This is a genomic window from Pseudorhodobacter aquimaris, from assembly GCF_001202025.1.
GTDB classification, from domain to species: domain Bacteria; phylum Pseudomonadota; class Alphaproteobacteria; order Rhodobacterales; family Rhodobacteraceae; genus Pseudorhodobacter; species Pseudorhodobacter aquimaris.
This window is the reverse complement of the sequence record NZ_LGHS01000076.1, coordinates 1-57,671: the sequence shown is the minus strand read 5'-3', so window position 1 is coordinate 57,671 and position 57,671 is coordinate 1. Positions and strand designations below refer to the sequence as shown.

General features: G+C 58.9%; 53 protein-coding genes, 2 pseudogenes and 1 riboswitch (1 of these 56 running past the window's edge). Of the genes and pseudogenes, 16 read left to right on the top strand and 39 right to left on the bottom strand.

Annotation, left to right across the window (positions count from 1 at the left end; genetic code table 11):
• The 3 genes and pseudogenes from ileS to AKU94_RS17120 all read right to left on the bottom strand — a co-directional run.
• A pseudogene (gene ileS / locus AKU94_RS17130) lies at positions 1-2,099 on the bottom strand (isoleucine--tRNA ligase); it reaches 789 nt to the left of the window's first position.
• Between the two features lie 210 nt (positions 2,100-2,309).
• Positions 2,310-3,317, bottom strand: coding sequence for a YcjF family protein (locus tag AKU94_RS17125; RefSeq protein WP_050528471.1), 1,008 nt, complete (start codon positions 3,315-3,317; stop codon positions 2,310-2,312).
• 9 nt (positions 3,318-3,326) lie between these two features.
• Entirely contained in the window at positions 3,327-4,736 is a 1,410-nt protein-coding gene (locus tag AKU94_RS17120; protein ID WP_050528470.1) for a YcjX family GTP-binding protein, read from the bottom strand.
• Positions 4,737-4,848: 112 nt separating this feature from the next.
• Here AKU94_RS17120 and truA point away from each other — a divergent pair, with 112 nt between their 5' ends.
• Positions 4,849-5,619: a tRNA pseudouridine(38-40) synthase TruA gene (truA, locus tag AKU94_RS17115; protein ID WP_050528469.1), complete on the top strand. Its 771-nt coding sequence runs from the start codon at positions 4,849-4,851 to the stop codon at positions 5,617-5,619.
• Between the two features lie 3 nt (positions 5,620-5,622).
• Here truA and AKU94_RS17110 read toward each other — a convergent pair whose 3' ends face one another.
• The 10 genes and pseudogenes from AKU94_RS17110 to meaB form a co-directional block, all read right to left on the bottom strand.
• Positions 5,623-7,716: a 3'-5' exonuclease gene (locus AKU94_RS17110; protein ID WP_050528468.1), complete on the bottom strand. Its 2,094-nt coding sequence runs from the start codon at positions 7,714-7,716 to the stop codon at positions 5,623-5,625.
• 19 nt (positions 7,717-7,735) lie between these two features.
• A complete protein-coding gene (locus AKU94_RS17105; protein WP_408633710.1) occupies positions 7,736-8,122 on the bottom strand; it encodes a response regulator transcription factor in 387 nt (128 codons plus the stop codon).
• A 4-nt stretch (positions 8,123-8,126) separates the two neighbouring features.
• Positions 8,127-8,648, bottom strand: a complete 522-nt coding sequence (locus AKU94_RS17100; RefSeq protein ID WP_050528467.1) for a hypothetical protein — start codon at positions 8,646-8,648, stop codon at positions 8,127-8,129.
• Between the two features lie 13 nt (positions 8,649-8,661).
• Positions 8,662-10,479: a DUF294 nucleotidyltransferase-like domain-containing protein gene (locus AKU94_RS17095; protein ID WP_050528723.1), complete on the bottom strand. Its 1,818-nt coding sequence runs from the start codon at positions 10,477-10,479 to the stop codon at positions 8,662-8,664.
• 69 nt (positions 10,480-10,548) lie between these two features.
• Positions 10,549-12,335: pseudogene (locus tag AKU94_RS17090) on the bottom strand (sodium:solute symporter family protein).
• A gap of 14 nt (positions 12,336-12,349) precedes the next feature.
• Positions 12,350-12,607 carry a DUF4212 domain-containing protein gene (locus tag AKU94_RS17085; RefSeq protein ID WP_050528466.1) on the bottom strand — a complete coding sequence of 86 codons (258 nt, stop codon included), beginning with the start codon at positions 12,605-12,607 and terminating at the stop codon, positions 12,350-12,352.
• 64 nt (positions 12,608-12,671) lie between these two features.
• A complete protein-coding gene (locus tag AKU94_RS17080) occupies positions 12,672-13,352 on the bottom strand; it encodes an adenylate kinase (protein ID WP_050528465.1) in 681 nt (226 codons plus the stop codon).
• Between the two features lies 1 nt (position 13,353).
• Positions 13,354-15,318 carry an acetate--CoA ligase gene (gene acs, locus AKU94_RS17075; RefSeq protein ID WP_050528464.1) on the bottom strand — a complete coding sequence of 655 codons (1,965 nt, stop codon included), beginning with the start codon at positions 15,316-15,318 and terminating at the stop codon, positions 13,354-13,356.
• A gap of 472 nt (positions 15,319-15,790) precedes the next feature.
• Positions 15,791-18,082: a glycosyl hydrolase family 28-related protein gene (locus tag AKU94_RS17070; RefSeq protein WP_332307240.1), complete on the bottom strand. Its 2,292-nt coding sequence runs from the start codon at positions 18,080-18,082 to the stop codon at positions 15,791-15,793.
• 136 nt (positions 18,083-18,218) lie between these two features.
• Entirely contained in the window at positions 18,219-19,202 is a 984-nt protein-coding gene (gene meaB / locus AKU94_RS17065; RefSeq protein ID WP_050528462.1) for a methylmalonyl Co-A mutase-associated GTPase MeaB, read from the bottom strand.
• Between the two features lie 173 nt (positions 19,203-19,375).
• Here meaB and AKU94_RS17060 point away from each other — a divergent pair, with 173 nt between their 5' ends.
• Both AKU94_RS17060 and hrpB read left to right on the top strand, forming a co-directional pair.
• Positions 19,376-20,101, top strand: a complete 726-nt coding sequence (locus tag AKU94_RS17060; RefSeq protein ID WP_157056597.1) for a DUF3108 domain-containing protein — start codon at positions 19,376-19,378, stop codon at positions 20,099-20,101.
• 7 nt (positions 20,102-20,108) lie between these two features.
• Entirely contained in the window at positions 20,109-22,553 is a 2,445-nt protein-coding gene (gene hrpB / locus AKU94_RS17055) for an ATP-dependent helicase HrpB (protein WP_050528460.1), read from the top strand.
• Position 22,554: 1 nt separating this feature from the next.
• Here hrpB and argF read toward each other — a convergent pair whose 3' ends face one another.
• On the bottom strand, positions 22,555-23,481 hold the full coding sequence (gene argF / locus AKU94_RS17050; protein WP_050528459.1) for an ornithine carbamoyltransferase: 927 nt from the start codon (positions 23,479-23,481) through the stop codon (positions 22,555-22,557).
• Between the two features lie 59 nt (positions 23,482-23,540).
• Entirely contained in the window at positions 23,541-24,716 is a 1,176-nt protein-coding gene (locus AKU94_RS17045) for an aspartate aminotransferase family protein (protein WP_050528458.1), read from the bottom strand.
• A gap of 335 nt (positions 24,717-25,051) precedes the next feature.
• Between AKU94_RS17045 and AKU94_RS17035 the strand changes: the two genes are divergently transcribed.
• Positions 25,052-25,657, top strand: a complete 606-nt coding sequence (locus tag AKU94_RS17035) for a GcrA family cell cycle regulator (protein ID WP_050528456.1) — start codon at positions 25,052-25,054, stop codon at positions 25,655-25,657.
• A 48-nt stretch (positions 25,658-25,705) separates the two neighbouring features.
• Here the strand turns inward: AKU94_RS17035 and parA are convergent, their stop codons facing one another.
• Both parA and AKU94_RS17025 read right to left on the bottom strand, forming a co-directional pair.
• A complete protein-coding gene (parA, locus tag AKU94_RS17030; protein ID WP_050528455.1) occupies positions 25,706-26,341 on the bottom strand; it encodes a ParA family partition ATPase in 636 nt (211 codons plus the stop codon).
• 58 nt (positions 26,342-26,399) lie between these two features.
• Positions 26,400-26,684, bottom strand: coding sequence for a hypothetical protein (locus tag AKU94_RS17025; protein ID WP_157056596.1), 285 nt, complete (start codon positions 26,682-26,684; stop codon positions 26,400-26,402).
• Positions 26,685-26,836: 152 nt separating this feature from the next.
• On the opposite strand from AKU94_RS17025, the gene AKU94_RS19845 reads away from it, so the two are divergent.
• On the top strand, positions 26,837-26,980 hold the full coding sequence (locus tag AKU94_RS19845; RefSeq protein ID WP_232295802.1) for an entericidin EcnAB: 144 nt from the start codon (positions 26,837-26,839) through the stop codon (positions 26,978-26,980).
• 107 nt (positions 26,981-27,087) lie between these two features.
• Entirely contained in the window at positions 27,088-27,975 is an 888-nt protein-coding gene (gene yghX / locus AKU94_RS17020; protein ID WP_050528453.1) for a YghX family hydrolase, read from the top strand.
• A 150-nt stretch (positions 27,976-28,125) separates the two neighbouring features.
• Here the strand turns inward: yghX and AKU94_RS17015 are convergent, their stop codons facing one another.
• Positions 28,126-29,037: a LysR family transcriptional regulator gene (locus tag AKU94_RS17015; RefSeq protein ID WP_050528452.1), complete on the bottom strand. Its 912-nt coding sequence runs from the start codon at positions 29,035-29,037 to the stop codon at positions 28,126-28,128.
• A 167-nt stretch (positions 29,038-29,204) separates the two neighbouring features.
• On the opposite strand from AKU94_RS17015, the gene AKU94_RS17010 reads away from it, so the two are divergent.
• Positions 29,205-30,392 (top strand): MFS transporter, encoded by a 1,188-nt coding sequence (locus AKU94_RS17010; protein WP_050528451.1) that lies wholly within the window; start codon positions 29,205-29,207, stop codon positions 30,390-30,392.
• Between the two features lie 641 nt (positions 30,393-31,033).
• Here AKU94_RS17010 and AKU94_RS19840 read toward each other — a convergent pair.
• From AKU94_RS19840 to AKU94_RS16990, 3 genes are all read right to left on the bottom strand, one after another.
• Positions 31,034-31,177: a hypothetical protein gene (locus tag AKU94_RS19840; RefSeq protein WP_157056595.1), complete on the bottom strand. Its 144-nt coding sequence runs from the start codon at positions 31,175-31,177 to the stop codon at positions 31,034-31,036.
• 279 nt (positions 31,178-31,456) lie between these two features.
• Positions 31,457-31,702, bottom strand: coding sequence for a hypothetical protein (locus AKU94_RS16995; protein ID WP_050528448.1), 246 nt, complete (start codon positions 31,700-31,702; stop codon positions 31,457-31,459).
• Between the two features lie 22 nt (positions 31,703-31,724).
• Positions 31,725-32,072 carry a helix-turn-helix domain-containing protein gene (locus AKU94_RS16990; RefSeq protein WP_050528447.1) on the bottom strand — a complete coding sequence of 116 codons (348 nt, stop codon included), beginning with the start codon at positions 32,070-32,072 and terminating at the stop codon, positions 31,725-31,727.
• 141 nt (positions 32,073-32,213) lie between these two features.
• Here AKU94_RS16990 and AKU94_RS16985 point away from each other — a divergent pair, with 141 nt between their 5' ends.
• Positions 32,214-32,948, top strand: a complete 735-nt coding sequence (locus AKU94_RS16985; RefSeq protein ID WP_050528446.1) for a pseudouridine synthase — start codon at positions 32,214-32,216, stop codon at positions 32,946-32,948.
• Positions 32,949-32,988: 40 nt separating this feature from the next.
• Here AKU94_RS16985 and AKU94_RS16980 read toward each other — a convergent pair whose 3' ends face one another.
• The 4 genes from AKU94_RS16980 to AKU94_RS16965 are packed head-to-tail and all read right to left on the bottom strand — an operon-like array spanning position 32,989 to position 35,876.
• Positions 32,989-34,197 (bottom strand): metallochaperone AztD, encoded by a 1,209-nt coding sequence (locus tag AKU94_RS16980; RefSeq protein WP_050528445.1) that lies wholly within the window; start codon positions 34,195-34,197, stop codon positions 32,989-32,991.
• Between the two features lie 20 nt (positions 34,198-34,217).
• Positions 34,218-34,484 (bottom strand): DUF6525 family protein, encoded by a 267-nt coding sequence (locus AKU94_RS16975; protein ID WP_050528444.1) that lies wholly within the window; start codon positions 34,482-34,484, stop codon positions 34,218-34,220.
• Positions 34,481-35,650 (bottom strand): GTP-binding protein, encoded by a 1,170-nt coding sequence (locus tag AKU94_RS16970; protein WP_050528443.1) that lies wholly within the window; start codon positions 35,648-35,650, stop codon positions 34,481-34,483. The genes AKU94_RS16975 and AKU94_RS16970 overlap by 4 nt, the downstream gene beginning before the upstream one ends.
• 40 nt (positions 35,651-35,690) lie before the next feature.
• Positions 35,691-35,876: a hypothetical protein gene (locus AKU94_RS16965; RefSeq protein ID WP_050528442.1), complete on the bottom strand. Its 186-nt coding sequence runs from the start codon at positions 35,874-35,876 to the stop codon at positions 35,691-35,693.
• A 222-nt stretch (positions 35,877-36,098) separates the two neighbouring features.
• Between AKU94_RS16965 and AKU94_RS16960 the strand changes: the two genes are divergently transcribed.
• Positions 36,099-36,524, top strand: a complete 426-nt coding sequence (locus AKU94_RS16960) for an HIT family protein (RefSeq protein ID WP_050528441.1) — start codon at positions 36,099-36,101, stop codon at positions 36,522-36,524.
• On the opposite strand, the gene AKU94_RS16955 is transcribed toward AKU94_RS16960, so the two are convergent.
• A complete protein-coding gene (locus AKU94_RS16955) occupies positions 36,485-37,528 on the bottom strand; it encodes a glycosyltransferase family 2 protein (RefSeq protein WP_050528440.1) in 1,044 nt (347 codons plus the stop codon). The two genes, AKU94_RS16960 and AKU94_RS16955, sit on opposite strands and share 40 nt — an antisense overlap.
• Positions 37,529-37,742: 214 nt before the next feature.
• Here AKU94_RS16955 and AKU94_RS20690 point away from each other — a divergent pair, with 214 nt between their 5' ends.
• Entirely contained in the window at positions 37,743-38,270 is a 528-nt protein-coding gene (locus AKU94_RS20690; RefSeq protein ID WP_083445116.1) for an acyltransferase, read from the top strand.
• Positions 38,271-38,382: 112 nt separating this feature from the next.
• Here AKU94_RS20690 and AKU94_RS16945 read toward each other — a convergent pair whose 3' ends face one another.
• From AKU94_RS16945 to AKU94_RS20680, 3 genes are all read right to left on the bottom strand, one after another.
• On the bottom strand, positions 38,383-38,910 hold the full coding sequence (locus AKU94_RS16945) for a DUF2478 domain-containing protein (protein WP_050528439.1): 528 nt from the start codon (positions 38,908-38,910) through the stop codon (positions 38,383-38,385).
• A 134-nt stretch (positions 38,911-39,044) separates the two neighbouring features.
• Complete coding sequence (locus tag AKU94_RS20685) at positions 39,045-40,808, bottom strand: molybdopterin-dependent oxidoreductase (RefSeq protein ID WP_269744978.1); 1,764 nt, start codon at positions 40,806-40,808, stop codon at positions 39,045-39,047.
• Positions 40,742-41,713, bottom strand: coding sequence for a molybdopterin-dependent oxidoreductase (locus tag AKU94_RS20680; RefSeq protein WP_269744977.1), 972 nt, complete (start codon positions 41,711-41,713; stop codon positions 40,742-40,744). The genes AKU94_RS20685 and AKU94_RS20680 overlap by 67 nt, the downstream gene beginning before the upstream one ends.
• A gap of 115 nt (positions 41,714-41,828) precedes the next feature.
• Between AKU94_RS20680 and AKU94_RS16935 the strand changes: the two genes are divergently transcribed.
• A complete protein-coding gene (locus tag AKU94_RS16935) occupies positions 41,829-42,533 on the top strand; it encodes a response regulator (RefSeq protein WP_050528438.1) in 705 nt (234 codons plus the stop codon).
• On the opposite strand, the gene AKU94_RS20575 is transcribed toward AKU94_RS16935, so the two are convergent.
• Complete coding sequence (locus tag AKU94_RS20575) at positions 42,506-44,143, bottom strand: ATP-binding protein (protein ID WP_232295801.1); 1,638 nt, start codon at positions 44,141-44,143, stop codon at positions 42,506-42,508. The genes AKU94_RS16935 and AKU94_RS20575 overlap by 28 nt on opposite strands.
• Positions 44,140-45,222: a hypothetical protein gene (locus AKU94_RS20570; RefSeq protein ID WP_232295800.1), complete on the bottom strand. Its 1,083-nt coding sequence runs from the start codon at positions 45,220-45,222 to the stop codon at positions 44,140-44,142. Before AKU94_RS20570 ends, AKU94_RS20575 begins: the two co-directional genes overlap by 4 nt.
• 25 nt (positions 45,223-45,247) lie before the next feature.
• Between AKU94_RS20570 and torT the strand changes: the two genes are divergently transcribed.
• The 5 genes from torT (at position 45,248) to AKU94_RS16905 (ending at position 50,583) form a co-directional block, all read left to right on the top strand.
• On the top strand, positions 45,248-46,252 hold the full coding sequence (gene torT / locus AKU94_RS16925) for a TMAO reductase system periplasmic protein TorT (protein WP_050528437.1): 1,005 nt from the start codon (positions 45,248-45,250) through the stop codon (positions 46,250-46,252).
• A 110-nt stretch (positions 46,253-46,362) separates the two neighbouring features.
• Positions 46,363-46,555: riboswitch (cobalamin riboswitch) on the top strand.
• 129 nt (positions 46,556-46,684) lie between these two features.
• A complete protein-coding gene (locus AKU94_RS16920; RefSeq protein WP_050528436.1) occupies positions 46,685-47,476 on the top strand; it encodes an ABC transporter substrate-binding protein in 792 nt (263 codons plus the stop codon).
• Between the two features lie 241 nt (positions 47,477-47,717).
• Entirely contained in the window at positions 47,718-48,833 is a 1,116-nt protein-coding gene (locus AKU94_RS16915; protein ID WP_083445114.1) for a FecCD family ABC transporter permease, read from the top strand.
• The gene (locus tag AKU94_RS16910) at positions 48,830-49,606 is read left to right on the top strand and encodes an ABC transporter ATP-binding protein (RefSeq protein WP_050528435.1); all 777 of its coding nucleotides are present in this window, start codon (positions 48,830-48,832) and stop codon (positions 49,604-49,606) included. The genes AKU94_RS16915 and AKU94_RS16910 overlap by 4 nt, the downstream gene beginning before the upstream one ends.
• Entirely contained in the window at positions 49,603-50,583 is a 981-nt protein-coding gene (locus AKU94_RS16905; RefSeq protein ID WP_050528434.1) for an LLM class flavin-dependent oxidoreductase, read from the top strand. The genes AKU94_RS16910 and AKU94_RS16905 overlap by 4 nt, the downstream gene beginning before the upstream one ends.
• 221 nt (positions 50,584-50,804) lie before the next feature.
• Here AKU94_RS16905 and AKU94_RS16900 read toward each other — a convergent pair whose 3' ends face one another.
• From AKU94_RS16900 to AKU94_RS16875, 8 genes are all read right to left on the bottom strand, one after another.
• The gene (locus AKU94_RS16900; protein ID WP_050528433.1) at positions 50,805-51,815 is read right to left on the bottom strand and encodes a tripartite tricarboxylate transporter permease; all 1,011 of its coding nucleotides are present in this window, start codon (positions 51,813-51,815) and stop codon (positions 50,805-50,807) included.
• 3 nt (positions 51,816-51,818) lie between these two features.
• Positions 51,819-52,397: a tripartite tricarboxylate transporter TctB family protein gene (locus tag AKU94_RS16895; protein WP_232295799.1), complete on the bottom strand. Its 579-nt coding sequence runs from the start codon at positions 52,395-52,397 to the stop codon at positions 51,819-51,821.
• A gap of 40 nt (positions 52,398-52,437) precedes the next feature.
• Entirely contained in the window at positions 52,438-52,944 is a 507-nt protein-coding gene (locus AKU94_RS20745; protein WP_332307239.1) for a tripartite tricarboxylate transporter substrate-binding protein, read from the bottom strand.
• Between the two features lie 29 nt (positions 52,945-52,973).
• On the bottom strand, positions 52,974-53,402 hold the full coding sequence (locus tag AKU94_RS20740) for a hypothetical protein (protein WP_332307238.1): 429 nt from the start codon (positions 53,400-53,402) through the stop codon (positions 52,974-52,976).
• Between the two features lie 401 nt (positions 53,403-53,803).
• Positions 53,804-55,324 (bottom strand): aldehyde dehydrogenase (NADP(+)), encoded by a 1,521-nt coding sequence (locus tag AKU94_RS16885; RefSeq protein ID WP_050528431.1) that lies wholly within the window; start codon positions 55,322-55,324, stop codon positions 53,804-53,806.
• Between the two features lies 1 nt (position 55,325).
• The gene (locus AKU94_RS16880; RefSeq protein WP_050528430.1) at positions 55,326-56,051 is read right to left on the bottom strand and encodes a ribonuclease activity regulator RraA; all 726 of its coding nucleotides are present in this window, start codon (positions 56,049-56,051) and stop codon (positions 55,326-55,328) included.
• 912 nt (positions 56,052-56,963) lie between these two features.
• Positions 56,964-57,050, bottom strand: a complete 87-nt coding sequence (locus tag AKU94_RS20950; RefSeq protein ID WP_408633656.1) for a hypothetical protein — start codon at positions 57,048-57,050, stop codon at positions 56,964-56,966.
• Positions 57,014-57,671 (bottom strand): IS110 family RNA-guided transposase (locus AKU94_RS16875; RefSeq protein ID WP_157056594.1); only part of this gene is annotated, 658 nt, incomplete at its 5' end. The genes AKU94_RS20950 and AKU94_RS16875, both read right to left, overlap by 37 nt.

The following is a 57,671-nucleotide window of genomic DNA, read 5'->3' as shown; positions in this document are numbered from 1 at the left end:
AAGCGCATCGTGTTGCGCAAACGGCGATAGCTGTCCGCCGTGCCTTTCAGGATTTCCTTACCGATACGCTGATCCACGGTGTAATCGGTCTGTGCCACCCAAAGCCGCAAGATATCGGCACCGTATTGTTTGATGATTTCCTCTGGCACTACGGTATTGCCGATGGATTTGGACATCTTCATGCCCTTTTCGTCCAGCGTAAACCCGTGGGTTACAACGTTGCGGTAAGGCGCGCGGCCAAGTGTGCCGCAAGCCTGAAGCAACGACGAATGGAACCAGCCGCGATGCTGGTCGGTGCCTTCCAGATAGACATCGGCAATCCCGTCCGCCGTCCCGTCAGGCCGGTCGCGCAGCACGAAAGCATGGGTGGAGCCTGAATCGAACCAAACATCCAGAACATCAAAAATCTGATCATAGGCGTCAGGATCATGCAGCCCATCAAGGGTTTTTTCCTTGAAGCCTTGCACATACCAAACATCGGCGCCCTCGGCCTCGAAGGCCGCAAGGATCCGCTGGTTCACCGCATCATCGCGCAGCAGGAAATCCGCATCCGTCGGTTTCGCACCGCGTTTGACGAAACAGGTCAGTGGCACACCCCAGGCACGTTGCCGCGACAGCACCCAATCGGGCCGCGCCTCGATCATCGAATACAGCCGGTTGCGCCCAGTTTGCGGCGTCCATTTCACGATGCTGTCGATAGAGGTCAACGCACGGCTGCGGATGGTATCGCCGTTCTCGCCCATGCCGTCGTCCAGCTTCTTGTCGATGGCGACAAACCATTGCGGCGTGTTGCGGTAGATCACCGGCGCCTTGGACCGCCATGAATGCGGATAAGAGTGTTTCACCTTGCCCTTGGCCAACAAGCCGCCCGCATAGGCCAACTGCTTGATCACCTCGACATTGGCGGGGCCGTCCTTACCATCGGGATTGATGATGGTCTTGCCGCCAAAGATCGGCAGATCCTTGCGATAAGAGCCGTCCGGCTCAACGTTATAGGTCATCGGCAGGCCGAATTTCAGACCGACCTGATAGTCGTCATCCCCGTGGCTTGGCGCGGTATGCACAAAGCCCGTACCCGCATCATCGGTGACGTGATCGCCCGGCAACAATGGGACGTCGAAATCCCATTCGCCTTTCGCACCTTCGACACCGCGGAACGGGTGGGCAAGGGTCATTCCCTTTAACTCATCCGGCGACACATCGCGCAGGCGCGTGACCATGCCCTCTTCCAGCTTGGCGGCGGCAAAGACCGAGGCGGCAAGCGCATCGCCAAGGATGATCTTTTCCCCGACCTTTGCTTGCGGATTTTCAGGCGCATCGGTGATTTCATAAAGCCCGTAAGCGATACCGGGACCAAAGCAGACCGCCCGGTTTTGCGGGATGGTCCAAGGCGTCGTGGTCCAGATCACCACGGTCAGGTTTTCCTCACCCACCACCTTGAAGCGCACCCAGATCGTGTGGCTGGTGTGGTCGTGATATTCCACCTCGGCCTCGGCCAGCGCGGTTTTCTCAACCGGTGACCACATGACGGGTTTGGAGCCTTGGTACAGTGAGCCGTTCATCAGGAATTTCATGAATTCCTCGGCGATCACCCGTTCGGCGTGGAAATTCATCGTCAGATAGGGATCGGCCCAATTGCCCGCAACACCCAGACGTTTGAACTCATCGCGCTGGATATCCACCCAACCGGCGGCGAAATTGCGGCATTCCTGACGGAAGGCGACGGTGTCGACATCGTCCTTATCAAGACCTTTTGCGCGGTATTGCTCCTCGATCTTCCACTCGATCGGCAGGCCGTGACAATCCCAACCCGGCACATAGCGCGCGTCAAACCCCATCATCTGATGCGAGCGCACCACCATATCCTTGATGGTCTTGTTGAGCGCGTGACCGATGTGCAAATGGCCGTTGGCATAGGGAGGGCCGTCATGCAGCGTAAAGGGCTTGCGGCCGGTCTTTTCGCGCAGGCGATCATAGATGCCGATCTTTTCCCAATGGGCCAGCCATTCGGGTTCGCGCATAGGCAGGCCCGCGCGCATCGGGAAATCGGTTTCGGGCAGAAAAACACTGTCTTTATAGTCTGGGGTGGCGGCGCACATGGGCGTTTCCTTACGGATCAAAATGATGGGGGACAGGCGAAAACGAGGCCGCGCAGAGGCTGGCGGCAAATGGCATCCCGGCGGCTGAACGGATCAGATCGCCGGGCCGCTAATTCGTATTGTTTTCGCGTATAGCTGTCGCATATCCGGGGTTATACGCCCGGTTGCACGCTTGGTCCAGCCATGCAATGCATGGATTTTGTAGCAATGCTATCCACGCTTGGTCATGGCCGATGAAACGCCGTCAAACACACCTGCCAAGGCGCGGCTCATCAGGTTAGAGACCTTGGGACGCGGCAGGGCGTTGAACGCCATCGGGCGGCACAGCTCCATCGCGGCCACGCCGACACGGGCGGTCAGGGCGCCGTTCACCACCCCCTCGCCAAAGCGCCGCGAGAGTTTGCTAAGCACCCCGCCGCCTGCGACCGATCCGATCAGGTCATCCCCAAGCGCCAGCGCGCCCGTGGCCAGCAGATGGGAAAACACGCGGCGCAACAGCTTGAAACTGCCCAAAGTGCCAGACCGCCCGCCATAGATCACCGCGATCTTGCGGATCATCGAGAGGTTCGCAAAAAGCGCCACCGCCACATCCGCAAGCGCCAAAGGCACAAGCGCCGTCACCGTCGCCACACGGCGGGCGGCGGCCTCTATCTCGGCGCGGGCGGCCAGATCCAGCGGGGCCAGAAGCTCGGCCTCGGTCAGATTCAGCAAAGCATCGGCATCCAGAACCTCGGCGCGGCGCTCGGCCAGATTGGCCGCGCCCCAACGCAGGTCGGGACGGGATTTATAAAGACCCAGCAGGTGATCCGTGGCCTTGCCCGCTGTTTTCAGATCGCCCGCCTTACGGGCCACCGCCACCTCGGCGCGCAACCCGTCCAGACGGCCAAGGCGGTAAAACCCCAACCCCTCACGAATAGCCAACGCCACCAGCGCCACAACCGCCAGCCCCGTCAGCCCAAAGGCCAGCCAGCCCAGCCATGTGTTGCGCGCCAAAAGCCCCGCCACGAAATCATAGACCGCGACCGAGATCATCAGGCTGAACAAGGCCCCCAAGGCCCAGACCGCAAAGCGCGTGATCGGCGAGGGCCGCGCCACGGCCAAAGCCGCCGCTGCCTTGACGGCGCGCCCGTCCGGCAGGCCCAGATCAGGCACTGGCGGCGCATCAGACGGGGTCAGCGTCGGGGTATCGTCAAGGTCGATCAATACAGGTTTTGCCATGTCAATTCCTTAGCCCAGCCGGTCCGACAACAGAAAATCCGCAGCCCGGTCCAGCCGGATATGGGGCGGCCCGTCACCGGGGCGCAAGGTCAGGCGGGCGGGCGCAAACGACATGATGGAGTAATCCGCATCCAGCCAGGCCGCCTCTCCCTTGCGGGCGGGGGTCAACAGGTGGTTGGGGTCCTCGGGCAACTGGCCTGCATACATCGCCGCCTGTTTTCCGGTCTCCAGCAAGGTGCCCCGCACCAGATCGAGGGTGGCGCCATTGTGTGCGCGGGTTTCCTCAACGGTGGCGCGCAGGGCGGCCAGCGACATCGCGCGGGTTTCGGCACCGGCAAAGGCGGCACGGTCACGCGCCTCACGCAAGAGCGCCTCGGTAATCGCGGTCAGACGCGGGTGTTGGGAATGATGCAGATGATCCGCCTTGGTCGCGGCGAACAGGATCTTATCCACCCGTTTGCCCAGCAACAAAGACTTCAGAAACCCGTTACTGCCGGGCCTGAACGCGCCTAGAATTTCGGCCATGGTGCGGCGCATATCCTCAAGCGCCATCGGGCCTGCATGGATCGCGCCCAGCACATCCATCAGCACCACCTGTCGGTCGATCCGCGCGAAGTGGTCGCGAAAGAAGGGTTTGACCACGCGGGATTTATAGGCCTCAAATCGGCGGTCCATTTCGCGCCAAAGACTGCCGCGCGGGGCCTCCAGCGGCTTGGGCAAAGGCGCAAAGGTCAGGACCGGGCTGCCCGCCAGATCGCCGGGCAACAAGAATCGCCCCGGCGTGCAATCGGACCAGCCCGCCGCCCGCGCCTCCTGCAAATAGGCGGTGAAACTGGCGGCGAGCGCTTGGGCGCGCGGCTCTTGCAGCTTGAGGCTGGCATCCTCGGCGCGGGCCTCTGCCATAAAATCTTCGGCCTGTGTGCGGTGGGCGATACGTTCCAGCGTGGCCTCGGACCACTCGGCATAGGTTTTGCCCATAAGCGACAGATCCAGCAGCCATTCGCCGGGATAATCGATGATATCCAGATGAATAGTACGCGGGCCCCGCAAACTGCCCAATAACCCCGCAGGCTGCACACGCAACGACAGGCGCAGCTCTGATATCGCACGGGTAGAGGCGGGCCAATGGGGCGTGGCCCCCGTGATCGCACCCAGATGCGTCTCATAGTCAAAACGGGGCAAGGTATCATCGGGCTGGGGCTGCAAGAACGCAGCCTCTACCCTTGTGGCCGCGCCAAATTGCGGCATCCGCCCGCGGTCAAGAAGATTGGCCACAAGGCTGGTGATAAACACCGTCTTGCCCGCCCGCGAAAGCCCGGTCACGCCCAGCCGGATCACCGGCTCGAACAGTGCCTCGGATACGCCGGAAATCGCGGTCTCGGCACTGCGGCTGATGCCATCTGTTAGTCTACCCAGCACGAAATGCCCCTTATCTTTGCGCCCAAGATAGGCACTCAGCCAGCGGGATCAAAGAGGGAAAGCGGTATAGAGGGGCTTGTCAGGGCAAATCGGGCAAGGTAACGCAAGGCCCATGCCACGCTATGCACTGAAAATCGAATATGACGGCGGCCCGTTCAACGGCTGGCAACGGCAGGCCGAAGGGCAGTTGACGGTGCAGGGTGCGATTGAGGCGGCCCTTGCCAAGCTCGAACCCGGCCCCCACACCATTGGCGCCGCCGGTCGAACCGATGCGGGCGTGCATGCGCTGGGACAGGTGGCCCATTGCGATCTGGCCAAGGATTGGGACCCGTTCCGACTGGGCGGGGCGATCAACGCCCATCTGCGCCCTTTGCCGGTCAGTATCGTGGCCTGCGCGCAGGTTTCGGATGATTTCCACGCGCGGTTTTCCGCGGTTGAGCGGCGGTACTTGTTCCGGCTGGTGGCGCGGCGGGCGCCGGTGACCCATGACCGCGGGCTTGTCTGGCAGGTCGGGCATGATCTGGACGTGGCGGCGATGCGCGCGGGGGCGGCCCATCTGATCGGCCTGCATGATTTCACCACCTTTAGGTCCAGCATGTGCCAATCGGCCTCTCCGGTCAAAACGCTGGATGAGATTACGATCACCCAGGTCGATTATCCCGGCGGACAGGAATACCGCTTTGCGCTGCGGGCACGGTCATTCCTGCACAATCAGGTCCGATCCATCGTCGGCACGCTGGAACGTGTTGGCGCGTGCAGTTGGGACCCCGACCAGGTGCGCCAAGTGCTGGAGGCGGCGCATCGCCCCGCCTGCGGCCCGGTCTGCCCGCCGCAAGGGCTGTACCTGCGTGAGGCCGGTTATCCGGTGGATCCCTTCGCCTGAAGATCAGTTCAGATCCTTGAGCAGTCGGCCATGGCGGCGCATCTCGGCCAGAACATCGCCAAAACTGTTGAGGTCCCTCCCCTTGAGCATCGGCAGCAGCTTCAGGAACGCATCCGCCGTGGCGACCGTATCGCCAATGGCGGTATGGCGCGCCTCTTCGGGGATGGTGATCGACAGGCGATGCGTCAGCGCATCGAGGCTGTGATCCTCATGCTGGCCGAACACCACCGCCGAGAGCAGAACCGTATCGAGGATCGGGTTGTCAAAACGCGCGCCGATACTGGCCTCATTGCGGCGCAGGAATTCCATATCAAAGGGCGCGTTATGGGCGATCAGCACCGCCCCTTGCGCAAACCTGTGAAAGGCCCGGCCCACGGTGCCGATATCGGGGGCATCCTGCACCATCGCCTCGGTGATACCATGCACCGCCGTTGAGGCCGCAGGAATAGAGCGCCCCGGATTGACCAAAGTGTCAAACACCTCGGATGCCACACGTTTGCCGTTGACGATACGCACCGCCGCGATCTGCACGATCTCATCGCCTTGCGCGGGCAAAAGCCCCGTGGTTTCGGTATCAAACACCACATAGGTCAGATCCGACAACGCGGTATCGGCAACCGCCTCGCTGCGAGCCTTGCCCAAGAGGTCGAAATCATAGACCACAGCGCGGGCGATCGGCTTGGGGCGCGGACCGCTGCGCCGTGCAATGCGCAAGGGCAGGCAGATGGCTTGGCGGCCCCCGGCATCGGTTTCGGGCCAGATCTCGGTTGCATGCCCTGTCAGCACATGCCGCCCGGTCACGCCGGGCACATCGGCATCCAGCACCGATTCCAACCAGCCCTCCAAAGGAGCCAACAGCAGGGGCGCGCCGTCCCAACACAGGCGCAGCAGGGCGTTGCCGCTGTCTTCCTCTACGGTCAAAGCGAATTCCTTGACCTCATGCAGTTCGGCCACGCCGGTTGCCAGACGTGCCAAAAGCCCGACCACCTCAAACCCGTCACCGCGCAGCAAAAGGGGCACATCGCAGGCCTTAAGGGTCAGGCCCTGCGCCTCTAGCTTGGCGCGCAGACTGTCGGCAATATCGGCCACACGCAGGGGGGAGCGCGGGATAGCCTCGGGGCGGCCCTCCTCTTGTTGGGCGGCCAGATCGGTGACGGTTGCGGTCAGGCTTTCGGCCTCGGCGCGCAGGGCTGTGTCCATCGCGGCAGGGGGCGGCGTGCCTCGGGGCAGCACCGACAGCAAGGCGCGCAGATTGGCGGCAGGGCGGCGGATACGGTCCAGCACATCCGCCAGAAGCGCCTCTCGCTTGGCATGGGCGGCCAGATCGGCGGTGACATCGCGCAGGGTCAACACATAGCCCGGCGCGGCACTGTCATCCGGTAAAAGCCGCATCCGCGCGGCAAGGATCTCTGCCCCGTGGCGGGTCGCACAAAGCAGATCCGAGGCGGCATCGGCATCCTCGGCCTCGATCAGGCGGCGGTGGGCGTGGCGGATCGGCCCTTCGCGCAGGTAGTCAAAGAGGTTACGGTCCAGCCCCGGCCCCTGATCCGCCCCGATCAGATCCACCGCAGTGCCGTTGTAAAACACCAGCTGATGATCGCCTGAACATAAGATAACCCCCACCGGCACATCCGACAACAGTGCTGCAAGCCGGTCCTTTTCCGCCGACAGGCGGGTGGTTTCGCGGGCGACTGATTCGGCCAGCGCATTGCGCGTTTCCGACAGGGTAAGGGCAGTGGCCTGGGCCGCGGGGGCCAGATCGCCCAAGTAACGCGCAGCACCTTGGTCCATCTCGCTGTCCACACTGGCATGGGCGCGGGCGCGCAAAGCCCCGGCCAGAAGGACAATCGGCTTGGAGACGTTCACATCAAACAGATACCACACCGCCGCCGTCAGCCCCAGCACGCCAAAGCTGCCGATCACCCCCGCCTGCACAAAGGCATTCAAACTCTCGGCCGATCCAAGCCGCCGGTAGCCAAGGCCAAGGCCCAAGCCCAACAGCACCACGGCCCCGATCCCGAGGGCGGCAAAGAACAAAAACACCCGCAGCCGCAGCGAAAGGTGGTCCAGTGCAAAAGCCTTGGCCTTATCTGTCATCTTCCCCCCAGTTGTCTGTTCAGCCTTCCAGCAAACGCCGCACCTCTGCCCGCAGCTCTCCCAGCTCGAACGGTTTGGAAATGAACCCGTCCGCCCCCAGCGCGAGCCCCTTTTTACGCTCTATCGCAGAGCCGCGCGCAGTCATCATCAAGACCTTGATCGCCCCCATATCGGGGTCCAGCCGCATCGCCTGACAAATCTCATAGCCCGACATCTCCGGCAGCATCACATCGAGCAAGACCAGATCCGGCTGCATCTCACGGATGCGCGGCAGGGCCTCGCTGCCATTGGCGACGCGGTCATGGGAATAGCCTTCGCGCGTCAACAGATAATCCAGCGCGAGGGCAATGTTATCCTCATCCTCCACCACCAAAACGCTGTGCTGTTTTACCTCATCCGACACCATGGCCTTACCCTTTCCGACATGCAGCCTGTAGCAATTCATCATCCGGCCCGACATCCACCCAAGCACCGCCCGAAAGCGTCCCGTCGGGTGCAAGTTCGGCCCCCTCCACCAGATCGGCACGGCGCGACCCCGCGCAATCAAAGGCAAGCGGCACCCGCCGGGTCGGTGCCCAGCGTTGCACCAGCATCACCTCGGCGCGGCGAAAGCGGCTATCCTCAAGGCTGGTGACCATGCCAGTGCGATCAAGTGCTGCAAAACGCAGCGAAACCGGAAAGATATAAGTCCATGGCCGGTAGATCACCTTATCAGTCGGGGTGGACAGGATCACCACATCACCTGGCAAGGCCTCTGTAGTGCGTCCGTACCAGGAATATTCGTTCCAGACCGAAAACAGCAGCATCCCAAGCCCGAAAGCCGCAGGGATTGTCCATTTCGGAATGCGCCCCTTGGTCAGGTGGCGCAGGATGATGACAAACCCCACAAGGCCGCCCCCCGCCGCAAAGGTGGCGATCAGATCCATCAGCATAAGTCGTCCTTACTCATCTACGCGCCCCTCTGGCCTGTCCGATGGCCGATTGCATGGTCCGCACCACGACAAACGCATCGCGCAGATGCGACCGTTCAAAATCCGACAGATCGGAAGGTGCCATAAAGTTATCAGGCTTGCGCCCCGAACGGATCAACCGCGCCTGATTTTCCAGCCGGATCTCGGCGATCATATCATAGGCCTCGATCAGATCGCGCGCCCCGGAGGTAGAGACCACCCCCGCATCCTCGGCCGCCAAGAGCCGCGCGCGTGTGTTCACCGCTGTGCCCCTGCCGATCAACGCATAGACACGGCCCAGATCGGTGACCGGCACCACGCCGCTGTGCTTGAGGTCGATGTGGTTCTTATACTCGCCCGAGCGGATCGTCGCAAACCCCCGCAACAGGCCAAGCGGCGGCGAATGGGTCAAGCTGTTGGCAATCATATGGGCCACAAAGATCGAGTTTTTCGAGGCAAACTCAAGGGTTTCGTCCTGAAGATCGCGGAACAGGCTGACCGCGCCGCCGATAGGGCGCAGGTCGAACATCACGCTGGCCAGCATCTGTGCCTTGGGGTCGGGCTGTGCCACCCACTGACGGAAATAGCCACGCCAGACATGCACGGGTTGGCACCATTGCGGATTGGTCGCCATCATATCGCCGGGGCAATAGAAATACCCCGCCGCATCCAGCCCATCGCTGACAAATTTCGCCAAAGCCGCGAAATAGGGCATATACTCGGGGGTGACGGCATCATCCAGCATCAGACAGTTATCCTGATCCGAAACGCCGGTCTGTTCCTGCCGCCCTTGGGACCCGCAGGCCAGCCACAGATAAGGCACCGGCGGGGGGCCAAGTGCGGCCTCGGCCAGCGTTAGCAGGCGGCGGGTGACGGTATCGGCGATATCGGTGATCAGCCGCGTCACCACCTCATGCGGGCTTTTCGACCCCACAAGCTGTGCCAGAAGCGCAGGAATGCGGCTGGTGACCTCGGCCATTTCCTCCACGGTTTCGGCCATGGCAGCATCGCGCACAAGGCTGGCCGAAGAGACAGCCTGAAACCGTGTCAGATCGGTTTGGGTGACCATACCCACCAGCCGCGTGCCCTCAACCACCGGCAGATGGCCGATGCGACGTTCCAGCATGATATGCAAGATATCAGAGCCAAGATCATCAGGAGAAAGCGTGACCGGATCGCGGGTCATGATGCCCGCAACGGGGCTGTTCGGGTCCAGCCCGATGGCCATCACCTTATTGGTCATATCACGGGTGGTGACGATGCCCTGAAACACACCATCTTCGACAATGCCAAGACTGGAGACATGATGATCGCGCATTTTGGCCGCCGCATTTCGAATGCTAACATCGGGATCTGCCGTAACAGGTTTGCGCGCCATCAGATCTGCAACCTTTTGGGTCGTCAGGTCGGCACCGCGCCCCTCTGAGGTGCGGCCCCGGCTGAAAAACCGGGAAAACGCGGGCGAGTTTGCGATAAGGCGTTTGAAATCCGCGGTCGGCAACACCAATGCCACGGTCTCTTCGGTGCAGCGCGCCGTGGTCACGGCCAGACCGTCGCGCATGATGCCGCGTTCCCCAAAGGAATTTCGGGGGCCCAGCAGCGAGACAAGCCCGCCCGAAGGGTCCAGCACCTCAACCGAGCCGCGCTTGACCAGATACAAGCCGTCAAGCGGCTGGCCGATGTGGTAAATCTCGTCTCCGGCGGCGAATTCGCGGCGATCAAACACGCCCGCGACCTGTGCCAGATCATCCTTTGACAAGGTGTCATAGGGGTGAACGGTTTCCAAAAAGCTGATGATCGCTGCTTGCGTCATATTTTGGTTCGCGTCCTGACATAAAAGGGAAAACACCCCCCGACATGATTGCCGGAGGGTGCGGTGTTTTTAGTGGCCGGTTGCGGCACCGGCACCTCTTGGCACGCGGATGCTTTCAACCAGCTCCTGGATATGTTCAGGTGGCGCTTTGGTGGCGTTAGACACCAGATAGGCCACCGCAAAGTTCACCATCGCACCAACCGCCCCGAAGGAAGTTGATTTGATCGACAGCAACAGCGGATCAGCATCGGTAAAGCTGTTGGTGCCTGCAATGAAGAACCAGCCTTTGTGCAAGAAGATATACACGATGGTCACCAGCAGACCGCCAGCATCCCTGCCACAGCGCCCGAGTTGTTGATGCGCTTGGAGAAGATGCCCATCATCAGTGCCGGGAAGATCGAGGATGCCGCCAGACCAAAGGCAAGCGCCACGGTTTGCGCCGCAAAACCCGGAGGGTTAAGCCCCAGATATGTGGCAACCACGATGGCAACCGACATCGAGATCCGCGCGGCCAGAAGCTCGCCCTTTTCCGAGATGTTCGGGTTCAGCTGACCTTTGATCAAGTCATGGCTGATGGCAGAAGAAATCGCCAGCAACAGACCCGCCGCAGTGGACAGAGCCGCCGCAAGACCACCCGCCGCAATCAACGCGATCACCCAGGATGGCAGGTTCGCGATCTCGGGGTTTGCCAGAACCATGATGTCGTTGTTCACGGTCAGCTCGTTCCCGGCCCAGCCTTTTTCAGCAACAGTTGCGTTGAATGCCTCATTGGTCGACTTGTCGTTGTAGTACTGGATCTTGCCGTCGCCGTTCTTGTCTTCGAACGCCAAGAGGCCTGTCAGCTCCCAGTTCTTCATCCACGCCAGATCAGGTTCGGTCTGGATGGCCTCAAGCGAAAGAGCCTCGCCTGCGGTGCCTTCTGGCCACATGGTATCGGTGATGTTCAGACGGCCCATTGCACCAAGTGCGGGGGCAACCGTGTACAGCAGCGCGATAAACACCAGTGCCCAACCGGCCGAAGACCGCGCATCAGACACCTTTGGAACCGTGAAGAAACGCACGATAACATGCGGCAGACCCGCCGTACCGATCATCAACGACATGGTGAACAGGAACATATTCAACGTAGTGTCGGTGTGGCCGGTATAGGCATTAAAGCCCAGCTCTTGCACGATCTGGTCAAGCTTGGCCAGAAGCGGCATGCCCGATGCAGTATGCTCCGAGAACAGGCCGATCGGTGGCAGGAACTGACCCGTCAGTTGCAGCGAGATGAACACGGCCGGAATGGTGTAGGCGGTGATCAAAACGACATATTGCGCAACCTGCGTGTAGGTGATGCCCTTCATACCGCCAAGAACAGCATAGAAGAACACAACCGCCGCGCCGATAAACAGGCCGGTCGAAACCTCAACCTCCAGAAAGCGCGAGAAGGCAACGCCAACGCCGGTCATCTGGCCGATCACATAGGTCACCGAAGCAACGATCAGGCAGACAACAGCCACCAGACGCGCCGTCGGGCTGTAGAAACGGTCGCCGATGAATTCCGGCACGGTAAACTTGCCGAATTTGCGCAGGTAAGGTGCAAGCAACATCGCCAGCAACACATAGCCGCCGGTCCAGCCCATCAGATAGGCCGAAGTGTCATAGCCGCCAAAAGAGATGATGCCGGCCATAGAGATAAAGGAGGCCGCAGACATCCAGTCCGCACCCGTTGCCATGCCGTTCAGAACCGGGTGAACACCCTGCCCTGCGGCATAAAACTCGGCGGTAGAACCTGCGCGCGCCCAAATGGCGATACCGAAGTAAAGCGCGAAAGTCGCACCAACCACGATAATATTGAGGGTAAACTGATCCATTTTTCTGCTTTCCCTTACTCGTCCACGCCGTGTTCGGCGTCAATTTTGCCCATCTTCCACGCATAGAAGAAGATCAGCACCAAAAAGACCAAGATTGATCCCTGCTGTGCGAACCAGAAGCCCAGATCGGTGCCTCCGACCGAGATACCCGAAAGCATCGGGCGCAGAAGAATGCCAAAGCCGAATGAGCAGGTGAACCAGATGACCAGACTGATAAGAATGATCCTGACGTTTGCTGCCCAATAGGCGTTGGACGATGATTTGTCCGCCATTGCGTATACTCCCTGTTTTTAGTCCCTCACCGCTGTTCCGAAATGGAAAGGCGGCCTTCCCTTCTTAGCCGATCACCTGCGCGACGCGGGCTTGCATGGCTTTGCTCACCGTTGTGATATCTGCCATGGCATCGACTTCTTCCAATACGCCCCTGTCCTTGTAGTAGGCGATAAGCGGTGCCGTCTGGGCGTGATAGGCGTTCAAGCGCGCCCCCGCCGTTTCGGCATTATCGTCGGCGCGGCGTTTGAAGTCCGTACCGCCGCATTTGTCGCAAACCCCTGCTTTTGCAGGCTGTTTGAACGTATCGTGATACCCTTCGCCACAATTGGCGCAGGTATAGCGGCCCGCAACGCGGGCAATCATCGGTGCATCCTCGACCTCCATCGAGATCACCGAATTCACGCGCTGACCGGTGCTGGCAAGCAAGTGGTCAAGCGCCTCGGCCTGCCCCGCGGTGCGGGGAAAGCCGTCAAGAATGACGCCGCGCTTGGTGTCGTCGTCGCCCATACGGTCCCGCAGGATCGCCAGAACGATATCATCCGAAACCAGCCCGCCTGCCTCCATCACCGCTTTGGCCTGTTTGCCCGCCTCGGTTCCGGCGGCCACAGCTGCACGCAGCAAATCGCCCGTCGACAGTTGCACAAGGCCGAATTTTTCCTCCAGCATTCGCGCTTGGGTGCCCTTGCCGGCCCCGGGGGGGCCAAGCAAGATAAAGACTGCGGGGGGTGTTGTTTGCGCCCCCATGTCAGCGCCGGTTCATGCGGTTATTGATAAGCTCATCCACCACCGACGGATCGGCAAGCGTGGATGTATCGCCCAATGCGCCATAATCATTTTCCGCAATCTTGCGCAGAATACGACGCATGATCTTGCCCGAACGCGTCTTGGGCAAGCCTGGCGACCATTGGATCAGATCGGGGCTGGCAATCGGACCGATTTCCTGACGGACCCATTTGACCAGCTCTTTGCGCAGATCATCCGTCGGCTCCACCTCGTTCATCAAGGTGACATAAGCATAGATGCCCTGACCCTTGATTTCATGCGGATAGCCGACCACGGCGGCCTCGGCGACCATCGAATGGGCGACAAGCGCGCTTTCGACCTCGGCGGTGCCCATGCGGTGACCGGAAACGTTAATCACATCATCAACACGGCCCGTAATCCAGTAATAGCCGTCATCGTCGCGGCGGCAGCCGTCACCCGTGAAATAATAGCCCGGATACTGGCTGAAATAGGCCTCTTCAAAGCGGGTGTGATCGCCCCAGAGGGTGCGCATCTGGCCCGGCCAGCTGTCGCTGATGCACAAGACGCCCTCGGCAGCGGTTTCCGTCTGCACCTCGGCGGTTGCCGCATCCAGAACCACAGGCTTGACGCCAAAGAACGGCTTGGTTGCCGATCCCGGCTTTTGCGCAATGGCGCCCGGCAGCGGGGTGATAAGGTGGCCACCGGTTTCGGTCTGCCAGAATGTATCGACGATCGGGCATTTGCCCTTGCCGACATGGGTGTTGTACCAATTCCATGCCTCGGGGTTGATCGGCTCCCCGACGGAACCGAGCAGTTTAAGGCTGGAAAGGTCATGCTTTTCCACCCATTCCGTCCCCTGACCCATCAATGCACGAATGGCGGTGGGCGCAGTGTAGAACTGGTTGACCTTATGCTTGGCGCAAACCTCCCAGAAGCGGCCCGCATCGGGATAGGTCGGAACGCCTTCGAACATGATCGTGGTCGCACCATTGGCCAGCGGGCCATAGATGATATAGCTGTGCCCCGTGACCCAGCCCACATCGGCCGTACACCAGAACACATCGCCGTCATGGTAATCGAACGTCATCTGATGCGTCATCGAGGCATAAACCAGATAGCCGCCCGAGGTATGCACAACGCCCTTGGGTTTACCGGTCGAACCGGAGGTATAGAGGATAAACAGCGGATCCTCGGCGTTCACCTCAACATAGGAACAATAGGGGCTGACCTCGGCCATCTCGGCCTTTACGTCGATATCGCGACCGGAAACCCAAGTGGTCTGATCACCGGTGTGCTTGACGACAAGGCATTTCACCCGGTCATCGCAATGCAGCAGGGCCGCATCGGTATTGGACTTGAGCGCGGTCTTGCGCCCTCCACGGGGGGCGAAATCGGCGGTGATCACGCATTTCGCCTCGGAATCGTTGATCCGGTTTGACAGCGCATCAGGCGAGAAACCCGCAAAAACGATCGAGTGGATGGCCCCGATCCGCGCACAGGCCAGCATGGCATAGGCAGCCTCGGGGATCATCGGCAGGTAAATCACAACGCGGTCACCCTTGGTCACGCCATGCGCCTTGAGCACATTGGCCATGCGGCAGGTGTTTTCCAGCAGTTGCGCATAGGTGATGTGCAGGGCGGGGGTGTCGGGGTGGTCCGGCTCCCAGATGATTGCGGTCTGGTTGGCGCGGGTGGTCATATGGCGGTCAACGCAATTGGCTGACACGTTCAACTGCCCGTCCTCAAACCATTTGATTGATATATTCCCCGGCTCAAAACTGGTGTTCTTTACCTTGGTATAGGGCTTGATCCAGTCAATTCGCTTGCCGTGCTCGGCCCAAAAGGCAGCCGGATCAGCGGCAGAAGCCGAATACATCGCCTCATAACCCGCGGCATCAACATGTGCCGAGGCGGCGAACTCATCAGAAGCGGGATAGACCGTAGGGGCCTGGACGGGCTGCGACATTACAATTCCTCCTCTTTGCGGGCATCACTCTGCCCTGGCGCGAACCATTACAGCCTGTAGCAGCCGCCATGGTCAGGAGTTCACTATAGCGCATCCGTCAAGATTTACGTACTCTTTTTGAAACAATGATATTTCTGTAAATTTATTTACCAAAAGGACAAGTATTTTGTAAATCGTGAAAATTATGACAATTTTTTGACATTGTTTTTCAAAACGATAGGCGTTCACAAAGCGGTGATAAATTATGCCTTTCCGCCTATATCCGGTGCAGTGATGAAAGCTGACCCGAGGTCACGCGTCAAGAGGCAATACCCCGGCGTCCAGCACACAAGCACAGTATTCGTCCAAGTGATTCGACTGATTCGCAGCCCGACGCACCGGGTACGCAGGGCGTTAGACCCGCAAGAAGACCGCTTGCCACACAGCAAGAAGCGGGCCGTTTCCAGCCCGCCCCTATCGCATCTATCCAAGGTTAGTTCGGATTGTCGCAGCGGATCACTGCCTGAACCCTGCCTTTCAGGGCGCGTGGCCAGCGCACGTAGATCTGGCGCGAGTCCACACCTTTTTCGATCTCGACATAGGGCATCGAATAATCAAGCACATTGCCCGCCGTCCGTATCCCGCCCTCGGCCGTAACCGATTGCACGTTACGCGCCCGCGACCCAAAGGGCAAAAAGCCTGCTGTGTCGACAACCCAGGTTTCCGCTTCGGTGTTCTGATCGTGCTGGATCACCACCGGGCTTTGCGTGATCTGGTTCACCCCGTTAAAAGCATTCGCCGCAAAGATCACATTGCGAAAACGGCTGTAGTCCAGCGTTGCATGGGTCGTATCGACCGCCTCTACCCGATCGATATTGCCGTTCACTGTGCGGAACACATTGTCATTGAACGTAAGCCCGTTGATGAAATGGCCCGGTCCGTAAGGTTTGATCATGAAATAGTTGAACGAGATCGACGTATCCGTCGAGGTAAAGATATTCCCCGTCACCGTCAGCCCGCCAAAGGAGTATTCTGAATTAAACTCCGGTGCCGGATCATGCTCATTCCCCCATTCGATATAGCAGTTATCAATGTAATTCCCGGTGATCAGCGTTTTCACATTGGTCGAGGTGAACACGATCCCCGCGCGCCGCACACCCGCCGGCTGGTCATCCCCCTGAAAGAAGTGGTTTCCGATGATCATATTGCCAGACCCTGCCAGAACCGCAAAATGCGCAAAGCGGACGATGCGGTTATCGCGCAGCTTGGGATCATTGGCGTTCACATTCAGCGCAATGGTGGTGCGGTCCTGAACCCGCAACGGCTGCTCGTTCGACAAGAACTGGCACTGGTCTACGAACAGACCCTGACAGCCTTCAAAGATCGAAGTGATGCCACGGTCTTTGGGGCTGTTGAACACGCAATCAGCAAAACGGGTGCCAATACCTGCATAGGGCAACATCACTCCGCTGGAACGGCCATTACATTTGAACTCGATATCGGTCATTTCGAACCGGCCCAAATTAACAAAACCGCTGAAGTCGAGCAGATACTTATAGCGGGTAAATGTATAGTTGCGCGAACCGGCAGCCCCCCAAAGCGGGCGGCTCAGCTCAACCGTGCCCGCACCGACATCCTTGGACGCGACGTAAATCTCACGCCCCACACCCGTTCCTGTCACCCGGGAACCGACAATGATATTGGCCACATTTGCCACATTGGTCAGCCGCATCGCATTTGTTGTCGGCGTATAGGTCGCAACCGATGTCGCGGTTTCGCTTTCCCACTCGGTCGAGATTTCGGCCTCGATCTGCCCGTTGCTCAACACCCGTCGCTGTACAAGCTTGTCCATCCCGGCCACGGCCGCCACATCCACCGGACGGGTCAACAGGACACGTCGGCCGCTCAGATCAAAGGTCGCGTGATCGGTGAAATAGAACAGCACCTGAAGCCCGCGACGAAAGCCCTCTTCCTCATCGCCGAACGCCGCCTCATAGGTATCGAGATTGTAGTCGCGCGTACACGACAGGCGGAACTCATCGGGCATGGAAACCGTACCCTCAAACCGGACCTTGTTATTGAAGGTGACATTCGTATTCAGAAAATACGTCCCCTTGGAGATCAGGATCGAAACCGCATTGGCGCTTGCATAGGTATCGGCGGCATCAAAGGCGGCGGAGTCGTCGGTAACACCATCGCCGCGCGCGCCAAAGTCGCGCACATCCACCCAGTCCATAAGATCACGCAGGAAGGCACCGGTGATATCTTCGATCTCAATATCATCAATCCGCACCACGCCCCCGTTGGCGCCCGTAAGATCCAGACCGAAATGGCCGTAAACCGGGGTCAGCCCCCAAGGCATATCCACACCCGAACGGTTGCCCGTGGCAATAATCGCAGAAACCGTCACGATCTCGCCATAGGTCGTCAGTGTTACCGCCGGCCCCACCTGCGGCACACCCAACACATTTGTGTTATCCGATGCACCGGCCCAACCCGCAATCCGCACCGTTGGGAAATTGCCCGAAACCGCCTTCACCTTGGCAGAGACCCGCAAATACAATCCCGGAATAATCGGCGTCTCACCATAAGATCGCAGCTGCTGGGTGTTCGAGGTTTTCGTCAGTTCCAAACAGCCGCCGAAATCCTGATCCGCCGGCACAAAGGCCGCATTTGCCTGCCCGGCATAGCTGCCCGTTCCCGGCGTGCCGTTTTCACGCGACCACAAGTCAAGCCCAGCTGAAAACGGGGGGGGTGTCAGCACCAGCCCGTCGGTAATCGCCATATTCATCGATCCAAACCCTCATCTTTTTGCGCCAATCGCAAGACGAGCCCAATCCGGGCCTGCCATGACAGCGGCCAGAATGGCGGCATTGGGTTAATTCAGCTTAAGACCAGCGTACGCTGGTACCCGCGCAAGGTCAGTCGCGGGCAGCCATCTGCGCCAGAACCTTGGCAGCGGCACTGTCGGGAGTGGCCTCTCCGCGCGCAACTGCATCGCCTGTGGACTGCATCGCCGCGCGAATATCGGGGTTGGCGGTCAAGGCAGCCAACAGCCCCTGACGCACTTCATCCTCGAACCAGTGACGGGCCTGATCGGCACGGCGGCGCTCCCAGTGGCCATGCTCGCGGCGCCACTCTTTCAGCGCCTGCATCTCTTCCCAGGCTTTTGCAAGACCATCCTCCTCCAGTGCGGAAACGGCCAAAGCCTTGGGGAAATCCGGCGGATCCTGCGGGCGACGGCGCAACAGGCGCAAGGCACCCGAATAATCTGCGCGGGTCCGTGTGGCGGCCGCTTTCAAATCGCCATCAGCCTTGTTGACCAAGATGATATCCGCCATCTCCATGATGCCACGCTTGACGCCTTGCAACTCATCCCCGCCCGCAGGCGCAAGCAGCAGGATGAACAGATCCGACAGTTCCGCGACCACGGTTTCGGATTGCCCGACCCCCACGGTTTCGATCAGCACTACGTCAAATCCCGCCGCCTCACATAAGGCCACTGCCTCACGCGTGCGCCGCGCCACACCGCCCAGATGCGTCCGGCTAGGTGACGGGCGGATAAAGGCCAGCGGTTCACGGCTCAACCGTTCCATCCGGGTTTTGTCGCCAAGGATCGATCCCCCGGACCGTGCCGAACTCGGGTCCACCGCCAGCACTGCCACGCGCAAACCCTGCGCCACCAGCATCAAACCAAAGCTCTCAATAAAGGTCGATTTCCCCACCCCCGGCGTGCCCGAAAGCCCGATCCGCAGCGCTTGCCGCTGTGTGCCGCGCAAGGCATCCGCCAGTTCCAGCGCTTGCGCCCGGTGATCGGCGCGCGCCGATTCCACCAAAGTAATCGCCCGCGCCAAGGCCCGCCGATCGCCCGCTGCTACCTTTTGTGCAAGTTCTGAAACATTCATACGACAGCTCCGGCAAGGTTCCGCTTGTATTCGGACAAGCTGACGCCATTGTCACCCTCTCCGCCATGGTTTGGGGTTTTGTGCCCCGTCCGATCCCTATATGCCAGAGCAAAGGGGAGAAAATGTCCAAAAAGCCGCACTCCACCTCCATAATGCCGCCCCAGAAGGACCGTATGACTGCATCATTTCGCACGCTTGCCGTTAGCCTCATGCTTGTTCTGCCCGGCATCGCCCATGCCCAACGCATAGAGGACAAGGCCACATTTGATGTGGTGATCCGTGGCATCAACGCCGCCTCGCTCGCCTTTTCGGGCGTGGAAGAAGGTAACCGCTATGCCGTCTCCGGCCTGCTCAAAAGCGCCGGAATTGCCGCGATCTTTCGCAAGATCAGCTACCGCGCCACCGCAAAGGGGCGCATAAACGGCACCAGATACACCCCGTCGAGTTATGTCGAAGAGGCCGATAACGGCAAAACACAATCCACCAGCACAATGACCTATTCGCGCGGTATCCCCAATGCGGTGCAATACACCCCGCCTCGCAAGGGCCGTGACAAGGATGTGGACCCCGCCACAATGGGGGGCACCGTCGACACATTGACCGCCCTCTATGCGATTTTGCGCGATGTGGATGCAGGGCAGGAATGCAAGGTTTCGCTGAAAATGTACGATGGCCGCTATGTCAGCTCCATCGCCCTTGCCAATCTGTCAAAGCAAGGGAACGCGGTGATCTGTTCGGGCCAATACATCCGCATCCAAGGCTTTTCCGCCGAGGAAATGGCCGAGCGCACCGTCTTTCCCTTTACCCTGACCTATCAGCCGCTGGACAATGGCCGGATGCGGGTTACCGAAGTGGCGATGCAATCCATCTATGGTAAAGCGGCGATGAAACGCCGATAAGAGCCTCGTGAAACCAACTGCCCCCCTCCCAATTGATGAGGCGTTGCCCCGTCTGCTGAACGCCCTGCGCGCCCGCAATATGGCCGTGCTTCAGGCCCCCCCCGGTGCCGGCAAAACCACCCGCGTGCCCTTGGCAATGCTGGAGGCCAAGCTCTGCTCCGGCCGTATCCTAATGCTGGAGCCGCGACGCCTTGCTGCGCGAACCTCGGCGGAACGGATGGCCGAAACGCTGGGCGAACCGGTAGGGCAAACGGTCGGTTACCGTGTGCGCGGTGAGGCAAAGGTCAGCCGCGCCACCAGAATCGAGGTGGTCACCGAGGGCATCCTGACGCGTATGATCCAATCGGACCCCGGCCTTGACGGCATCGGCGCGCTGATATTCGACGAATTCCACGAGCGCAGCCTGAACGCCGATCTTGGCCTTGCCCTCTCGCTGGAAATCCGCAGCGCCCTGCGCGAAGATCTTCTGCTTTTGGTCATGTCCGCCACGCTGGATGCCGCCCCCGTTGCGGCATTGATGGGCGACGCACCGTTGATCACATCCGAGGGCCGCGCCTTTCCGGTGGAAACCCGCTGGCTGCCCCGCCCCCTTCCCGCCCGCGCGCGGCTGGAAACCGAGACCGCCGCCCTTATCCTGCAGGCGCTAAAGGAATGCCCCGAGGGCGGCTTGTTGACCTTTCTGCCGGGCGAGGGCGAGATCCGGCGCACTGAATCCGCGCTGAAAAACCACCTCCCCGAGGGGTGCACAATCCGGCCCCTGTTTGGCAATATGAGCTTTGCCGGCCAGCGCGCCGCCCTTGCCCCCCAAGCTTCGGGGCGCAAGATCGTGCTGGCCACCGCCATTGCCGAAACCTCATTGACGCTGCCCGATATCCGCGTGGTGGTGGATGCGGGCCGGTCACGCCGCGCGCGGTTTGATCCCAACTCCGGCATGTCGCGCCTTGTCACCGAACGCGTCACCAAGGCCGAGGCCGAGCAACGGCGCGGCCGCGCGGGCCGTGTGGCGCAAGGCACCTGTTACCGGCTTTGGACCAAAGGCGAGGAAGGCGGGCTTGCCCCCTTCCCCCCCGCTGAAATTGAGGCCGCCGATTTGACCCCCTTGGCGCTTGAACTCGCGCTTTGGGGCAGCGCCGAGGGGCTGGGGTTTCTGACCCCGCCAAATCCGGGCGTGATGGCCGAGGCGCAAACCCTTCTCACCTCACTCGGCGCGCTCAAAGACGGGCGGATCACCGACCACGGGCGCGCCTTGGCAGCCCTGCCGTTGCACCCCCGTCTTGGCCATATGCTCCAAACCGCAGGGGGCGGGCCGGATGCCGCAACGCTGGCCGCCCTTTTGGCCGAGCGCGACCCCTTGCGCGGTGCCCCGCCCGATCTGGGACGACGGGTCGCGGCCATCACCAACCCGCGGACAGCGGCCGAAAACAATGCCGACCGCGGCGTGATCGAGCGCATCAAGCAAGAGGCCAAGCGCCTGAAACGGCGTGACAAACCCAGCGATCTCAGCACCGCCCAGCTTGCCGCCCTCGCCTATCCCGACCGCATCGGGATGCGCCGCAAAGGTGATGCCCTGCGCTTTATCCTGTCGGGTGGCAAAGGGGCGATCATGGAGGAAGGCGCACCGCTGGCCAATCACCGCCTGATCGTCGCCACCGATCTGGACGGCGACACCCGCGAGGCCCGCATCCGCCAAGCCGCCCCCCTGATGGATGCCGAATTGCGCGCGCTTTACGCCGATCAGCTTACATGGGTGGACGTCTGCGAATGGTCGCGCCGCGATGGCAAGATCATCGCACGGCGACAAGAGCGTTTCGGGGCGTTGACCCTGGACGACCGGATCTGGCCCGATGCCCCGCCAGAGGCCATGGCGCGCGCCGGTTTTGACGGCCTGCGGGTGATCGGCCTGCCGTGGACGCCCGCCGCCGCGCGGTTCAGGGCGCGGGTGGATCTGTGCCGCCAAGACGGAAGCGCGCTGCCGGATCTGTCGGATGCCGCCCTGCTGGAAAACCCCGATTGGTTGCTGCCCTATCTGAGCGGGTTGAAATCCGAAGGTCAGCTGCGCAATCTGGATCTGACGGACGCCCTGCGCGCCTATCTCGGGTGGGATGCGATCCAGCTTCTGGACCGGCTGACGCCGAGCCATTTCACGACCCCCTTGGGTCGCCGCATCCCGATAAACTATGACGGTGAGGCACCGGAGATCGAACTGCGCCTGCAAGAGATGTTTGGCGTAACGACACACCCTTGTGTCGGACCAAAGGCGCTGCCGCTGCGTATCACGCTCTTGTCGCCGGGCGGTAAACCCGTGCAGGTCACGATGGATTTGCCGGGGTTCTGGACCAATTCCTATGCCGATGTGCGCAAGGATATGCGGGGGCGCTATCCGCGCCACCCCTGGCCCGAAGACCCCCGAGATGCCGACCCGACCCTGCGCGCCAAGCCTCGCGGGACGTGACCTAGACGCCCAAGCACCAGCGCATAACCGCCTTTTGCGCGTGCAGCCGGTTTTCCGCCTCATCAAAGACCACCGAATGCGGGCCGTCCATGATCGCCGATGTCGCCTCGTCATTGCGGTGCGCAGGCAGGCAATGCATGAACAGCGCGTCCGGCTTGGCCAGCGCCATCAAGGCCTCATTCACCTGATAACCGCGAAGTTGGTTATGACGCCGCTCTTTGGCCGATTCCGGGTCATGCATCGACACCCAAGTGTCCGTCACCACCAGATCAGCCCCCGCAACGGCCTTGGCCGGATCACGCTCTACCGCTATATTCACACCCTTGTCGCGGGCGAAATTCAGCCATTCCGCCTCAGGGTCCAGGGTTTTCGGGCCGGTAAAGGTGAAATCGAAACCGAACTGCCCCGCCGCATGCAAGAAGCTGGCAGCGACATTATTGCCATCCCCGCACCAGACCACTTTCTTGCCCGCAATCGGGCCGCGATGTTCCTCATAGGTCATCACATCGGCCATGATCTGACATGGATGCGTGCGGTTCGTCAGCCCGTTGATCACCGGCACAGTGGCGTGTTCGGCCATCTCTTGCAAGGTGGCCTCCTCGAACGTACGGATCATGATCAGATCGACATAGCGCGACAAAACGCGGGCGGTATCGGCGATGGTCTCTCCGTGGCCCAACTGCATTTCCTTGCCCGAAAGCACCATCGTCTGTCCGCCCAGCTGGCGCACGCCGACATCAAAAGAAACGCGCGTCCGGGTAGAGGGTTTCTCAAAAATCAGCGCGACCATATGGCCCGCAAGCGGCTGGTCATCATCCGGCGTGCCCTTGGGGCGACCATTACGCGCCGCCTTCATCGCATGGGCGCTGTCGATCATTGCCCGAAGGTCTGCGGCACTTGTGGTGTGGATATCAAGGAAATCAGTCATATTTTGCTTTCTGGGACGAAACACTGGCGCCCGCCCCCGGGGATATTTGCCGGAATGTATCAGGACGGGGTGAAAGAGGATGCGGCGCGATCAAGGCGGGCCAAAGCCTCGGTTATATCCGCATCAGGGATATTGAGCGCGGGCAGCAAACGGATGACATTATCGGCCGCAGGCACCGTCAGCAGGTTCTGGGCATAATTTGCGGCAACGATATCGGCGTTTGGGGCCTTGCATTTCAGCCCCAGCATCAACCCGGTCCCGCGCACGTCCTCGAACACCTCGGGATATGACGCGACAAGCCCCTCTAGCCCCTGCCGGAACAGCGCGGCCTTGCGGTTGACCTCGGCCAGAAAGGCGGGATCAGCCACAATCTCCATCACGCGCGCGCCCACGGCACAGCCCAAAGGATTGCCGCCATAGGTGGAGCCATGCGTTCCTGCAACCATGCCCGAGGCCGCATTTTCCGTGGCCAGCACCGCCCCCAAGGGAAAGCCGCCGCCGATGCCCTTGGCAACCATCATGATATCAGGCGTAACCCCCGCCCATTCATGCGCAAACAGCCTGCCCGACCGGCCAACGCCGCATTGCACCTCATCGAAAATAACCAGCGCGCCGACCTCATCGCAGATCTCCCGCAGCCCCTTCAGATAGGCGTCCGGCAACACCCGGATGCCGCCCTCGCCCTGAATGGGTTCAAGCATCACGGCGGCGATTTTATCCGAGATCGCAGATTGCAGCGCCTCAAGATCGCCAAAGGGCAAGGTCGTGAACCCCGGCATCAACGGGCCATAGCCCTTGACCATCTTCTCCGCCCCCGAGGCCGCGATGGCCCCCGTGGAACGGCCATGGAACGCGCCCTCGAATGTCAGGATCTGGGTCCGCTCCGGCTGGCCTTTCTCAAACCAGTATTTGCGGGCCATCTTGATCGCCAGCTCGGCCGCCTCGGTCCCTGAATTCGTCAAAAACACCGTATCGGCAAAACTGTTATCGACCAGCATATCCGCCAGTTTTTCCTGCTGCGGGATCTGATACAGGTTTGAGACATGCCAAAGCTGCTCCGCCTGCGCGGTCAGTGTCGCGACCAGATCGGGATGCGCATGCCCCAGCACGTTCACCGCAATCCCCGCGCCCAGATCAAGATATCGCGCGCCCTCCACCGTGGTCAGCCACGACCCTTCGCCCTTGGCAAATGCCAGAGGCGCACGATTATAGGTGGGCAATACAGAAGGGATCATTGCTATATCCTTTTGTGAAGGGTCAAGCCGTGCCAAAAGCAGGCCGCCAAGTCAACGCATATATGAAATTGAAGATGCCAAAACGGCAAGGGTGATCGGTCGGAAACGCGGGTCAGCGTCGACGTCGGGGCAAGCAAGAAAGGCGGGCCTTGGTGATCATGGATGATTTCGTAGGCCCATCTTACGGGCTTGTAAAGCATGATTTTACCAGTTTCTCCGCCCTACGCACCCCGCCGCCCCTTGTATCCATGGCCTCGGGATTGTATCTATGTCCGTCACAGCCAATTTGGCAAAGGCCCCGCCCCTTTGCCCGCCCCCAACACCGGAGATTAGGCATGTCCTGGACAGATGAGCGTGTTGAAACGCTGAAGAAAATGTGGTCCGAAGGCCAAAGCGCCAGCCAGATCGCCAAGGAATTGGGCGGTGTTACGCGTAATGCCGTCATCGGCAAGGTCCACCGTCTGGGGCTTTCCAACCGTGCGGCCGCCGCGGCCCCTGAAAAGGCAGAGCCAGCGGCCAAAGCAGCCCCGCCCAAGCGCGAGGAAGCCCCGGCAGAGCCCGCGCCCAAGCCCGCAGCCCCCGCGCCGCGCGCCGCTGCGACCGCGCCCGTCAATCCGACCATGGCACAGGTGGTCAATAACGTCACCCCGCTGCCGCTGCGCAAATCCATCGTGCCCGCGGGACAGCCATTGCCGCCCCAGCCTTCGGCCAATGAAATCAGCCCCGAAGCACTGGCATCAGTGCGCGAAGTTGAAAAAAGTTCCAAGAAAATCAGCTTGATGGAATTGACCGAACGCACCTGCAAATGGCCGATCGGCGATCCGGCAACTGATGAATTCTGGTTCTGCGGCCTGCCCTCCACACCGGGCAAACCCTATTGTGAGGCACATGTCGGCGTGGCGTTCCAGCCAATGTCCGCACGGCGGGACCGCCGCCGCTAGATCCGGGCCTGCATCCAAACTAAATGAATTGGCCGCCTTCGGGCGGCCTTATTCTTGGCCGGCCAACAAGGCGGAAATTTCCTCGCCAAGGGCAGTCATTTCGGTCGTGGCAGCGGATTTACCAACCTCCAGCACCGCAAGCCCCTTGCCCAGCGTTTCGGCATAGACAACACGTTGCCCCAGACGTGTCGGGGCAACTGCCGCCTCCACCTCTGCGGCGGCTGTTGCGACCTCTTCGGCCAGACGGGTGCCGGATTTCACGCGGTTCAGAACAATCACACAGTGTTTTCCGACCCGTTGCGCCAGATCCACAACCCCGTCCGTTGCCCAAAGGTCCACAAGCGAGGACCCGACAGGCACAAGCACCAGATCGGCGGCACGCAACGCAGGTTTCAGGTCACTGTCCACTTTTGGCGGCGTATCAATGATCACCACGTCATTGGTTCGGCTTAGCTTTTCACATTCATAACCAACACCCCATGCCGAGGCGGTTGCAAATTCCAATCCCGGCTCACCCAGCAATTCGCGCCGCGCCATGAACCATCGCCCCAAAGATCCCTGCGGATCGGTATCAAGGATCGCGACCCGCTTTCCCTGCTTTCCCAAGGCAATGGCCAGATTTACCGCAAGTGTGGTTTTGCCCGCGCCACCCTTTTGCTGGGCTATGGTAATGATATGCGCCATGTGATTCCCTCGTTTCTGCGGCGCAGCATAGCACCGCTTGCAAGGAATTGCATCGGGTCTATTTCCGCGGACAAGAGACCCGCCCCCGCATCTCGCCGCTGTCACCTTGCAAGGTGCTTTCCGCCAGATGGCAGCCCGTCACCTCTTGGACCAAGGCGATCATGGTGGCGCGAATCGCTTGGTGTTCACCGCGCGATGCCCAGCCAAGGCGTATTACCTCTACCTGCCGCCCCTTTTGAAACACCGTATAGTTGCGACCGTCGCGGGTGACATCCGTGCGCACGGCCCCCCACATCTTGGGGTTCGGCTGCGCGCCACATCCGGCCAGAAGAAGGATTAACACAAGGGTTTTCATCGCAAGCGACTATGCAAGTAGACTGGTTAACGCATTCTTAACCACAACAATCCACATCCAAGAAAATTTACGGTGCAAAAGGGAACCGAATACAGACCTCGGGCGTTTTCTTATGCAACCATATCTGAAAGGAAAACCCAATGCGCAGTCCCATGATTATTCTGCCAACCCTCGCGCTGATGCTTTTGACCGCTTGTGAAACAGTGAAGGGTGTCGGCCGTGATGTTGGCAATACCGGAGAAGTGATCACCGAAAGCTCACGCCAGGTGCAACAGGATCTTTAACCCTCTTGCGTGCTTGCTTGCGTGCTTGGCTGTCCATGCCGCAAAGTGGCTCAAGGCCTGTCGCGTAGAAAGCAGGTTTGAACCCGGTCCAACAAGGAGACGTTTCAATGACCCGCTTAACGGCAAAAGATTTCGACCCCAAACTTCTCGAGCTTTATGACTTTTACGCCCATGGCATAATTACAAAACGACAGTTTCTGGATGGCGCGGCAAAGTTTGCCGTGGCTGGGGTGACGGCTGCGACCATTCTGGGCCTGATGTCGCCTGATTATGCCATGGCCGAACAGGTCTCTTTCAACGACCCTGACATCACAGCAGAATACATTACCTATCCCTCACCGCAGGGCCACGGCGAGGTGCGCGGCTATCTGGTGCGCCCCGCTGGTGCAGAAGGCAAATTGCCTGCTGTTGTGGTGGTACATGAAAACCGCGGCCTCAACCCCTATATTGAGGACGTCGCACGGCGCCTTGCCAAGGCGGGCTTTCTTGCACTGGCTCCAGATGGTTTGACCTCGGTGGGCGGTTATCCCGGCAATGATACTGAAGGGCGCGAGCTACAGCAGACCGTCGATCCTGAAAAACTGATGAACGACTTTTTCGCGGCCGTCGAATTCATGATGGCGCATGAGGGTTCGACCGGAAACGTCGGCATTACCGGCTTTTGCTATGGCGGTGGTGTGGCGAATGCTGCGGCTGTTGCCTATCCCGAACTCAAGGCCGCTGTACCTTATTATGGCCGTCAGGCAAGCGCCGAGGATGTGCCGAAAATCCAGGCGCCACTCCTGTTGCATTATGGCGCGTTGGACGAGCGTGTAAACGCGGGCTGGCCTGAATATGAGGCCGCCCTCAAGGAACATGGCAAAACCTATGAGGCCTATATCTATGAAGGGGCCAATCACGGTTTCCACAATGACAGCACCCCACGCTATGATGAGGCGATGGCCGAATTGTCGTGGGACCGCACAATCGCCCACTTCAAGAAATACCTTGCCTAGGGCCGGATAAAGCCACTGTCGACACGGGCTGCACCCCGGCGTTAATTGCGCCGGGGTTGAACCGGTCGCCAGCGCGATCAAGGCTTTTGCGCGCTCTGGTACAACTTAGCCGGTAAATCCGTCGTCATGGATCGCCCCAATACCGCTATCCTAAAAGGACATCATTGCGCGGATCTCATCGCGCGCCTCTGTCACAAGCTTTGCAAAGGCGGTTGTGGGCAGGGCCGCTTGGTCAGCACGATAATGTATTTCAAACGGAATTGGTCCGACGTCGTCGCGCAGCGGGCGACAGATACAACCCACCATGTTAAGCGTCCGGATACAGCCGGGGGCAAGCGATACCCCAAGGCCCGAGCCGACCCCGGTCAATACCGCCTGCATCGAATTTGGCTGTGCCACAATCTCGGGCGAAAAGCCTGCGCGCTGACAGGTTCCTATGACCTGATCGAACAGATCGGGTGCCCCCTCGCGCACAAACAGAACAAAGGGATGATGCGCAAGCGCGCTTACCGAAAAATGGGGCTGGCGTTCCAGTACATGCCCCTCGGGGATGAACCCCATAAGCCGATCGGTGTATATCCCGATGCTGTTAAACCGGCCCGAGGTCATGCGGCCAAGTGGGCGAGAAAAGGAAATATCTATTCTTCCGGCCTCAAGAGCGTCAAGTTGCTCTCTGACCGACATCTCGGACAACAAGACCTCTACCTCTGGAAAGCTGGCACGAAATTTCCGGATCAAGCGGGGCAGAAAGGCCTGGCTGGCGGCGGTGAGAAAGCCGATGCGAAGCCGCCCCGTTTGCCCGCTTCCCGCCCGTTGCACCAGTTTGCGGGCCCGTTCCTCATGGGCAAGAATGTCAATCGCTTCGCGCAGCAAGGTCTCTCCGGCTGCGGTAATCCGCACCTCGCGGGTAGAGCGCCAGAACAAGGGCACCCCAAGTTCATCCTCAAGATCAGATATCTGTCGGCTGACGGCCGGCTGCACGGTGTTCAACTCTCGCGCAGCGGCAGAAAAGCCTTTTGCGTGGGCGACGGCGACGAATGTTTTAAGAAGGCGGATCTCCATAGCCATCTATACCTAATCGCTATCACAGGGATCAATTACTATTATTTCCCTTATGTGATTTCAGCCGCTATCGCTGACAAATCCGATTGATCATCTTGCCAAGATCAATCTGGACATTCGCCATCAAGCCAAGGCCCTTTGAGCCCTTCGTGAAACAGGACTACCCTATGCCCGACACTCCCGCAAACAGCCCGCTAACGAAACCGCTGCTGTTTCTGATGGCGGTCACAATCGCCGCAACAGCCGCGAACCTTTATTACAACCAGCCGCTGCTTCCCGATATCCGTGCGGCATTCGGACTTGATGATGGTGCTGTCGGCATGGTTCCCGCAGCCACACAACTGGGATATGCAACGGCAATCCTGTTCATTTCACCGCTGGGCGACGTTATGAACCGCCGCAAGCTGATCAACTACCTTTCGATCCTGCTGGCGCTGGCCCTGTTGGCAGTATTTCTGGCACCGGGGTTCATTGTGTTGGTCATGGCCTTTTTCGCCGTCGGCCTCGGGGCAAATATAACCCAGCAATTGATCCCGCTGGGGGCGTCGCTTTCGGCGCCTGCGACCAGAGGGGCCACCATGGGCACATTGATGACCGGCCTGACCGTTGGCATTCTGCTTTCGCGCACGGCCAGTGGTTCTATTGCGGAATATTTCGGCTGGCGGTCGGTCTTTTTGGTGGCGGCAGTTTTGACGGTGGTGCTTGGGCTGCTGTTGCGCGCCAATTTGCCCGACGACAAACCCCGCGTCACCCTTCGCTATCCTGCGCTGATTGCCTCAATGTTCGGCCTGTTGCGCGAACACCGCTTGCTTCGGGAAAGCGTTCTTACGGGCGCGCTCTGGTTTGCGGCCTTTAACGCGCTCTGGGCGACGCTGGCCATTCATGTTACGGGCGCACCCTTCAGCTATACGGTGCAGCAAGCCGGTTTGTTCGGGCTGGTCGGCATGTCGGGCATATTCGGGGCAAAACTTGCCGGACGCTATGTTGATCGCTTTGGCCCCGCCCGCATCATGACCGTCGCGCTCAGCGCGGTACTCGCGTCGTTTATCGCGCTCACGCTCTGGGGCAATAGCCTTGCAGGGCTGGTCATCGGCATTGTTTTGCTGGACTTGGGCGTCTTTGGCGCGCAGATCCCCAATCAGCTGCGGGTCCTGTCCATTGACCCTGACGCCCGAAGCCGGATGAATGCCGTCTATATGCTCGGATATTATCTGGCGGCCTCGCTCGGCTCTGCGGCAGGCGTGAAAATCATGAATATTGCAGGCTGGCACGGAATGGCGCTGTTTGGCCTTGGGCTGGCACTATTGGCATTTCTTCACCACCTCCTTCGGCAAAGCAGGCGCGCTCTGGGATAGGCGCGCCATATTTCTGACTTGATTTGTCGGAAAATAGGCGTTAGCTATCGGGCATCCAGTTCGACACAAAATGCTCCAGCCATGCGCCCTTTTCGGACCATCCGCCAGGCACAGCCCCTTTAATCGTCTGAAAGGAATGCCGTAATGGCCATCGCACCTGCCAATCAACCCGCTTTACACCTTGCGCATCCACCCACCCGTAACTTTGATCAGGGGGGGGCGGCATGATCCGGCCCAGTGTTGCGGCTCTGCATCTGATGCTGATTGTGGCCCTTGTGGTGACTGGGCTTACAGCCACAGCATTTGCGCATGGGGTGTTATCAATGGCACCCGAGCTTGTTCCGGCCGAAGCGGTTCCCGTGCTAACGGCCCAGGGTATTCCCTTGTCATCATACCCAGAAGTTTTACCGCGCAAAGCGCCCTAAATAGACCCGTCGCGGTCGCCACAGCCCTGAAACCGACTAGGGTCGCGCGGCCATTCCCCTGTGAGGCACGAGGCTAATCATGCCCTACCGTTGCGGGGTGTCGGTTATCTGGGTCATAGGTCACATCAGCTTCTTTTTCGGTCTTGTCTGTTTGCGCATTAATTTCCCCTGCCCAGTCACGGTGCAAAAATGCCACGCGACCGGACCCTTGCCAATCTAAGGGCGTGCCCTGCGCACAGAGGCATCACAGGTGCCATCACCATCCTCAAGGGTACAACGCGCTTGCGCCGTTAGAACGCCAAGGATCGCATTCGATCCCGCCGCACCTGTGTGATAGTGATAGATCCCCTCTTCGGTCATGTGACCATTACACTGGTCAATATCCTCGGGCGCGGAACCGTCAGAAAAAAAGGTGCTGAGTAATCGAAAAGCCGTCCATGGCGATGCCGATTTGCAGTCCGTGATCGGGGAAAATCACGTGCCGACTCTGCCGATGGCGCATCCCCCAGACAATCGGTGACCGCGTGATAATGATATCCGACATGCGTGTTCACATGGCCGCCGCAATCGTCAAAGGGCGCAATTGTATAGGCCGACAGGATCGCATCCACAGGCGCAGGCCCATCCAGCCGGACACCGTTATAGGCATGCCCGCCCCGTCTGGTTCGTCCCGGTCGCACGGTCGGCGGCAACAGGTTCAAGCAGGATCATATAGGTCACCGAGGCATCCTCAGCCATATATCCGGGCAAACACTCGACACAGTGGTTTTTATACTCCGTGTCCACGTCCGGGCGCGCCGCCGCCTCACAGGCCTCTAGCGTTCCGGTATAGCGCACCTCACCAGTCTCGGCGTCGAAAAGCTGCCGATGCGTATCGTCATACAATTCGGCAAGAGGCGCGATGAAATCACCATGGACCGGGGGTATAGCTTTGCAGATCGGCCGCGACCGTGATCGAAAAGCAGGGCGCGTCAGCCCTGCCCGACAGGGTGCCATCCACAATTTCCGGTCCCGCAACGACATTTGCAGAGGCAAAGAAACGGCGATATCGGCCAGATGCTCGTGGTCGGAATGGGCGGACGCGGCGATTGCTGCGCGCCTCTAATGGATCGGTTTCGCGGGTGATAAAACCCGCCTCGATCAGGCGCGTTGTCATCGTGCTCACGCCGATCAGGGCCAGACGACGGCGCAGATCATCCTCTACCGGATTGGCAACGTGCAGCAAGAAATGGAATAGGAAGGCAACAGATTCCATGCCGACAGTTCGCAGCCTAACCTTTTGAACAATACAAGTCGCTCGTAGGCAGATTTGCAAAATACAACGTCCGGTCCGCATTGGTCTGCCACGCCAAAAGCTGTATAGCCTGTGATACCCCCGACCCGAGGAAAGACCCCAATGGCCAAGACCCCCACCTCCCGTATTGACAAACTTTTATCCTCGATGGGCTATGGCTCTCGTAACGAAGTGGCGCGTTTGGCCAAGGCAGGTCGCATCACCCTTGACGGTGCGCCGCTGGACGATGCCACCAAACGCCTGACCGTCACCGGTGATTTACCGACCCGTATGAGGATCAACGGCGCGCGGCTTGATCCTCTGACCGGTATGGTCATCTTGTTGAACAAACCTCTGGGCATGACCTGTTCGCACAAGGAAGCCGGGGCATTGGTCTATGACATCCTGCCCCTGCGCTGGCGGCTGCGCAATCCGGCGATCTCGACCATCGGCCGTTTGGACAAGCAGACCTCGGGGCTTTTGTTGCTGACCGATGACGGCGACCTGCTGCACCGTGTCATCAGCCCCAAACGCCACATCAGGAAAACCTATCGCACCACGCTGGCGCGCCCGCTTGATGGCACTGAAAAAGACCGCTTTGCATCAGGTCAGTTGATGCTGGAGGGGGAGGCAAAACCGCTCGCCCCTGCCGCGCTGGAAATGCTGTCCCAAACCGAGGCGCTGCTGACCGTGACCGAGGGGCGCTATCATCAGGTGCGCCGCATGTTCGCCGCTGTGGGCAATCACGTCGAGACGTTGCACCGCGAAACTCTGGGGAGGCTTGACCTGCCCGAAGACCTGCCGCCCGGTCAATGGCGGCTGCTGACCACAGAAGAGATCGCCCGGATCTTTGCCTAAGGCCCGGCGTACCGCCCGAAGGGATGCGCCGGGCGGATTGTCAGTGTGAAAGGCCGCTGCCACCCAAGGCAACCACATTATAGGGGATGCCCTCCAACGCGATTGTACCTTGTTCGGACAGGTCGGCGGTGTCGATAACACGCAGGGTTTGCGCCAACGGATCGGTCAGGATCAGCCGCTCACCGGCCATAGCCAAACGTGGCCGCGGATCGCGCCAGTGACCATCCATCGAATAGGGCTGGGTGATCTGGGCGCTCTTCTCGATCTGGGCCGACAGCATGTTCAGCCGGTGCAACGTGCCATCCTCGGTAAAGATATAGGCCATTTGCGGTTTTGCCGGATCAAGAATGAAATCCACCCGCCGGAACGGCAGTTGCACATAGGTGAAATGCGGCTCTGCTGCGGGGTCGATGATGACAACCCCATCGGCACCATAATTGCCAAGGAAAATCTGCATCGCAGGTGAGCCGAGCAAGGTGCCCGTATGCCCCTCGGGCAGATCTGCGGGATAGGGCAGCATCGCGTAGGCATCGGCACCTTGGCTTGTATCCAGCGCGGCAATGCCCTCTTTACAGCCCGCCAGCAGATAGCTGCCGGAAAATGCCTCGCCGTGCAGGTCGGTGCAAATCTGCATCTCGCCAATGGGGCTGCCGTCGGCAGCAAAGCTGCCAATGCCGACACGCGGTGGTGCCTTACCCTCGGCGACCGGCTCTTCGGAGGCGACGGAGCTGACGAAATGATCCCCCATAGGGGCCACAAACCCGTGATGTGCGACGTTCATCGGGGCTTTTGTCTCGGTCAGCGCTCCGTTCAGGATTGCGCCTTCGGCAAGGATCGCGCCATAGCCGCCCTTGTCAAAGGCTATGGCGACATCGCCGCCATGGTTGACCACATGGAAGGGACGCGGGCCGCTGATATGGCCGATGGCGGACGGGTCTGCGATGTCGATATCAACATGATCGCCATGGTTGTCAAAGGTCAACCCGCTGTGCAGGAAATCCACCCGCTCGTGATCGGACTGAACTGCGACGACAAGCGCTTTGGACGGCGTGGAATAAAGCTTGGCCGGGCCGGCCACATCAAATGTCCAGCGCTGCTCGGGGTGGTCAAGGTCGATCGCCTTAATTGTCGGCGCGCTTTGGTCGGCCACAAAGAGCCGCCAGGCAACAACCTCATCATCAGCCCATAGGGGGGCGGCGCTGGCCGCGAGCGCGCCCAAGAGGGCCGCAGAAAGGGTTGGGTAGTTCATGGTCTCTCCTTTTGGTAGGATTAAAAGTTGGTGGGATCGGTCAAGGCATAGCGGTCCCGCGAAAGCGTTTTACCCTCTGCCCGGTCAAGACGTGCGATCACTGCGGCGTCGCTTTCCCCTTTTGCCCGCGCCGCCAGCCAGATGCGCCGACAAGAGGCGGGCGACCATGGCAGCGCGGCCGCGGCAAGCCAGCTGCGCAAAACAGGGGGCAGTGCGTCATAGGCGGACATGGGATCACCCGTTCTTTGGCGACGCTTCAGGGTTGTCGCACCCAGATTATCCGTCATGCGGCGCGCTGCCATTTGGGAAACGGATCAGCAAGCACGGGCAAGTCAGCAAGGCTCTCGACACCTTCGGGAACCAATGCCGCGTCCAGCTGTGCCTTGAGCGCGGCCCAGTCGATGCCTGCCCCAATAAAGACAAGCTCCTGACGCCGGTCGCCCCATGGCTCTTGCCAATGTTGTGCCAGATAGGCGCGGCTGCTTTCATGATCGGGCCAGCGTTCGCGCGGCACCATGGCCCACCAATTCCCCAAGGGTTTGACCGTCGACAAGGCACCGGCAAGACTGAACTCGGCCACCCATTCAGGGCGCGTCGCCATCCAGAAATGCCCTTTTGCACGGATCACACCGGGCAGAGCGCCGGTAAGAACCTTATGGATTTGCTCGGGCACAAAGGGCCTGCGCGCACGGTAGACATAAGAGCCGACACCGTATTCTTCGGTTTCAGGCACGTGATCGGCAAAACCATAAAGCTCCTTGGCCCACATCGGATGTTCATGCGCCTTTTCAAAATCGAAAAGCCCGGTGTCGAGGATCGCATCGGCAGGAACGTCCGAATGCGATGTCTCGATGATACGAGCATCGGCATTCAGACTGCGGATGATCTTGCGCGCGGCATCCACCTGTTCGGGCGTGGCATCCGCGACCTTGTTCAGCACCACGACATCGGCAAATTCGATCTGATCCACCAAGAGGTCCACAAGCGTGCGCTCATCGCCTTCACCTGCGGTATCGCCACGGTCATGCAGAAAATCATGGCTGGAGTAGTCACCAAGCAGGTTGACCGCATCCACAACTGTCACCATCGTATCAAGACGAGCAACATCGGACAGGCTCTGACCGTTTTCATCACGGAAATCAAAAGTGGCGGCGACGGGCAAAGGCTCGGAAATACCCGTCGACTCAATCAGCAGCGTGTCGAAGCGGCCCTCCTCGGCAAGGCGGCGCACCTCGACCAAAAGGTCATCGCGCAAGGTGCAGCAGATGCAGCCATTCGACATTTCCACCAAGGTTTCCTCGGTTCGGCTCAGGTCGGTATCGGCGCGCACAAGATCGGCATCGATGTTTATTTCGGACATATCATTGACGATCACCGCCACCCGCCGCCCGTCGCGGTTGTTCAGAACCCGGTTCAGCAATGTGGTTTTACCAGCCCCAAGGAAACCGGACAGGACAGTGACGGGGAGTTTTCTTGGATCATATAAGGGCTCCTCAGTAGGGGGTTATATCGCGGGCCACCACCACAAGGCGTGGCAGTTGGCCCCAATGACGCCCGCGCGCGCCATCAGACCCGCTTGGCAAAAGCCACTCACCAAGGCGGCAATCTTCGGCACGCGGAAACCCTTTCCGCAAAGTGACGGGTAAGCGGGCATCATTGGGCGGCAAAGCTTTGGGCATTTCGGGGGCAATTCAAACGGACGTGATTCTTGATATGTTATGACATAACACTTATCTTGCAGCAACCACAAGCCACCCATCTGCTAAAGCCGCCTGCATGCAAAAACTCCACCGCCTTAAGTCCCGTTCGCGCATGAGGCATTGCGGTGTTTGCATTTATGCGCCCGCGCCGCCATTGTGAACCGACCAGCCCCACGACGGGATTAGATGAAGGACCTACTTATGACGGAGAGTTGTCTGTTCTGCCGGATCGCATCCCGCAAATTGCCCGCACATCGCATCTATGAGGACGATCATATTCTGGCGTTCCTGGACCTGCATCCGATCCGCGCAGGCCATGTGCTTGTTATCCCCAAAGCGCATCATGTTTGGTTCGAAGACCTGCCCGAGGATCTGGCCACACGGATCACCAGCTGCGCGCAAAGGTTGGCCAAACGCATGAAAACGCTCTATGGGGTTGAACGCGTCGCAATGTTCTACACCGGTATTCATGTATCACATGCCCATGCGCATGTGGTCCCCATGCATCATATGCATGATGTGACCTCTCAGGCTTATCTCTCGGAAGGCCCGGATATATACACCACACCGCCGCAGCTGTCGGGTGATCAAATAGATAAGATTGCCCGGAACCTTCGCGCTGAATAGAGCGAGGACGGCTTTTGGAAAATGCCAACTTTACAGCCTGCGCATCGCAGCCTGTCGCGTACTGCGGCAGGTGGGGGCATTTCAAACCCTCCGTTGAGGAGTGCCACTGCCTCCGGCTTGAACCCCGTCAGCGCAAGCTGCGCAGCTTTTGCCAGCGTAAAGGCCCCTGCCACCGGCAGGCTGAGCGGATAGATGTGCTTGATAAAACGCAGGCGCGCGCGATGTTTGAAATGCAGCAAGAACGGAGAGGCTGGGTGACCCAATGAAGGCGACACGCTGGCCGTACCCGCCTTGTGATACACCACCCCATCAGGTGTGTTCACCAGCTTCAGGGTCCTGTGACGAAGGGCCCAATCCACCTCTTCGTGATGCCGAAAGTAGCTTCCGTTCATCGGCCCGATGGTTTCATAAAACTTCCTGCTGGCACCGGAGACGAATTGCATCTGTTCCGCAAGCGCCGGTGGGGTATCAGCACCCTTTGCGAACAGGTTGAGATTGCTTGTCACCCCGGTGAACCGGTTGATCGTGCCGCCATCATTCTGGATGACGTCTGACAAGTCGTAATAGAACAGCCGCCCTGCCATAAGCGCCCAACCCGTCGTGACGGAATGATTGACAAAGAAACTCGGTGTTTGCGGCGTTACAACGCTGTCCGGATTAAAGATCCAGAATCTGTCGATCTCGGCACGCGTGGCCAGATGTAAAAGCCCCAGATTACCCCGCCCTGCAAAACCCAGGTTGATATCGTTTTGAAATAGGGTGATGTGGTGGCGACCGTCGCTCAGCGGCGCGTCAGCGCTGTGTACCATGACCTGTTTTGAGGATGCCGCCCCCGGCACGGGGCTGTCATCGGGGCAGCAATAGGGTTCGGTCCCTGCGGTCCAGGATCTGATCTGCGCGACGGTGTCATCGGTTGACGCATTATCGACCACCACAATCTCAAGCAGGACATCTGACGCCGCCAGCGAGCTTTCCAAGCAGTCCAGAATTTCTGACCGAAGCATTATAGGTGACGATGACAGGGCCAAGTCTTGAAATAACCGTATTTCCTTGAAATCTCCCGATGGTGGAATGTCAGATCGTGCAGGTGACTATCTTGTTTCCCGTATGAAAGCGGCATATGTTAATAAAGTGTTAAGATTTTTAATTGGTTTCGAGTTCATTCTGCTAGAACACAGGTTCACTGCAGTAAACTCTAAAATAACAAGGTAAACAAACATGGCGTTTAAATACACCGGCAAGCATCCTGATACCTTTATTCAAGCTGCGAAAAGATTTGGCCTTCTGCCAACAATTCGAACCCGGCTACGCGATTTGATTGTGCTGGTGCGGCGTCTGTACCTTGTGAAATTGTGGAAAATGGATATCCACCCTTTCACCCTGATTTCCCTGCAAGCCGTACTGGATCGGACCTATCCCCGCGGCATCCACGTTGCCGAAGGTTCCGCAATTTCCTTTGGGGCTGTTGTGCTCTCACATGATCACATTGCAGGAAAACATACTGAAACCTATATCGGGAAATACTGCCAGATCGGTGCGCGCAGCATGATCATGCCTGGCATCACGATCGGGGATCACAGCGTCGTTGCCGCCGGTTCCATTGTCACCAAGGACGTCCCCCCGAACTCCATAGTGGCCGGCAATCCGGCAAAGGTCATTCGATCAAATATCATGACCACCAATTGGGGCAAAATCACCGAAAAAGGGAATAAACCTGAAAGTACCGACGCCAAATCCGTTGCTTAGACAAAAATAGGCGCGGGGGCGGAACCACCATGTTCTTGGCCATATGTGCCGCGCGGATCACAGCGAACGGTCACCGGCAGCGCGAACGGCTCGACCTGCGGCAAAGGCTAGTTCAGGCGGCAAAACAGGCCTCGTGCCGGGCTGCGAACCAGCCAAGCACGGCCGTGCTGTCCATCGGCAGCTCACTTGCCGCGCCTGCGCCGAACGCCGTCCAGCTCTCGGCATAGGTCGGGCGCACAGCGGTGAGCACCGGAATGTCCAATGCGATGGCCTTTGCGATCAGATCGCGAAAGCCGCGGCCTTCGCTTTCGCCGCGCCCGAACCGGTTGAGGATCAACAGATCAGCGCCGGCGTCCAGCTCTTGCTCGATGAACAAAGAGCATTCGGCCAACGCCCCTGGGTGAAGGCGGCACCCGCGCGAACTGTTGCCCAAGGGCTGCGAGATACGAAAAACAGTATGTGAGCCAATGGTTGTCAGATCCATATCGGCACAGTGGCATTCACCCCCAACAGCCCCGCGCGTTTGCAGCGCCCCGCGGACACGCAAACCGTCAGTCATCAGCGTTTCAGCAAGATCGTTTAGGAAAGCATCAATGTCGCCGCTCTCAAAGCGGATTGCAGCAAGAGGGGAAAAGCTCATGATTGCTCTCCTGTCAGGTGGCGGCCCCGGGTGAACGGCGCGCCGGTTGAAATTTTCGCCGCATCAGGTTTTGGGAAAGGCTGCGCGGCAAGATACAGGAGGCCGATTGCCCGGCCTCCTGCGTGGTTTTGTGCTTACATCGCGTCAGAAGCATTCTTCATCAGGTAATCCATGACAAGCGCTGCTTCATCTTCTTCCAGACCAGCCCGCGGGAACATCGACGGGGTGATGCCCTTCCACTGTTGCTGTGTGAAATGAGACACTTCGCGCGGCGCGTGACAAACGGTGCAGCGCTCAAAGAATATCTTCTCACCCGGTTCCATGTCCGCATAGAGGCTTTCGGTCAGCGCCTCGAGACGGTCAAGGCCAAGCTTGTCTTCGTCGATCGCGGCAATTTCCATATCGTCGATGATCGGCGGCTTTTCATAAGCCTGGTTTGGCCCCTCGGGATCCTCACATTTACGCATGCTGCACAGGGTTGTATTGGCCGTTGTCGCCTGTGCCAGACCCGAGCTTCTTTGTGTCGAGGTCAAGAAGTTGACCAAGCCAGAGTTGCAACGGCCCTTGCTGTCCAGCGATGGCCACGCGCCCTCATAGAGCGAAACAACGCCCGGCATGATATCGTCACTGACAACAGCGCCAGCGATTACCGTGCCACGGTCGTTGTACAGTTCAACAAGATCACCATCTTCGATCCCGCGTGATGCGGCATCCTGGGTGTTGATCCGCACCGGCTCGCGGCCCTGAATCTTGTAGAGGTCACGCAGGGTCTCGGACTGGTCCATCTGGCTGTGCAGGCGGAACCAAGGGTGCGGAGACACCACATGCAGCTGGCCTTCTTTGGCGTTGCCAAGGTATTCGTGTTTCTCCATCCACTTCGGCATGCCGGGCATGTCGTCGATCTCAAGTTTCGCAAAGTCTTCGCAGAACATCTCGATCTTGCCGGATGCGGTGTGCAGCGGGTTGCCCTCGGGATCCTGATAGAATTCGCCGTGGCGTGTCCATTTTCGGGCCGCTTCAGGCACCGCCATGCGGGCATAGCCCTTTTCCCAGAACTCTTCGAACGGGGTATGCGCGGCTGCGCTGGATTTCTCATAGGCCAGCTTGATGTGATACATCTTGTCTTCACCCTCGGTAAACTGCATCCACAGCCCGAGTTTATCGGCAAGCCCTTCGAAAATCTCATAGTCAGGCAGACTGTCGCCGATCGGCTCGATAACTTTCTTCATCGCATAGACGCGGTCGTTGGAATAGGTGCCCCCTGATGAGATGTCATCTTGTTCCAGCGTCGATGCGGCGGGCATCACGATGTCACACCAGCGCGTTGCCGCTGTCCACCAGATATCCACGCTGATCACGGTCTCGACGGTTTCCAGCGCACGGATCAGGCGGTTGGTATCCTGCTGGTGGCTCATGAAGTTGTTGCCAGCGTTAAAGATCAGCTTCACATTCGGATAGGTATGGGTGTTGCCGTTGTAAAAGACCTCTTTGCCGGGGTTTTCCAGCATTTCGGTGATCCGGCTTGCAGGGCAGACACCTTTGACAAAGTTGCGCCCTTGGGACATGCCAACGGGCAAGGATTTACCCGATGCTGGCATGCCGCCGTTGCCGTAATGCCAGCTAAAGCCAACACCGCAGCCCGGCTTGCCGATCTTGCCTGTAAGGGCGGCAAAGTTGATGATGGCCCAATGCGTCATTTCGCCGTGTTGGGCGCGTTGCAACGACCATGCACCTGCAAACTCGGTGTTGGAGGTGGCAAAAAGCTCTGCCAGTTCTTTGATCTTGGCCTCATCAATGCCGGTAATCTCGGCGGCCCAGGCCGGTGTTTTAACTACACCATCATCTTCACCCTTGAGGTAGGCAATCCACTTGTCGGCACCGACAGTGTATTTGTCCATATAGGCACGATCCTAAGACCCATCTCAAGCACGTGTTGTGCCATGGCACAGAACAGCGCAACATCGGTATTGGGCACAATCTTGACCCAATCGGCATTCAGGTATTCGTCAGACGCCGTGCGCTGCGGGTTAAGCGATACAAATTTGACACCGGCATCGCGGATCTCTTCCCAATGCGCATACATGCCGTGGTCGGCAACGCGGAACTCGATCCGGTTGTTCTTGATCGGATCACAGCCGATCAGCACAAAAACATCGGTTTCATCGCGGATGGTTTCCCATGCAGATTGCGCGGAATACACCTCCATATCGCCGATGATATGGGGCAAGGACACCTGTGACGCACCGGCAGACCAGTCACCAGACGTATTTGTGCAGCCGCCTATGAGGTTGATCAAGCGGCCCTGAAGCACGTTGGGCCGGAAGGTCCCGGCATTTGACCAGCCACCATAAGACGAGCTGAAGATCGATTCGTTGCCGTGATTTGCCGCGGTATCAAGCAGTGCCTTGGCCGCAAGGCTCCATGCGGTATCCCAATCAACCTTGACGTATTCTTCCTTGCCACGAAGCTCTGGCTTGGTGTCGCCGGTTTCCCAGCCCTCAAGATAGGATTTGCGCACCATCGGATAGTTGATCCGGGACTTATCATAGGTGCGGTCTTTGACGCCATAGCTCAGCATCTCGGTCGGGCGTGCATCAAGCTCGGTGATGCTATTGATCCCGATAAGCTTGCCTTCGCGCACGACCGCTTCAAACGGGCCAAAGTGCGAGGCGTGGAAAATGCGGTCCTTGAAGGAGTTCGGATCAAGCGCGGCCATGGCCGTTGTGCCCATCAGGGTGCTTGCGCCAAACATGGCCGCACCACCCTGCAAGAAGGCGCGCCGGGTTGGTTGGGTGAATGACATATTTTTCCTCCTGGGATAAACGATCTGCCACCACATTATTCTAAAGGGGCTTGCACAAACATGCGCTTGCGCAAATTGGCTTGTCCTAAAATGTAAAGAAATGTAATCAGAGGCCATGGCCCAGCACATACTCATTGTCGAAGACGATCGCACGACGCGCATGCGCCTTGCGGCCTATTTGCGCGAGCAAGGCTACCGCGTCAGCGAAGCCGAGGATGCCGAGGCGATGGAAACGGTTATTCAAGTAGACCCGCCCGAGCTTTTGCTGATTGATATAAATCTTGACGGCAAAGACGGGCTTACCATTACGCGTGAGCAGCGCACGATGTCGCGTGTCGGGATCATTCTGCTGACCGCACGGGATGATCAGATCGACAAGATTGTCGGGCTTGAGATGGGTGCCGATGATTATGTCACCAAGCCGTTTGACAAGCGCGAACTGGCAGCGCGGGTAAAAAACCTGCTGGCACGGATCGCAGATATCGGTCAGGCCCCCCAAGGCCCGCCACCGGTCGAGGTCTTTGGCCCCTGGTGTTTTGACCGCATCCGGCGCAGGCTGGTCTCGGCGGCCCGCACCGAGCATCTGACCTCGCAAGAGTTTGACGTCATGGCAGCACTGGCCGATCACCCCGGTCAGACATTAAGCCGAACGCGCCTTTCGGAGCTGATCGGACGCGCGGCGATGCGATCAAGCGACCGGATGATAGATGTCGTTGTCGGCCGCCTGCGCAAGAAGCTTGAGCGCGACCCGGCCAATCCAGAGTGGATCCTGACGCAACACGGGCAGGGCTATCATTTCGTGGACCCTGCGACGGTCTGAAGACCCGCCTCCTTCATCGCCGCTTGCAATAGGCGCGCAGCCTCGGCCGCAAGTCGCTTTACGGCGTCAAGCGATTCTGCATCAGCCCCCGCTTCCACACGCAAAAGGGCTGCACAAAGCGCCTCCAGCCGAAAATTGGCCGCCGCTCCCTTAAGCTTATGGGCCGCCTTTTGCTGTGCCTTGCCGGATGCCGTCAAAACCATATCAACATCTGCAGGCAGCGCCGCCAGAAATTCGCGCACGATCATGCCCGTAGTTTCGGCCCCGAGGTCCGAGATATCGTCCCGCAGGCTTTCCAAAACCGACATCTGTTCGCGGGGGTCCCCCGATGAAACACCGTCAAGCACCGAAGCCAGGGCGCGGGGCGATATCGGCTTTTGCAAGACATATGAGACACCCAGCCTTGCACGGCTTTCCACGGTATCCTCCACCAGATAGGCCGTCAGCGCAATCAGCATCGGCGCATCAGGATTTTGTCCCAAAAGCTCGGCAACCTTTTCGCCACGCATGTCAGGCAGGTCGAGGTCGATCAACACCAGATCAAAGCGTTGCTCCGCTGCTGCCTCAAGTGCCGCGGCCCCTGTTCCGGCTTGGTGAACGCGGCAACCCAACCGCTCAAGATATCCGCGTGCAACCATAAGGTTGACGGCATGATCATCTATCACCAGCACGTTCAGGTCGCGGGCAACATCGCCGGTCACATCGGCCTCGTCCCTTGCAAGGGCGGCGTCGCCCAGCGCAAGCGGCACCGTCAGGGTAAACCTGCTGCCGACCCCCGGCTCGCTTTCCACAGTCAGCGCCGCGCCCAGCGCCTCGGTCAGCTTGCGCGAAATCGCAAGGCCAAGCCCAATGCCCTCGATGCCCGCACGCTTGGCCGAATCGGCCCGGGTATAGGCATCAAAGGCATAGGAAATCGCATTTTGCGTCATGCCAACACCGGTATCCGCGACGCTAAAACTGATCACGGGCTTCCCGTTTTGTGCATCAAGGGCGTGATCAACGCTAAGCATAACAGTGCCGCTTTTGGTGTATTTGACGGCGTTGGAAATAAGATTGCCGACGATTTGGCGGATCTTGACAACATCACCATATAAGACAATCGGCGCGCCTTCCGAAAGATCGACAATCGCGTCCAGCTTTTTCGGCAGCGTGAGGGATTGTAGCTGATGCCCCAATTGCCCGACAAATTCCCGCAAGTGGAAATGCACGGCGTTGTCCGGGTTTTTGCTGTCTTCGCTGGCTGCGTAATTCAGAATATCATTGGTGATATCAAGCAGCGCGCGGGCCGACGCAAGCGCGGCATGCGCCCTTTGTTTAAGGTCGGGGTCTGGTTCCTCAGCCACCAGCAAATCCAGCATCCCAATCGTGCCGTTCAGCGGGGTTCTGATCTCATGGCTCATGCGTGCAAGAAAATCGGTTTTGCTACGGTCGGCGGCCTCGGCTTTTGCACGCGCGGCGTCTGACGCTTGCATCTCGGCGACCACGTCACCGGTGCGCGCCATCACGGCTTCTTCCAGATTGCCACGCAACCGGTCGGCATCCTCTGCGCGGCGGCGCAGGATGTTGAGCGCCTTTTCCATCCGTCCGATTTCATCCTGTCCACTGATCACAACAGGCGCGCCGTAATCACCGCCTGCAACCGCGACAATGCGGCGGACAGATTGGCAAGCCGCGCCACCAATTGCTTGCGGGCATAAAGCCAGAGCACAGCCCCTGCGATCACCGCAGCAATGACCCACGCCAGCAAGGCCGCCGTCATCTGTGACGAGACCCTCTGCACCTCGGTCATATGCGCAAGCCCGGTCGCCTGCACCGCATCCCGCGCCTGTCTTGCCCGATCCGACAGGCTTGAGATCACAAGGCGCAGATCCTCACTGTCGGTTGCAATCGCATTTTGCAGCGCAATCCGCATACGCTGTAAATCTATCAGCCCTTCGACCGCCAAAGCGTCCCGAAAGGTCTGAATAAGCGCAGTGACCTCTTGTTGTGCCGCCCCTGTCGGCAAATAGGTAATGCGGCCCGCAGCCAGTTCGATCTGTTCGTCCAATTCAGAGGTTAAACGCGCCACTTCATCCGCGGTGACAATGTCCGGCACCTGTTGGAATTTCAGGCGTATGGTATCAACCATACGTGCCAATTCGGCAAGGCGCTCAAAGGCAAAAAAATATCGATCGGCCAGCGTATCAAGCGATGATCGCAGATCCGGTTCCTGACCCGCATAAATCCCGGCAATGCCTGCAGTGATCTTCAGGCGCGCAAGATCGGTTTCAGCCTCGACCAACCGATCAAGCTGGTCGCCCACGCGCCCAAGCTCCCCCCCTGCCCTTGCAATCGCGATTGACAGACGCAACTCTTCTTGCCCGTTCCGCGCCATGCGCTCGACGATTTTGGCCGCCTCCGACGAAGTGTTATCTGGTGGCAGGGGATTAATACCCTCAAGTTCACGCGCTCCCGCCTCGATCTTGCTAACAGCCAAGCCCAGCGCTGACGCGACTTTCTTTAGGTCTTCGGGTGTGTCGGCATGGACGAAGGCGGTCGCAAGTGTGCTGACAACTTCGGTTGTCTCACCTATTCGGCTGGCCAGCTGCATGGCGGGAAGAATGGTTTCAATCAAATCGCTTTGACGGCGCACCGAATAGCGGTTGACCGCAATCGCCGCCACACCCACCATAATGGCCAACACAGCCATAGCAGAAAGAATCTGGATCAGTCGCGTGTCAAATCTTGCCTGTCGCATTTCCAAACTCTACGGGGCCATAACGCTGTGTTCAATCACACTTGCGATGATTTGTTCGGTATTCGGGGGCGCGCCTTTGGCGGCATCTCCGGCCCAAGCTGCGCGGCTGTTTTGCGTATTGGTCCCGCATTTCAAGGATGAATACTGGCTTAGCGTCGGCTACGGGCTGGAGCAGGAAGCAGCGCGCCAGAACGTCGAACTGCTGCTTTATGAGTCTGGCGGATATAACGCGCACGCCGAGCAGGTCAAACTGCTGGATCAATGTGTTGCGCGTGGTGTCGATGCGATCCTGATCGCTGCGGTCTCATCGGATCACCCCGATCTTTTGCAAGCTGTCAGGCGTGCTGCAAAAGACATGCCTGTTTTCGGTCTGGTCAACGAGCTGCACTCTGACGCGCTTAGTGGGCAGATCGGGGTAGACTGGGAAGATATGGGCTTTGTTATCGGCCGCTATCTGGGCGGGCTTCACCCCAAGGGCACGGGGCCTAAGACGGCGGTGCTGATATCGGGGCCGCGGGCCGCGGGCTGGACCGCGCCCGTCGAGGCTGGTTTGCGACGGGGGCTGACAAACAGTTCAGTGGCAATCACCGGGGTTTTCTCGGCGGATACCGGGCTGCGGCGCCAGCTTATGAGTGTTCAGACAGCATTGGAACGGCACCCGGATGTCGACTATCTGATCGGCAGCGCCCCGGCGATTGAGGCGGTGATTGGCCTGCTTGCGGCAAATGAAAATCAACATGTGCCAAAGCTGCTGTCGACCTATACCAGCCATACGATTTTGCGAAGCCTGATGAACGGGAATGTTCTGGCCGCATCCTTTGACGACCCTACGCAGCAGGGCGTGATGGCAATCCGGCAAGCCGTCAGCGCCGAAAGGTCAGCCAGACCGGTTGGGCCAAAGGTTGTACTGCTTACCAAGGAGAGCGAAGACTTGCAAAAAATCAGCATCTCGCCAACCGATTACTTTCCGGCGCTCAAATAACATAGCATATGACGGCATTCCCCCGGTGCGGCTGATGGCAGCGCGCGACACACCTGTCCTCACCATCAGACCGGCCGACGATTGCGCTTGGCTTTCGTATGGAAGTGTGAAACCTCTTGGTGCATCACGGTTCCGCATCAGCGGATGAAAAGGGAACGCAGGACGGGATTTATCCCTGTCTGTGGCTGCCCTCGCAACTGTAGGCGGCGAGTTTGAGATCATGCCACTGGCCGCAATGCCGGGAAGGGATCATCAAACATTTGAGCCGTGAGCCAGGAGACCTGCCATGACAAACGCAAAGGCCGACGAGGTGATCGGCCAGGGGGTAGTCATGGCTGAACAAAAATTCCCGGGCGGTGTCCCGTTCGGACAAGCGCTTGGGCTGGCTGCACCCTCGATCACCTGTGGCATTTCCCACGATCGAGGTGATCCATGTTCTTCAAATCAATCCTGTACGCCGCATTTGTCGTGGTGGCGAGCACTTCGGCGCTTGTTGCCGAAACCATCATTGACGACGTCGGCCGCTCGGTAGAGGTCGACCTGCCCATCAAACGGGCTGTCATTTTCAATCGCTATTCCGTTGAATTCGCCCGCGCCATTGGTGCAATCGATCAGGTTGTCGGGACCGGTGCCAGCACCTTTCGCGACCCGGATTATTGGCCACAGTTCACCCAAGACAACGTCGTCGGACAAGGGCAGAACGATTTGAACTACGAAGCGATTATCGCCAAGAACCCTGATCTGGTGATCCTTCCCCGCAATGGCGTCTATGAAGAGGCCGCGCGGCAGCTGGAACCTTTCGGAATCCCTGTGATGGTCATCACCGCCTGGGATACGCTCAAGCATGTCGAGAACGTGGAACTGATGAGCCGCCTGTTCGGGCATGAGGAACAGGCAGCACGGCTTGTCAATTATTATACCGGCTATCACAAACTCTTGGCCGATCGCTTGCAGGGAGTGCCAGCGGTGCCCGTGTACCTCGAAGAGAAGCGCCCGCTTGTGACCGTTACGCAAGGATCGGGCTGGCACGATATGATCGCTGCGGGCGGCGGCGCGAATGTGTTTGGCGATATCGTGATTGAAAACGAAGCTGCGGCGCGTGGCAACCCGAACGCTTTCACGATTGACCCAGAGGAAATCGTACAAAGAGCGCCTGCCATGATCGTAAAGCTTGAACCCGGCTCTTACACTGCGATCCCTGAGGACCAATTTGCCAATACCTGATCCGTCGCGAGGAAATCCAGTCAACGCCGGCCGCAAAATCGCAAAACATCCATGTCATAAACTATTATCTGGCGGGTGGCTCTTCCAAGATCACGGGGGCGCTTCAAATCGCCAAATGGGCACATCCCGACCTGTTTGCCGATATCGATCCCGAAGAGGCAATGCGCCAGTGGATCGAGGATTTTCAGGGCCTGCCCTATCAGCCCGGCATGACCTTTCAGGGCGCCTTCCAGGACACCCCATGAGGTCCATATCTGAACAGGGGGCGGCGATATCCAGCACCGCCACGCCGGATGGTGCTTTGGCAGCGCGGTATATGGCATGGGGTCAACGCCGTGGCGCAATGGTGGCGATGTCACTTGTCTTGCTGATTGTGGCGGCTGCTGCGGTTACGGTGCAAGGCATCAACGAAACAACCATGGGCACCCTTGCACTGGTGATTGTCCAGCAAGCCAGTTTCGGCCAGCTTGATCTGATCACGGACGAACAATCCGCACGCATCCTTTTGTACTTGCGGCTGCCGCGCGTGGTTATGGCGATTGTCGCAGGGGCGGCTTTATCGGTTTCGGGTGTTCTTATGCAGGCAATCACCCGCAATCCGCTGGTCAGCCCCTATACCATCGGCGTGTCCTCGGCGGCGGGATTTGGCGCCTCTATCGCCATCATGTTTGGCGTTGGTTTGCAATCTGCGGGCATCTATTTCGTTCCGCTTTCGGCCTTTGGGTTCGCCCTGCTTTGTGCGGTTTGTGTCTTTTCTCTGGCGTGGTGGCGCGGGATGGGGGCGCAGGCGATGATCCTCACCGGCATCGCGTTGATGTATCTGTTCAGTGCCATGACCGCCGCCGTGCAGTTTGTCGCAACCGAGGAACAACTGGCCCGTGTGGTCCATTGGACCTTCGGCAGCCTGAATGGCGTGCAATGGGATGCGGTCGGGCTGTGCGCGGCTGTGCTGATGGTTGTGCTGCCAGTGATGCAGGGCAAGGCATGGCAATTGAATGCCTTGACGATGGCGGGCGATGACGTTGCGCAATCCTTGGGGATGAACGTCCGCAGGCTTCGCGGGACGGTCACTTTGCTGTCGGTGGTTGCAGCAGCATCCGTCATCAGTTTTGTCGGGGTGATCGGTTTTGTCGGCCTGATCGGGCCACATCTTGCGCGCATGATCATCGGAGGCGATCACCGCTTTTTATTGCCATTCTCTGCAATCTGTGGCGCCGCGATGCTACTGGCCGCGGATACCATCGGGCGGCTTGCGTTTAGTCCAACAGTGTTTCCGGTTGGTATCGTCGTGGCTTTTGTCGGGGTGCCCGTGTTTTTACATCTGATCATTTCTCGTAAACGGGAGACCTTCGCATGACTGTATTGCAGGGACTTAACATGCGGCAAATGGTCGACGGCCGGGCCGTGCTGGATGATGTTTCACTGTCAATCGTGCCGGGTGAGATTGTCGGTCTTGTCGGCCCGAACGGGGCGGGAAAATCCACGTTGGTCCGGGCGATGCTGGGCCAGTCCCGCCTTGTACAAGGCAAGGTCCGGTTGGGTGGGCGTGACATCAAGACATTGCCCGCACGCGAGCGCGCACGCCACATTGCCTATGTGCCCCAGCGTGCGCCCGACGGGTTTCCCGTCAGCGTTTTTGACACATGTTTGCTGGGCCGCACACCTTACATGGGGTCAAGGCCCGCCCGCAGTGATATCGCCATCGTCGAACAGGTTCTGGATCAGTTGCAGCTTGGCGATCTGGCTTTTCGAACGATGGATGCACTAAGCGGGGGCGAAAGGCAGCGTGTAATGCTGGCCCGGGCCTTGGCACAGCAGACGCCGCTGATCGTTTTGGATGAACCCACAAGCGCGCTGGATATCGGCAACCAGCTTTTCACACTGCGGCTTCTGGCCGATCAGGTGCGTGATCGCGGCATTGGCGTATTGGTCGCAATCCATGACCTGTCCCTTGCTGCACGTTTTGCCACACGGATCGCACTTTTGCACCGTGGCAAGATGCTTGCCGAAGGCGCGTGGCGCAGCACGTTGACCGCGGAAACGATCCGCCAGTCCTATGGCGTCGAGGCCGAATTCGGACAGCTGCGCGATGCGCCTGTCATCGCACCTTTTGAGCTGGCCGCGTTATGAGGATCGACATCGCAGGCTTTGGGCGCGGCGGGCGAGATCTGCCACATGACAGGCTGATAGAGATCTGCGAACTGGCGGATTACCTGGGCTTTGGCGGGATCTGGTTCAACGAATTTCACTTTCAGCCCGAACCGCAGGCCTATCCGTCGACACTGCTTCTGGCCTCGGCCGTGTTGGCGCGCACCCGCCGCCTTCGGGTTGGCACATCCCTTTTGGTATTGCCGCTCTATCATCCGTTGTTACTTGCCGAGATGGTTGCGCAGTTGCACTGGCAAAGCGACGGGCGCTTTGATCTTGGCATCGGACGTGGGACGCATCCCGATACGTTGTCCCGGTTGGGTATCAACCCATCCCAGACCCGCATACGTTTCGAAGAGGCTTTCTCGATCCTGACAAATGCGCTTTATGACACTGCCACAATCACGACCGGCATGTCCTGGCCCCCCTCTGACGGCCCCGTAGGCCCGCTGCTAAAGGATCAGCCAATTCCGATATATGTCGGCGGATCAACAGATGAAACCATTGGCTTTGCCGCCCGTAACGCGCTTCCGCTGCTTCTTAGTCTGGAGCCTCCCGAAGCTGCGCAATGCGCAATCTACCGCCGGATTATTGCTGACGAAGGGCTCAAAGACTGCATGCCCTGCTCTTCCTTGTCACGTTTCATGTTTGTCGCCCGAACCCGCCCGCAGGCAGAGCGCCTGTTAAAGAACCGATACGCCGCGCTCTATCAACGCAGAATAGACGCCGCCCGGCGCGCAGGTCGGGACCCACGCCGCATCGGTCCGCCAGATCTGCATAGGTTTCGCGAAACGCAGGCGATCGTGGGAACCCCTGACGATTGCACCATGCAAATCGCAACTCTGAAGGCGCGCACAAACATCGGCGCCCTAAGACTTGTTTTCAACGGAAACGGGGCGTTCGAGACAGAAGAGGCCATGGACGAGATGCGCTTATTCGCAGAAGCGGCATTCACCTAAGCCCCAACAGACAACGGGATCGGCACCTATGCTGTCAGACTTGAACGGTCTTGCCACGCTTGCGTTCCGGTCTGTCGTTCAAAGGCCTAAGGGCATTTACAACCTGACGACGCGTGCCAACATATCAAAGAATAGCCCCCCCTGAAATACAGCCGCAAACACGCACAGCTTTACAAAATGCAAGGCCGCCCCTTCGGGAAGGGGCGGCCATAAACATCAGCTTACTTGGCCTTGCCAACTGCAGGTATCTCTGCCGGTTTTCGGATCACCAGAAAGTAGACGAAGACCAGCGTCAGCAGCACAAAGAACAAGCTGTCGGGATTGGTAAAGAAGGTCGTCGGATCACCGTTCGACAATGCCAGAGAGCGTCGCAGGAACTCCTCTAGATTAGGCCCGAGGATATAGCCCAAAAGCATGGTAATCACCGGAAAGCCATTGCGCCGCAGATAAAAGGCAAGAACCCCCATGGCAAGCGCCATGAACATCTGGAACGTCGAGTAGGTTGCCACATAGCTGACCTTGTCGGCCGCCGCAGTAATCGCGCTGAGATCGGTGTGCGAATGCGCCTGACTAAGCACCTCGGCAATGGCAAAGGTGCCGATGATCACCGGCATCAGGTCAATCCCGGCGGTCAGGTTGGAATAGCCATAGGTAAAGCGCGTCACCGGCTCCATCGCGTCTAGCCCGACCGTTGCCAGCATCAGCCCGATACAGGCCGCCAGCCCTGCCTGCGGAATACGGCCCCGCTGCGCGATAACCACGACGACAATCGCAAAAGCCAGAAGTGAGAACTTGCCCGTGGTCTTTACCAGCAGCGACAGCTCGGCCACGAACGGTGCCACGGCGATCAGCAACAGCGCGCCAACTGCACCGCCAAACATCGATCCCAGCGCCGCATGCCCCAACGCCTGAGCGCCCTTGCCTTGCTTCTGCATCGGATAGCCGTCAAGCGCGGTCATCATCGACGACGGCGCGCCGGGGATGTTGATCGTTGTGGCCGTGATCGACCCGCCGCACATGCCAGCCATATAGATGCTGGCATAGGCCATCAGCGCCGTCTCGACGTTAAGTGAATAGGTGAGCGGCAAAAGAAGCGCCATCGCCAATGTCGCAGTCAGGCCGGGAATCGCCGCAAAGATGGTGCCGATCAAGAAACCCATAACCACATAGGTCATGTTGAACGGATCAAGCAGCAAAGAGAAGCTGCTGAATACTTGAATAATAAAATCCATGGTTTACCCCCAAAGCGTCGGGAGTCTGACCCCGAATAATTGCTGGAACATAATATAGGCGACGCCGGTAACCACAGCCGCGAGCGCGGCCTTGACGGGCAGTTTCTCAAAGGACGAAAACAGCACGATCAGTGCAAAAACAAAAAGCCCCGAAGACAAGAAATACCCCAGCGGCTTGAACGCCAGGACATAGAAAAAGATCGCGACCACGACCCAGAGATGGATGTAGGTGCGCGGCGCTGTGGCAGGTACCTCTTCCTGCACGGTGCGCAATTTCTGGACGATCAGCATGCTCGCAAAAAGGATCGCGGCACAGCCCACAAGCATAGGGAAGAACGCCGGTGTCAGGCCTCCATCAACGATGGGAGAACCCAAGCTCTGTGACGATGCGAGATAACCGCAAGACACGGCCAGAATGATATAAAGAAAAACCAGCTGCCTGTTAAAGTACATCTTCTTCTCCCGGGTTGGAGGTGGTGGAAATTGCAGCGTAAAACTTTGGCTGCGCCGGGCTGCAAGCGAATGTTGCCTACGGATGTCCGGGGCATTGATCTCTCCGCCTCTTGCAGATCTTAAAGGCAAGCCCCCTGATCCGCTGATCGGGGGCTTGCGAGAGGGGCGCTTACAGACCCAGTTCGTCCATCAGCGCGAAAGTCTTGGACTGCAGACCATCGACCCAGGTCACAACCTCGTCGGATCCCAACCAGTCTGCGGTCACGCCAACCTGTGCCAGCCAGTCCTGGAATTCTGCGGTGTCATAGGCCGCCTTGAAGGTAGCTTCCAGCGTCTCGACCGCGTCATCGGGCGTATTGGCAGGGGGCGCAAGTACGATGAAGCTGCCAGTCTGCAGGTCATGCCCCTTGGACTTCAATGTTGGCACGTCGGTATAGGTCGCGTTTTGCACCGAGGCCAGCTCGACAACGCCTTTTGCATCACCCAAAGACAGCAAGCCGCTGAAATCACCCAAGCTCGAAATTGCCGCGTCAAGTTCACCCGAGAGCAGAGCTTCGGCTTCGGCACTGGACGAACCCGCATAGGTGATAACGTTGAAATCAACGTCGAGCAGTTTTTCCAGCTGCACCACCGAGAGATAGGGACCGGAGCCTTTGGGGGCCACACCAATACGCACCTCACCGGGGTTTTCCTTGGCGCGGGCGATCAGATCCTCATAGCTCTCGATGCCGAGTGCTTGGAAACGACGATCGCATCGGCTTCGGTGGTGATACGCGCGATCAGCTTCATGTTGTCCAGCGAATAGCCCGGAACCAATCCGCCGCGTGGTAGGGTGATGGTGCTGTCATAGGTCATCACAGCAACCGTGTGACCATCGGGGCGCGCATTGCTCATCTGGATCAGACCAGTGGCGGTGACTGCACCTGCGATGTTTTCCACATAAATGGATTTCGGCAGGTCCTGCTCGGCGATATTGCTGATCTTGCGCAAGATTGCGTCAGCCCCGCCACCGGCCGGCCATGGCACGATCAAACGGATGTCGCGGGTCGGAAAATCCGCTGCGGCCACCGAAGTGCCGAAAATCACAGCGCCGAGCGCCGCACCGAGAGTCGTCTTTATACCTTTGGAAATCATGAATCTGCTCCTCCTTCAAAGTGTGTCTTTTAGATAAGCATGGCGTGTCGAATAGGCTGACAGCATCTGGATCTATGGCCAGCGCAATTGGTTTTGCCATGCAATGGGATCGAAAAGCGGGGCCCGCCTTTGGCGCCGACACTGGGGCCGTGCAGACCTTTGGGAACCTCCGGGAAAACCACTGTATTAATATTTACAAATCAATGAAAAATACTGCCCATGTACGGTCTTTTTAGCCGTTTTTAGCAAAAAAAATCATCCGCAATGTTACAACTTTTAACAACTCATTCCTGAATCCAACTGATCCACCTGGCAGAATGTGCAAACTTGTCGGTGGCTTACCCGACAGCCGGGGACTGCTGGCCCGCCCGCTCAGATGGCAGCGGGCCAGCAAGGGCAGGTCAAATCTGCGCAAGATCCGCTGGAAGCAGCGCCTCAGGCAAGTTCTGGTAGCAAACCGGGCGCAGGAACCGGCGAATCGACAGCGTGCCGACCGAGGTGGCGCCAAAGTTGGTCGATGCCGGATACGGCCCGCCGTGCACCATCGCCTCACAAACTTCGACACCGGTGGGGAAGCCATTGGCCAGCACCCGCCCGGCCATCCGCTCCAGCGTCGGCAAAAGCTGGCGCGCCAGATCGATATCGCCGTCGTCCATCTGCAATGTTGCGGTCAACTGGCCCCTGAAGCTCTCTGCCAAGACCATCATCTGGGCTAAATCCTTGGCCCGGATCACCAGACCCAAGGGGCCAAAGACCTCTTCTGAAAGCGCCTCATTGGCCAGCCAGTCGTCGCCCGACACTTCGAACAGGTAAGGCGCAGCCGAACGGCCCTCGCAGGCGGAAACCAGCAGCGACTTCACGCCCTCGCCTTCCGACACCCGCCGTGTGCCATCGCGGTACGCCTCGGCCATACCATCGGTCAGCATGGTTTGTGCCGCCACTGCTTTCAACCCTTCGCGGGCGGCGGCCGTGAAGGCGTCCGCCTCCGGCCCGTCGACCACAATGGCGATGCCCGGATTGGTACAGAACTGCCCCGCCCCCATGGTCAGGCTGCTGGCCCAGCCCGCGCCCAACTCGTCCGCGCGTGCGCTTGCTGCCGCGGGCAGTATGAACATAGGGTTGACACTGCCCAGCTCACCAAAGAAAGGGATCGGCTCGGGCCGTGCGGCGCAGAGGTTAAAGAGCGCGCGCCCGCCGCCGAGACTGCCGGTGAAACCCACCGCTTTGATCCGGGGATCGGTCACAAGTGCCTCACCTACGGCGCGGCTCCCGCCCTGAACGAAGCTGAAGATACCGCCGTCCATGCCAAGCTTGTCGAGCGCGGCCACGATGGCGTCGGCAACGACCTCGCCGGTGCCTGGGTGCGCTCTGTGGCTCTTGACCACAACAGGGCAGCCCGCCGCCAAAGCAGCAGCGGTATCGCCGCCGGCGGTAGAGAATGCCAGCGGGAAGTTTGAGGCGCCAAACACAGCAACCGGACCCACCGGGCGCTGCATCATCCGCAGATCGGGGCGCGGCAGCGGCTGGCGATCAGGAAGCGCCTTGTCGTGACGGCGGTCGAGATAGTCACCATCGCGGATATGCGCCGCAAAGAGCCGCAGCTGGCCGGTGGTACGACCGCGCTCACCTTCGAGGCGCGCGGCGGGCAATCCGGTTTCGGCGGTGCCAACCTCGGTGATCTGATCGCCGCGGGCATCGATTTCATCAGCGATGGTCTCCAGCAACACCGCACGCTCTTCGCGAGAGGAGGCAGCAAAGCCGGGGAACGCCGCAGCCGCCGCGGCACAGGCCTCGGCTACCAAATCGGGTGAGCCGACCGAGAAATCGAAACCGCTGCCTATGGACGGCGAAGAAGAGAACTTGTCCCCAGTGCCGATGCGCTTACCGGCAATCAGGTGGTCTCCGTGGGGGATAAATGTCATTTCAGCGCCCCGTCTCTGCGCGCCATGCGGCAAATTTCTCAAGATTTTCTTCTTCGGTGCCCGGGTAAAGCCCGATAATTCCAGCACCGCTGTTGACCTGTTCCAAGACAAAATCCTCATAGGATTCCATCTCGGTGCACTCATCTGCAATCTCATCGGCCAAATGCGCGGGGATCACCATAACCCCGTCACCATCTCCCAGCATCACGTCGCCGGGAAACACAGCCGCATCACCGCAAGAGATTGGCACATTGATGTCGATGGCCTCATGCAGCGTCAGGTTCGTCGGCGCCGAAGGGCAAGCGAAATAGGCAGGCATGTCGAGCGCACCAATTCCCGCAGCATCGCGCACCCCCCCGTCCGAGACCACGCCCGCAGCGCCGCGCATTTGCAACCGGGTGATTAGGATCGAACCGGCAGTGGCGGCACGACGGTCCTTGCGCGCATCCATGACCAACACGTGACCCTCAGGGCAAGTCTCAACGGCGACGCGCTGTTTGTGTTGGCGATCACGAAATACGGTAATCGGATTGCGGTCTTCACGCGCCAGTATATAGCGCAATGTAAAGGCCTGACCGACCATTGTGACCGCCTTGCGCTCGACAGGCGTCACACCCTGCACAAACTGGTTGCGCAGGCCGCGTTTATAAAGCGCCGTTGCCACAGAAGCCGTGGACACCTTGCGTAATTTGTCGCGTGTCTCGTTGGACAGAATGTAATCGCTCATGATCTTTCCCTATGATGTTGCACCTGACGGCCTTGGGTGAGGCCGGCGCGGGAAAGTCATACCCCCCCTCGCTTTGGCAGAGCCGTGACCTCCTCCAAGCGACACCCCCAAAGCATCAACCTCATTGCACCCTTACGTCAACAACATGTAAATATTTGTAATTTAATAACTAGATTTTGCCCGTTATTTGTAATTTTTCCAGTATTTATTTACAAATATTACAACTTATCCTTCCATTCGCGGCCCCACTTAGCTTTTGAGTCCGTGTTATCAATTAGCAAGTGCCGCAATTCCGAACACCTCTTTTATCCTTACCCGGGATAGCAACGAATAATCTGCGCTAGCGTTGGCACTGGCCTTGCCCCCCGAGAGTTCTGGTCTCTGAGGTCATGTTGGGCAGCCCGTCTCTCGAAAGCCAAAGGGGCTTTTGCCACTAAGGGATGAATGCCACCTTTGTGGGTTATAGAACCCGTGTGTGGATGCCCCTTTCAATGCAAGAAGTTTTTCAGATTGCTCAGAACATGTGATCAGTGCAGTCGTGTGTCCGGCCTATATATGCAGCTTTCACACGCCGCTGGCCTGTATGGTGTCCGTGGATGGGTCCAAATCGTTGATGCGAGCACAAAGCTCCTGGCTTCTATCTGGTTTTCCCAACCCCGTCTTATGACCGTTGTTCCTTACTCTCCTTCGCCCTTCTCACATTGCCGGTTTACTCCAACGCATGGTGCAAAGCTTATGCAGCCAGCGGTGGAATTCGATCGTTCTCTTTTGTGGTTATTAACGCCCAAACAGTACGGGCAAGCTTGTTTGCCAATGCAGTCGCCACCAGCATACGAGGCTTGCGCGCCAGCATCTTGGCAAGCCATGATCCAGGTGGTGGGCCTTTCCGGATGGTCCAACGGATGACGGCCATCACGCCAGAGGCGTGCATTCGCACGACGCGCCTGTGATCAGCAACCGCCTTATATCGCGCTGCCCCATTTTTGAGGTTCTACCCAGGATTTGTCGCCCACCGGTCGACTTCTGCCTTGGTACAAGCCCGCGACCCGGGCTGCAAACTCACGCCCATTAGAAAATTCTTCCATTGGTGGCGCAAAGGCCTGAATGGTCGTAGCACACATAGGCCCAACTCCGGGGATCGTCATAAGCCGTGATGGTGCTTCATCTGTTTTTGCGCGGCCTTTGATCTCGTGGTCCAGCGCCATAATCCGTTCGTCAAAAAGAGCGATCTGATCGATGTATGCTTGGCAAAGGCCTAAGATTGCAGTCGGCAGGTCAGGCGCAACTTCATCAAAGCTGGTTATCATGCGTCTAAACTGAACCATCCCTTGAGCGACGACGACACCGTATTCTGCTAAATGACCCCGCAAAGCGTTTACCAACTGGGAGCGTTGGCGGACACATAAATCGCGTGTTCGAAAGACCATGCCCTGCGCCTGTTGTTCTGCGCTTTTAACCGAGACGTAGCGCATGGTCGGGCGCGATGCCGCCTCCGCGATCGCTTCTGCGTCATTTGCATCGTTCTTTTGACGCTTCACAAACGGCTTAACGTAAACAGGTGGGATTAGACGCGCCTCGTGACCGAGCTTGCCAATCTCACGCGCCCAATAATGGGACGTA

Coding starts and splice junctions, on each gene's coding strand:
- AKU94_RS17125 (WP_050528471.1), bottom strand. CDS start 3,317: ATGGCAAAACCTGTATTGATCGACCTTGACGATACCCCGACGCTGACC.
- truA (WP_050528469.1), top strand. CDS start 4,849: ATGCCACGCTATGCACTGAAAATCGAATATGACGGCGGCCCGTTCAAC.
- AKU94_RS17110 (WP_050528468.1), bottom strand. CDS start 7,716: ATGACAGATAAGGCCAAGGCTTTTGCACTGGACCACCTTTCGCTGCGG.
- AKU94_RS17105 (WP_408633710.1), bottom strand. CDS start 8,122: ATGGTGTCGGATGAGGTAAAACAGCACAGCGTTTTGGTGGTGGAGGAT.
- AKU94_RS17100 (WP_050528467.1), bottom strand. CDS start 8,648: ATGCTGATGGATCTGATCGCCACCTTTGCGGCGGGGGGCGGCCTTGTG.
- AKU94_RS17095 (WP_050528723.1), bottom strand. CDS start 10,479: ATGACGCAAGCAGCGATCATCAGCTTTTTGGAAACCGTTCACCCCTAT.
- AKU94_RS17085 (WP_050528466.1), bottom strand. CDS start 12,607: ATGGCGGACAAATCATCGTCCAACGCCTATTGGGCAGCAAACGTCAGG.
- AKU94_RS17080 (WP_050528465.1), bottom strand. CDS start 13,352: ATGGGGGCGCAAACAACACCCCCCGCAGTCTTTATCTTGCTTGGCCCC.
- acs (WP_050528464.1), bottom strand. CDS start 15,318: ATGTCGCAGCCCGTCCAGGCCCCTACGGTCTATCCCGCTTCTGATGAG.
- AKU94_RS17070 (WP_332307240.1), bottom strand. CDS start 18,082: ATGGCGATTACCGACGGGCTGGTGCTGACACCCCCCCCGTTTTCAGCT.
- meaB (WP_050528462.1), bottom strand. CDS start 19,202: ATGAATGTTTCAGAACTTGCACAAAAGGTAGCAGCGGGCGATCGGCGG.
- AKU94_RS17060 (WP_157056597.1), top strand. CDS start 19,376: ATGACTGCATCATTTCGCACGCTTGCCGTTAGCCTCATGCTTGTTCTG.
- argF (WP_050528459.1), bottom strand. CDS start 23,481: ATGACTGATTTCCTTGATATCCACACCACAAGTGCCGCAGACCTTCGG.
- AKU94_RS17045 (WP_050528458.1), bottom strand. CDS start 24,716: ATGATCCCTTCTGTATTGCCCACCTATAATCGTGCGCCTCTGGCATTT.
- AKU94_RS17035 (WP_050528456.1), top strand. CDS start 25,052: ATGTCCTGGACAGATGAGCGTGTTGAAACGCTGAAGAAAATGTGGTCC.
- parA (WP_050528455.1), bottom strand. CDS start 26,341: ATGGCGCATATCATTACCATAGCCCAGCAAAAGGGTGGCGCGGGCAAA.
- AKU94_RS19845 (WP_232295802.1), top strand. CDS start 26,837: ATGCGCAGTCCCATGATTATTCTGCCAACCCTCGCGCTGATGCTTTTG.
- yghX (WP_050528453.1), top strand. CDS start 27,088: ATGACCCGCTTAACGGCAAAAGATTTCGACCCCAAACTTCTCGAGCTT.
- AKU94_RS17015 (WP_050528452.1), bottom strand. CDS start 29,037: ATGGAGATCCGCCTTCTTAAAACATTCGTCGCCGTCGCCCACGCAAAA.
- AKU94_RS17010 (WP_050528451.1), top strand. CDS start 29,205: ATGCCCGACACTCCCGCAAACAGCCCGCTAACGAAACCGCTGCTGTTT.
- AKU94_RS19840 (WP_157056595.1), bottom strand. CDS start 31,177: ATGACCGAAGAGGGGATCTATCACTATCACACAGGTGCGGCGGGATCG.
- AKU94_RS16990 (WP_050528447.1), bottom strand. CDS start 32,072: ATGGAATCTGTTGCCTTCCTATTCCATTTCTTGCTGCACGTTGCCAAT.
- AKU94_RS16985 (WP_050528446.1), top strand. CDS start 32,214: ATGGCCAAGACCCCCACCTCCCGTATTGACAAACTTTTATCCTCGATG.
- AKU94_RS16980 (WP_050528445.1), bottom strand. CDS start 34,197: ATGAACTACCCAACCCTTTCTGCGGCCCTCTTGGGCGCGCTCGCGGCC.
- AKU94_RS16975 (WP_050528444.1), bottom strand. CDS start 34,484: ATGACGGATAATCTGGGTGCGACAACCCTGAAGCGTCGCCAAAGAACG.
- AKU94_RS16965 (WP_050528442.1), bottom strand. CDS start 35,876: ATGCCCAAAGCTTTGCCGCCCAATGATGCCCGCTTACCCGTCACTTTG.
- AKU94_RS16960 (WP_050528441.1), top strand. CDS start 36,099: ATGACGGAGAGTTGTCTGTTCTGCCGGATCGCATCCCGCAAATTGCCC.
- AKU94_RS16955 (WP_050528440.1), bottom strand. CDS start 37,528: ATGCTTCGGTCAGAAATTCTGGACTGCTTGGAAAGCTCGCTGGCGGCG.
- AKU94_RS20690 (WP_083445116.1), top strand. CDS start 37,743: ATGGCGTTTAAATACACCGGCAAGCATCCTGATACCTTTATTCAAGCT.
- AKU94_RS16945 (WP_050528439.1), bottom strand. CDS start 38,910: ATGAGCTTTTCCCCTCTTGCTGCAATCCGCTTTGAGAGCGGCGACATT.
- AKU94_RS20685 (WP_269744978.1), bottom strand. CDS start 40,808: ATGGACAAATACACTGTCGGTGCCGACAAGTGGATTGCCTACCTCAAG.
- AKU94_RS20680 (WP_269744977.1), bottom strand. CDS start 41,713: ATGTCATTCACCCAACCAACCCGGCGCGCCTTCTTGCAGGGTGGTGCG.
- AKU94_RS16935 (WP_050528438.1), top strand. CDS start 41,829: ATGGCCCAGCACATACTCATTGTCGAAGACGATCGCACGACGCGCATG.
- AKU94_RS20570 (WP_232295800.1), bottom strand. CDS start 45,222: ATGGCTGTGTTGGCCATTATGGTGGGTGTGGCGGCGATTGCGGTCAAC.
- AKU94_RS16920 (WP_050528436.1), top strand. CDS start 46,685: ATGTTCTTCAAATCAATCCTGTACGCCGCATTTGTCGTGGTGGCGAGC.
- AKU94_RS16915 (WP_083445114.1), top strand. CDS start 47,718: ATGAGGTCCATATCTGAACAGGGGGCGGCGATATCCAGCACCGCCACG.
- AKU94_RS16910 (WP_050528435.1), top strand. CDS start 48,830: ATGACTGTATTGCAGGGACTTAACATGCGGCAAATGGTCGACGGCCGG.
- AKU94_RS16905 (WP_050528434.1), top strand. CDS start 49,603: ATGAGGATCGACATCGCAGGCTTTGGGCGCGGCGGGCGAGATCTGCCA.
- AKU94_RS16900 (WP_050528433.1), bottom strand. CDS start 51,815: ATGGATTTTATTATTCAAGTATTCAGCAGCTTCTCTTTGCTGCTTGAT.
- AKU94_RS20740 (WP_332307238.1), bottom strand. CDS start 53,402: ATGATTTCCAAAGGTATAAAGACGACTCTCGGTGCGGCGCTCGGCGCT.
- AKU94_RS16885 (WP_050528431.1), bottom strand. CDS start 55,324: ATGACATTTATCCCCCACGGAGACCACCTGATTGCCGGTAAGCGCATC.
- AKU94_RS16880 (WP_050528430.1), bottom strand. CDS start 56,051: ATGAGCGATTACATTCTGTCCAACGAGACACGCGACAAATTACGCAAG.